This window comes from Xanthomonas sp. NCPPB 1128 (assembly GCF_001043115.1).
Classification (GTDB): Bacteria; Pseudomonadota; Gammaproteobacteria; order Xanthomonadales; family Xanthomonadaceae; genus Xanthomonas_A.
Genome location: NZ_LFME01000001.1, coordinates 400983 through 458653, shown reverse-complemented (window position 1 = coordinate 458653; position 57671 = coordinate 400983). Strand labels below are relative to the sequence as shown.

33 protein-coding genes (2 of these 33 cut by a window edge) are annotated in these 57671 nt (G+C 67.8%); 24 read left to right on the top strand and 9 right to left on the bottom strand.

The window, feature by feature from the left end; translation table 11 throughout:
• The 21 genes from ACP93_RS01790 to ACP93_RS01690 all read left to right on the top strand — a co-directional run.
• Positions 1-2029, top strand: the 3' portion of a protein-coding gene (locus tag ACP93_RS01790; RefSeq protein ID WP_048489120.1) for a methyl-accepting chemotaxis protein. Its footprint begins 236 nt before the window's first position; the window shows 2029 of its 2265 coding nt (coding positions 237-2265); its start codon lies beyond the left edge, outside the window; it ends in the stop codon at positions 2027-2029.
• A gap of 460 nt (positions 2030-2489) precedes the next feature.
• Positions 2490-4727: a methyl-accepting chemotaxis protein gene (locus ACP93_RS01785; protein WP_048489119.1), complete on the top strand. Its 2238-nt coding sequence runs from the start codon at positions 2490-2492 to the stop codon at positions 4725-4727.
• Positions 4728-5187: 460 nt separating this feature from the next.
• Positions 5188-7440 carry a methyl-accepting chemotaxis protein gene (locus ACP93_RS01780; protein WP_048489118.1) on the top strand — a complete coding sequence of 751 codons (2253 nt, stop codon included), beginning with the start codon at positions 5188-5190 and terminating at the stop codon, positions 7438-7440.
• 352 nt (positions 7441-7792) lie between these two features.
• Positions 7793-10441, top strand: a complete 2649-nt coding sequence (locus ACP93_RS01775; protein WP_048489117.1) for a methyl-accepting chemotaxis protein — start codon at positions 7793-7795, stop codon at positions 10439-10441.
• Between the two features lie 238 nt (positions 10442-10679).
• On the top strand, positions 10680-11441 hold the full coding sequence (locus ACP93_RS01770; RefSeq protein ID WP_048489116.1) for a transporter: 762 nt from the start codon (positions 10680-10682) through the stop codon (positions 11439-11441).
• A 13-nt stretch (positions 11442-11454) separates the two neighbouring features.
• On the top strand, positions 11455-13833 hold the full coding sequence (locus tag ACP93_RS01765) for a methyl-accepting chemotaxis protein (protein WP_048489115.1): 2379 nt from the start codon (positions 11455-11457) through the stop codon (positions 13831-13833).
• Positions 13834-14082: 249 nt separating this feature from the next.
• Entirely contained in the window at positions 14083-16332 is a 2250-nt protein-coding gene (locus ACP93_RS01760) for a methyl-accepting chemotaxis protein (RefSeq protein ID WP_048489114.1), read from the top strand.
• Positions 16333-16663: 331 nt separating this feature from the next.
• Entirely contained in the window at positions 16664-18922 is a 2259-nt protein-coding gene (locus ACP93_RS01755) for a methyl-accepting chemotaxis protein (RefSeq protein WP_048489113.1), read from the top strand.
• Between the two features lie 667 nt (positions 18923-19589).
• A complete protein-coding gene (locus ACP93_RS01750; protein WP_048489112.1) occupies positions 19590-22082 on the top strand; it encodes a methyl-accepting chemotaxis protein in 2493 nt (830 codons plus the stop codon).
• Between the two features lie 320 nt (positions 22083-22402).
• Positions 22403-22858 (top strand): hypothetical protein, encoded by a 456-nt coding sequence (locus ACP93_RS01745; protein WP_228135928.1) that lies wholly within the window; start codon positions 22403-22405, stop codon positions 22856-22858.
• A complete protein-coding gene (locus ACP93_RS01740) occupies positions 22855-25062 on the top strand; it encodes a methyl-accepting chemotaxis protein (protein ID WP_048489111.1) in 2208 nt (735 codons plus the stop codon). Before ACP93_RS01745 ends, ACP93_RS01740 begins: the two co-directional genes overlap by 4 nt.
• Before the next feature lie 61 nt (positions 25063-25123).
• A complete protein-coding gene (locus ACP93_RS01735) occupies positions 25124-25906 on the top strand; it encodes a flagellar brake protein (protein ID WP_048489110.1) in 783 nt (260 codons plus the stop codon).
• A gap of 124 nt (positions 25907-26030) precedes the next feature.
• Positions 26031-26525, top strand: a complete 495-nt coding sequence (locus ACP93_RS01730; RefSeq protein ID WP_048489109.1) for a chemotaxis protein CheW — start codon at positions 26031-26033, stop codon at positions 26523-26525.
• A gap of 200 nt (positions 26526-26725) precedes the next feature.
• On the top strand, positions 26726-27088 hold the full coding sequence (locus tag ACP93_RS01725; RefSeq protein WP_017910574.1) for a hypothetical protein: 363 nt from the start codon (positions 26726-26728) through the stop codon (positions 27086-27088).
• 100 nt (positions 27089-27188) lie between these two features.
• Complete coding sequence (locus ACP93_RS01720; protein WP_048489108.1) at positions 27189-29573, top strand: methyl-accepting chemotaxis protein; 2385 nt, start codon at positions 27189-27191, stop codon at positions 29571-29573.
• Positions 29574-29739: 166 nt separating this feature from the next.
• The gene (locus ACP93_RS01715) at positions 29740-31962 is read left to right on the top strand and encodes a methyl-accepting chemotaxis protein (protein WP_048489107.1); all 2223 of its coding nucleotides are present in this window, start codon (positions 29740-29742) and stop codon (positions 31960-31962) included.
• Positions 31963-32398: 436 nt separating this feature from the next.
• On the top strand, positions 32399-34642 hold the full coding sequence (locus ACP93_RS01710; protein ID WP_048489106.1) for a methyl-accepting chemotaxis protein: 2244 nt from the start codon (positions 32399-32401) through the stop codon (positions 34640-34642).
• 97 nt (positions 34643-34739) lie between these two features.
• Positions 34740-35606, top strand: coding sequence for a CheR family methyltransferase (locus tag ACP93_RS01705; protein ID WP_017917563.1), 867 nt, complete (start codon positions 34740-34742; stop codon positions 35604-35606).
• Entirely contained in the window at positions 35603-36205 is a 603-nt protein-coding gene (cheD, locus tag ACP93_RS01700; protein WP_048489105.1) for a chemoreceptor glutamine deamidase CheD, read from the top strand. Before ACP93_RS01705 ends, cheD begins: the two co-directional genes overlap by 4 nt.
• On the top strand, positions 36202-37275 hold the full coding sequence (locus tag ACP93_RS01695; RefSeq protein ID WP_048489104.1) for a protein-glutamate methylesterase/protein-glutamine glutaminase: 1074 nt from the start codon (positions 36202-36204) through the stop codon (positions 37273-37275). Before cheD ends, ACP93_RS01695 begins: the two co-directional genes overlap by 4 nt.
• A 4-nt stretch (positions 37276-37279) precedes the next feature.
• Positions 37280-39877, top strand: coding sequence for a sensor domain-containing protein (locus tag ACP93_RS01690; RefSeq protein ID WP_082143340.1), 2598 nt, complete (start codon positions 37280-37282; stop codon positions 39875-39877).
• A gap of 132 nt (positions 39878-40009) precedes the next feature.
• Here ACP93_RS01690 and acnB read toward each other — a convergent pair whose 3' ends face one another.
• Genes acnB through ACP93_RS01675 form a run of 3 tightly spaced genes read right to left on the bottom strand, consistent with a single transcriptional unit; the run spans position 40010 to position 43321 of the window.
• Positions 40010-42601: a bifunctional aconitate hydratase 2/2-methylisocitrate dehydratase gene (acnB, locus tag ACP93_RS01685; protein WP_048489103.1), complete on the bottom strand. Its 2592-nt coding sequence runs from the start codon at positions 42599-42601 to the stop codon at positions 40010-40012.
• A gap of 52 nt (positions 42602-42653) precedes the next feature.
• On the bottom strand, positions 42654-43061 hold the full coding sequence (locus ACP93_RS01680; RefSeq protein ID WP_017908728.1) for a type II toxin-antitoxin system VapC family toxin: 408 nt from the start codon (positions 43059-43061) through the stop codon (positions 42654-42656).
• Entirely contained in the window at positions 43058-43321 is a 264-nt protein-coding gene (locus tag ACP93_RS01675) for an AbrB/MazE/SpoVT family DNA-binding domain-containing protein (protein ID WP_048489102.1), read from the bottom strand. The genes ACP93_RS01680 and ACP93_RS01675 overlap by 4 nt, the downstream gene beginning before the upstream one ends.
• A 149-nt stretch (positions 43322-43470) precedes the next feature.
• Between ACP93_RS01675 and acnA the strand changes: the two genes are divergently transcribed.
• The 3 genes from acnA (at position 43471) to ACP93_RS01660 (ending at position 49921) form a co-directional block, all read left to right on the top strand.
• Positions 43471-46230: an aconitate hydratase AcnA gene (acnA, locus tag ACP93_RS01670; RefSeq protein WP_048489101.1), complete on the top strand. Its 2760-nt coding sequence runs from the start codon at positions 43471-43473 to the stop codon at positions 46228-46230.
• Between the two features lie 983 nt (positions 46231-47213).
• On the top strand, positions 47214-48899 hold the full coding sequence (locus ACP93_RS01665) for a fatty acyl-CoA ligase RpfB (protein ID WP_048489100.1): 1686 nt from the start codon (positions 47214-47216) through the stop codon (positions 48897-48899).
• Between the two features lie 149 nt (positions 48900-49048).
• Positions 49049-49921 (top strand): crotonase/enoyl-CoA hydratase family protein, encoded by an 873-nt coding sequence (locus ACP93_RS01660; protein WP_048489099.1) that lies wholly within the window; start codon positions 49049-49051, stop codon positions 49919-49921.
• A gap of 53 nt (positions 49922-49974) precedes the next feature.
• Here ACP93_RS01660 and ACP93_RS01655 read toward each other — a convergent pair whose 3' ends face one another.
• The 6 genes from ACP93_RS01655 to ACP93_RS01630 all read right to left on the bottom strand — a co-directional run.
• The gene (locus ACP93_RS01655; protein WP_048489098.1) at positions 49975-52161 is read right to left on the bottom strand and encodes an ATP-binding protein; all 2187 of its coding nucleotides are present in this window, start codon (positions 52159-52161) and stop codon (positions 49975-49977) included.
• 1 nt (position 52162) lies between these two features.
• Positions 52163-53299 (bottom strand): cyclic di-GMP phosphodiesterase response regulator RpfG, encoded by a 1137-nt coding sequence (locus ACP93_RS01650; RefSeq protein ID WP_043086876.1) that lies wholly within the window; start codon positions 53297-53299, stop codon positions 52163-52165.
• A gap of 147 nt (positions 53300-53446) precedes the next feature.
• Entirely contained in the window at positions 53447-54964 is a 1518-nt protein-coding gene (lysS, locus tag ACP93_RS01645) for a lysine--tRNA ligase (RefSeq protein ID WP_048489097.1), read from the bottom strand.
• Positions 54965-55058: 94 nt separating this feature from the next.
• A protein-coding gene (gene prfB / locus ACP93_RS01640; RefSeq protein WP_106407040.1) for a peptide chain release factor 2 occupies positions 55059-56184 on the bottom strand; the annotation gives its coding sequence in 2 pieces (ribosomal slippage) (positions 55059-56108 and positions 56110-56184; 1125 coding nt in all).
• Positions 56185-56253: 69 nt separating this feature from the next.
• Positions 56254-57153, bottom strand: coding sequence for a LytTR family DNA-binding domain-containing protein (locus tag ACP93_RS01635; protein WP_048489157.1), 900 nt, complete (start codon positions 57151-57153; stop codon positions 56254-56256).
• Between the two features lie 50 nt (positions 57154-57203).
• Positions 57204-57671, bottom strand: the final stretch of a protein-coding gene (locus tag ACP93_RS01630) for a VIT domain-containing protein (RefSeq protein WP_048489095.1). It continues 2475 nt past the right edge of the window; 468 of the gene's 2943 nt are visible here — the last part of the coding sequence; its start codon lies off the right edge, out of view — the gene reads right to left on this strand; the stop codon is at positions 57204-57206.

Here is a 57671-nt window from a genome sequence, read left to right as displayed (position 1 = left end):
CGCCGCGATGCGGCGAGAGGCGCTGGACACCTTCAATCGCCAACGCGAGCGCTACGCCGAGGCCCGCGCCAAGATGGACAAGCTGTCCAGCACCGCCGCCGGACGCGCGATCCGCGCCGAGATGGACGCCAAGCGCGCCGCCGCCAAGACCATCAACGACGCCATCGTGGCGCTCGGCGAGAAAGGCGAGACCGCCCAGGCGGTGGAAATGCTGAATCAGCAAGCGCTGCCGGCGACGCTGGCGTGGCAGGGCAAGATCCGCGAGTTCGCCGACCGCCAGAAAGCGCAGGCCGCTGCCGGCTACCAAGCGGCGTTGGAGGCGATGCATCGCGGGCGCATGCTGCTGATCGGCGGCACCGTGCTGGCCCTGGCGCTCAGCGCCTTGCTGGCACTGACCATCACCCGCAGTCTGACCGCGCCGCTGCGCCTGGCCACGCGCACTGCCGAAGCGATCGCCAATGGCGACATGCACAACGCCGTGCGCACCGAGGCCCGCGACGAAACCGGTCGCCTGTTGAATGCCATGGGCCGCATGCAGCAGCAGTTGCAGGCGGTGCTCGCCGCACAGGCAGAGATGGCGCAGCGCCACGACGCCGGCCAGATCAGCTACCGCATGGACGAAAGCACCTTCCCCGGCGACTACGGGCGCATGGTCCGCGACAGCAACGCCCTGGCCGCTGCGCACATCGCCGTGACCGAGCGCCTGGCGCAGATCATGGGCCGCTACGCGATCGGCGACCTGTCCGAGGACATGGACCGCCTGCCCGGCGAGAAAGCCCGCCTCACCGAGACGATGGACACGGTCAAGCACAACCTGACCGCGATGAACACCGAAATCAAACACTTGGCCGGCGCCGCCGCGGCCGGCGACTTCAGCGTGCGTGGTGATGCCGAACGCTTCCAGTACGACTTCCGGCTGATGGTCGACAGCCTCAACCAGCTGATGGCCACCGCCGACGGCAACCTGCAGGCGCTGTCGTCGCTGCTGCAGTCGATCGCCGCCGGCGACCTGACCGCGCGCATGCACGGCGACTTCCAGGGCGTGTTCGCCACCATGCGCGACGATGCCAACGCCACCACCGAACAGCTCGCGGCGATCGTGGCGCGCATCCAGACTGCCGCGGTCAGCATCAATGCCGCCGCCAGCGAGATCGCCACCGGCAACGACGACCTGTCGCGCCGCACCGAGCAGCAGGCCGCCAGCCTCGAAGAAACCGCAGCCTCGATGGAAGAACTGACCTCCACGGTCAAGCAGAACGCCGAACACGCCCGCCAGGCCAACCAGCTCGCGACCGGTGCCGCGTCCGTCGCCTCGCAGGGTGGAACGGTGGTCGGCCAGGTGGTCGAGACCATGAGCGGGATCGAGGCCTCCTCGCGCAAGATCGCCGACATCATTTCGGTGATCGACGGCATTGCCTTCCAGACCAACATCCTGGCGTTGAACGCCGCGGTGGAAGCGGCGCGGGCCGGCGAACAGGGCCGCGGTTTCGCCGTGGTCGCCAGCGAAGTGCGCACGCTCGCCCAGCGCTCGTCGAATGCGGCCAAGGAGATCAAGGACCTGATCGACGACTCGGTCGGCCGCGTCGCCACCGGCTCGGCCCTGGTCGACCAGGCCGGCAAGACCATGCACGAGATCGTCGCCTCGGTGCAGCGCGTCACCGACATCATGGGCGAGATCTCCGCCGCCTCGCAGGAGCAGTCGGCCGGCATCGAGCAGGTCAACCAGACGGTGATGCAGATGGACGAAGCCACCCAGCAGAACGCCGCGCTGGTGGAAGAAGCCACCGCCGCGGCGCGGTCGATGGAGGATCAGGCCGGCCAGCTGAGCGAGGCCGTGGCGCTGTTCAAGATCGACCAGCAGGCATCGGAAGTGACACGCCGCACTTCCGCGCCGAAGCCGACGGTCGCCGCCGTCGCCGGCGCACGTCGGCCGGTCAAGACGCCGGCCCCGCGCGCGGCTGTCCACCGGCCGGTGGCAATGGGCAGTTCCGCCGTTGCGGCTGGCAGCGCCGATTGGCAGGAGTTCTGATCGCGCTCTGCCGCCGCGTCCAAACCGCTGCGTGACATCGAACCCGGGAGCGTCAGTTCCCGGGTTTTTTCACTTGGCCGGCAAATAAAGAACGCATCAGCGACGTCGTTGGCCCTCGGAGCGTGAGCTACATCCACACCCTCATGAAGCAAACGTAAAAACAATCTAAATACGCGCCGTGGAGGCTTAAAGAACCCAGGCGCCATGCCGATACGGGAGTTGCGTAGACAAATTGTCTACAAATTTGAACAAAACTCGTCATGTACAGCTAAAGCAGGCGGCAGCAATTCGAACACGCGTTTCAATGTGTAGAGCCTATTTAATTCGCCAAAACCATCAGCTGGATGATTTCGATTCACGGCAAAAATAGATAAGGCAGCGCCCAACGCCTCCGCGGACATCGACTCAGGCACGGGGTACGCCATCCCCAACGCTCCACTTTTCCATCAGGACTACGACGATGTCGCTCAAGAATCTCAGTCTTTCCGCAAGGCTCGCGCTCAGTTTTGCCGTGATCGTGCTGATCACGGTGGTCATCGGCTCGATCAGCCTGAGCAGCCTGTCCTCGCTCAACACTGCCGCCGACATGAACGACCACACCTACAAGGTGCTGGCCACCGGCGACATGATGGGGATCGATGCCTTGAACGTCGAAACCGGCGCACGCGGCTACATGCTGTCGGGCGAACAGCAACACTTGCAGCCCTTCATCAATGGTCAGGCCAACTTCGACAAGAACTTCGCTGAAGCAAAACAGCTGACCGCAGACAATCCGCGGCAGCAGGCTCGGCTGGAGAAGCTGCACACCGCATTCGACGATCTGGTCGGCGTGGAGAAGCAGGTGACCGCGCTGCGCGAGCAGTCCACCGATCCTGCGGAGATCGCCTCGGTGTTCCGAGAAGCGCGCGACCGCAAGGCCATGCAATCGATCCGCAGCCTGCTCGCCGAGTTCCACAACGAGGAAAGCGGGCTGCTGACCAAGCGAAGCGAAACCCTGACGACCGTGCGCGCGCAGAACAAATGGGCCGTGCTGCTGGGCAACCTGCTGGTGATCGTGGCCGCGATCGGCCTGGCGATCGTGATCCGCCGCCAGTTGCTCAAGCGCCTGGGTACCGCGATCGGCGTGGCCGACGCCATCGCCCGCGGCAAGCTGGACAATGCGATCGACCTGCGCAGCAAGGACGAGGCCGGCGTGCTGCTGCTGAGCATGGACAAGATGCAGAGCCAGTTGCAGTCGGTGCTCGCCGCGCAGGCCGACATGGCCCAGCGCCACGACGCCGGCCAGATCAGCTATCGCATGGACGAAACCGCCTTCCCCGGCGACTACGGGCGCATGGTCCGCGACAGCAACGCCCTGGCCGCCGCGCACATCGCGGTGACCGAGCGCCTGGCACAGATCATGGGCCGTTACGCCATCGGCGATCTGTCCCAGGACATGGACCGCCTGCCCGGCGAGAAAGCGCGGCTCACCGAGACGATGGACACGGTCAAGCACAACCTGACCGCGATGAACAGCGAGATCAAGCACCTGGCCGGCGCCGCCGCGGCCGGCGACTTCAGCGTCCGCGGCGACAGCGAACGCTTCCAGTACGACTTCCGGCTGATGGTCGAGAGCCTCAACCAGCTGATGGCCACCGCCGACGGCAACCTGCAGGCGCTGTCGAAGCTGCTGCAGGCCATCGCCGCAGGCGACCTGACGGCGCGTATGCACGGCGATTTCCAGGGCGTGTTCGCGACCATGCGCGACGACGCCAATGCCACCGCCGAACAACTGGCCTCCATCGTGGCGCGCATCCAGACCGCGGCGGTCAGCATCAATGCCGCGGCCAGCGAGATCGCCACCGGCAACGACGACCTGTCGCGCCGCACCGAGCAGCAGGCCGCCAGCCTCGAAGAAACCGCCGCGTCGATGGAGGAACTGACCTCCACGGTCAAGCAGAACGCCGAGCATGCCCGCCAGGCCAATCAGCTCTCCGCGGGCGCGGCCGCGGTGGCCTCGCAAGGCGGCGCGGTGGTCGGCCAGGTGGTCGACACCATGAGCGGCATCGAGGCCTCCTCGCGCAAGATCGCCGACATCATCTCGGTGATCGACGGCATCGCCTTCCAGACCAATATCCTGGCGCTCAACGCGGCGGTGGAAGCGGCGCGTGCCGGCGATCAGGGCCGCGGTTTCGCCGTGGTCGCCACCGAAGTGCGCACCCTCGCCCAGCGCTCGGCCAACGCCGCCAAGGAAATCAAGACCTTGATCGACGACTCGGTCAGCCGCGTCACCCAGGGTTCGGCGCTGGTCGATCAGGCCGGCAAGACCATGACCGAGATCGTGACCTCGGTGCAGCGCGTCACCGACATCATGGGCGAGATCTCGGCGGCCTCGCAGGAGCAATCGGCCGGCATCGAGCAGGTCAATCAGACCGTCACCCAGATGGACGAAGCCACCCAGCAGAACGCCGCGCTGGTGGAAGAAGCAACCGCGGCGGCGCGCTCGATGGAGGAACAGGCCGGTCAGCTGAGCGAGGCCGTGGCCGTGTTCAAGATCGACCAGCGGGCGCCGGCGCCCCAACGCGCACCCGCGCCGCGGCTGGTCGCCGCCGCAGGCGGCGGACAGCGGCCCGCCAAGCCGCGCGCTGTGCAAGCGCCCGCGCGCAAACCTGCCGCCGCGCCCGCCATCGCTGGCGGTAGCGATTGGCAGGAGTTCTGATCCAGCGTACGCCGTGTCTACAACGCTACAGAACATCGAAGCCCGGGAGCGTCAGCTCCCGGGCTTTTTCGTTGTGCGGTGCATGGGTTCCGCTGCCGGCATGGCCGATCCAGGATGAGTCAGACCCGCGGTTTCCGGAAACACTGCTGGGAAGCCGATCCAGAGATCCGATATCGCCATTCAAGGATCCAGGGCGAGTGCCGATACGAGACTCGCACACATAATTTGTCTACGAATTCGAACAAATTTTGACTTCTTTCATTGAAACAGAGCTGCAGAAGATCGCTGAAGAAATTTCGATAGAAAAACTCTATCAATAATACAAAAACTATCGATTGAATGTTTTCGATTCACAGCCGCCATAGATAAGGCAGCGCCTAGCGCCTCCGCGAACATCGACGCTGGCACGGGCGGGGTACGCCATCCCCAACGCTTCACGCTTTCCACAAGGACCACGACGATGACGTTCAAGAATCTCAGTCTCTCCGCCAGGCTCGCGCTCAGCTTTGCCGTCATCGTGCTGATCACGGTGATCATCGGCACGATCAGCCTGAGCAGTCTTTCCGCGCTCAACACCGCTGCCGACATGAACGACCACACCTACAAGGTGCTGGCGACCGGCGAGCTGATGCAAACCAACGCCGTCAACGCGCAGACGGGCGCGCGCGGCTATCTTCTGTCCGGCAACAAGGAGTACCTGCAACCCTTCACCAAGGGCGTGGCCGACTTCGACACGTCCTTCGCCGACGCCAAGCACCTGACCGCGGACAATCCGCGCCAGCAGGCGCGGCTGGGGCAGTTGCGTGCCGCGTTCGATGAACTGGTCGATGTGGAGAAGCAGTTCATCGCGCTGCGCGAAAAGTCCAACGATCCCGCGCAGGCCGCCGCCGCGTTCAGTGACGCAAACGATCGCGCGACGATGCAAACCATCCGCCGCCTGCTGGGCGAGTTCACCAACGAGGAGCGCGGCCTGCTGACCAAGCGCAGCGCAACCCTGGCCACCGTCCGCGCGCAGAACAAGTGGGCCGTGCTGCTCGGCAACCTGCTGGTGATCGTCGCCGCGATCGGCATGGCGATCCTGATCCGCCGGCAATTGCTCAAGCGCCTGGATACCGCGATCGGCGTCGCCGACGCCATTTCCCGCGGCAAGCTCGACAATGCGATCGACCTGCACAGCAAGGACGAGGCCGGGGCGCTGTTGTTGAGCATGGACAAGATGCAGAGCCAGTTGCAGGCGGTACTCGCCGCGCAGGCCGAGATGGCCAAGCGCCACGACGCCGGCCAGATCAGCTTCCGCATGGACGAAGGCGCCTTCCCCGGCGACTACGGGCGCATGGTCCACGACAGCAACGCGCTGGTCGCGGCGCACATCGGGGTCAAGATGCGCCTGATGCAGATCATGGGCCGCTACGCGATCGGCGACCTGTCCGAGGACATGGACCGCCTGCCCGGCGAGAAGGCCGTGCTCACCGAGACGATGGACACGGTCAAGCAAAACCTGACCGCCATGAACACCGAGATCAAGCACCTGGCCGGGGCCGCCGCGGCCGGCGACTTCAGTCTGCGTGGCGATGCCGACCGCTTCCAGTACGACTTCCGCTTGATGGTCGAGAGCCTCAACCAGTTGATGGCCACCGCCGACGGCAACCTGCAGGCGCTGTCCGCCCTGTTGCAGTCGATCGCCGCCGGCGACCTGACCGCGCGCATGCACGGCCAGTTCCAGGGCGTGTTCGCGACCATGCGCGACGATGCCAACGCCACCGCCGAACAACTGGCGACGATCGTCGCGCGTATCCAGACCGCCGCGGTCAGCATCAACGGCGCCGCCAGCGAAATCGCCGCCGGCAACGATGATCTCTCGCGCCGTACCGAACAGCAGGCCGCCAGCCTGGAAGAAACCGCGGCCTCGATGGAGGAGCTGACCTCTACCGTAAAGCAGAACGCCGAGCACGCGCGCCAGGCCAACCAGCTGGCCAGCGGCGCGGCGGCGGTGGCCTCGCAGGGCGGCGTGGTGGTCGGCCAGGTGGTGGAGACCATGAGCGGCATCGAAGCGTCGTCGAAGAAGATCGCCGACATCATCTCGGTCATCGACGGCATTGCGTTCCAGACCAACATCCTGGCGCTCAACGCCGCGGTCGAGGCGGCGCGTGCCGGCGACCAGGGCCGCGGCTTCGCCGTGGTCGCCAGCGAAGTGCGGACCCTGGCGCAGCGCTCGGCCGGCGCCGCCAAGGAGATCAAGACCCTGATCGACGACTCGGTCGGCCGCGTCGCGCAGGGCTCGGCGCTGGTCGACCAGGCCGGCAAGACCATGCAGGAGATCGTCGCCTCGGTGCAGCGCGTGACCGACATCATGGGCGAGATCTCCGCCGCCTCGCAGGAGCAATCGGCCGGTATCGAGCAGGTCAACCAGACCGTCACCCAGATGGACGAGACCACCCAGCAGAACGCCGCGCTGGTGGAAGAAGCCACCGCCGCGGCGCGTTCGATGGAGGACCAGGCCGGCCAGCTGAGCCAGGCCGTGGCCGTGTTCAAGATCGAGGCGAGCAGCCGCCCCGCCGCCCAGCCGGCGGTCGCCAACACGGCGAGCGTGCCGGTCCGTGCGGTCGCCCGCTCGGCCACCAAGCCGATGGCCAAGCCCGCCGCGCGCCCGACGCGGCCATCGGCCCGGCCGGTCGCGGTCGCCGCCGGCGATGACACCTGGCAGGAGTTCTGAGCGGGCAACCCTCCCGCGCGTCTGACGCCAACGGCCCCGGGAGCGATCCGCTCCCGGGGCTTTTTCATTGCCGCCATGCGCCGCCGCGCCGCCCCACACGGCCTCGTTCAGCAGCGCCCTCGCCGCTGCGCGGCATGCGCCGCGGTCGACGCCGCGTCCGGAGCCGGCAATGCCATCCACACCGATGCCGGCCCGCCGGGCGTGACTCACCACACGCACCGGCTACATTTCTGGGACGCTGTGCCGATAACCGCCCTATCGCGCATGCTCCCTGCCTGGCTTGTCTGAACGCAAGACGCTTTCCGAGGCGATGACGCGCGATCTCTCCATTCCTCCCATCGAGACGACCGCGATGTCCACCACGCCCTCCATACGCACAAGCAGTGTCGCCACCCGCCTGATGCTGGGTGTGGCCGCGATCGCCCTGCTGTGTTTTGGCATCACCGCCGCCATCATCTACGCCCGCAGCAGTTCCGCCCTGCTCGCCTCCGCCAAGGTCGGCATGACCGACACCGCGCGCCTGGAATCGGAGCGTATCGGCAACACCATCGGTGCATCCGCCGTCTCCAACCAGGTGCTGGCCAATGCCCTGCTCGCCCAGCGCGGCCAGGACAAGGCGCGCGAGCTGTTCAGCGAGAGCCTGCGCCGCGAGCTGCAGCAGCATCCGGACTGGACCGGCATGGGCACGCTGTGGGAACCGCAGGCACTGGACGGCAAGGACGCGGACTACGCCAACAGCGCCGGCCACGACGCCAGCGGCCGCTACATGGTGTACTGGTCCTGGCAGAACGGAAAGCTCGTGCGCGATCCGCTGCGCGACTACGACGTGGCCGGCGCCGGCGACTGGTATCTGAATCCACGCAAGCTGCTGCGGCCCACTGTCGCCGAACCCTACGATTACGAGATCGCCGGGCAGAAGGTGCTGATGACCACGGTCAGCACGCCGATCCTGGAAGACGGCAAGTTCCTGGGCGTGGTCACCACCGACTTCGGCCTGGCCGCGCTGCAGCAGCGCGTCGCCAAGCTGCGTCCGCTCGGCGCAGGCCGCGTGCGCCTGCTGTCGCCCGGCGGCGCCATCGTCGCCGACCGCGATCCCGCGCTGGTCGGCAAGAAGCTGCAGGATCCGGCCACCCGCGCCTTGCTGGCCGACATCGCCCAGGGCAAGACCGTCGGCCGCGACAGCGTCGATCCGCAGACCGGCGCCACCGATGTGGAAGTGTACGTACCGCTGCAGATCGGCCAGGCCCAGGAGCGCTTCGCGCTGGGCGTGGCGGTGCCGAAGGCGGTGCTGATGGCGCAGGCACGCAACCTGCTGTGGACCATCGTGGCGGTCGGCCTGTGCGCCGCGCTGCTGCTCAGCGGCGGCCTCTACCTGCTGCTGCGGCGGCTGGTGGTCAAGCCCTTGGCCAGTGCGGTGGAGGTGTCCGGCGCGGTCGCCGCCGGCCGCCTGGACAGCCGCATCCAGTACGCGCGCAACGACGAACTGGGGCAGTTGCTGGGATCGCTGCAGCGCATGCAGCAGCAACTGCGCGCGGTGCTCGACGCGCAGAAGGAGATGGCCGAGCGACACGATGCCGGCCAGATCAGCTACCGCATGGACGCAAGCGCCTTCCCCGGCGACTACGGGCGCATGGTCCACGACAGCAACGCACTGGCCGCCTCGCACATCGCGGTCAAGCTGCGCCTGGCGCAGATCATGGGCCGCTACGCGATCGGCGACCTGTCCGAGGACATGGACCGCCTGCCCGGCGAAAAGGCCGTGCTGACCGAGACGATGGATACGGTCAAGCGCAACCTGACCGCGATGAACAGCGAGATCAAGCACCTGGCCGGCGCCGCCGCGGCCGGCGACTTCAGCGTGCGCGGCGACGCCGCGCGCTTCCAGTACGACTTCCGCCTGATGGTCGAGAGCCTCAACCAGTTGATGGCCACCGCCGACGGCAATCTGCAGGCGCTGTCCACGCTGTTGAAGGCCATCGCCGCTGGCGACCTCACCGCGCGCATGCACGGCGACTTCCAGGGCGTCTTCGCCACCATGCGTGACGACGCCAATGCCACCGCCGAGCAGTTGGCCGCGATCGTCACGCGCATCCAGACCGCCGCGATCAGCATCAATGGCGCCGCGGCCGAGATCGCCGCCGGCAACGACGACCTGTCGCGCCGCACCGAGCAGCAAGCCGCCAGCCTGGAGGAAACCGCCGCCTCGATGGAGGAGCTGACCTCCACGGTGAAGCAGAACGCCGAGCACGCGCGCCAGGCCAATCAGCTGGCCGCGGGCGCCGCCTCGGTCGCCTCGCAGGGCGGCGCGCTGGCCAGCCAGGTCTCGGAAAAGATGCAGGGCATCGAGGCCTCGTCGCGGAAGATCGCCGACATCATCAGTGTCATCGACGGCATCGCGTTCCAGACCAACATCCTGGCACTCAACGCGGCGGTGGAAGCGGCACGGGCCGGCGAACAGGGCCGCGGTTTCGCGGTGGTCGCCAGCGAAGTGCGCACCCTCGCCCAGCGTTCGTCGAATGCGGCCAAGGAGATCAAGACCCTGATCGACGACTCGGTCGAGCGCGTCGCCGAGGGTTCGACCCTGGTCGAACAGGCCGGCAGCACCATGCAGGAGATCGTCGCCTCGGTGCAGCGCGTCACCAACATCATGGGCGAGATTTCGGCCGCCTCGCAGGAGCAGTCCGCCGGCATCGAGCAGGTCAACCAGACCATCACCCAGATGGACGAGGCCACCCAGCAGAACGCCGCGCTGGTCGAGGAAGCCACCGCCGCGGCGCGTTCGATGGAAGACCAGGCCGGCCACCTCAACCAGGCGGTGGCACTGTTCAAGCTCGAGACCAGCGCCGGGGTGGCGATCGCTCCGCCGGCGCCTGCGCGCCGCGCTGCGTCGCCCAGGCCGGCCGCCACGGCGGCCACGCCACGACGGCCCGCGGCGGCGCCGTTGCGGGCGGTCCCGCGCGCGACCGCGCCGGCGGACGACGGGCAGTGGCAGGAGTTCTGATGCCCGCCGCGACCGGTCAGCACCGCGAGCGCCGTGCGCGCTTCGCGGTCCGGCGGCCTGGCCCCATCCACAGGGGCGGCAGAGCGCTTAGCGCGTCACGTTCGTAAAGAAACGGCATTCAGGGTCGATATAGAAAGCGGAACTGCCATGCCACGGGCACCGCAACGCGCGTACCCCGGCGCCGGCCGCACTGCGTCCGGTCCCACGGTTCCGACCGAACCGCCAATGGGAGCCGCACATGAAGCTACGCGTCATCGCCAGTTGTCTGACCTTGTGCGGCCTCGCCGGCCTGGCGCACGCCGAGGTCGAACCGATCGCCACCGATCGCCCGGATTTCGTCGAGTCCAGCCTCACTGTCGGCGACCGGCGTCTGCAGGTGGAAACCAGCGTGGCCTGGGAACGCGATGGCGATGTCGATGGCTACGCCACGCCCACCCTGTTTCGCTACGGCATCGGCCCGACCTGGGAGCTGCGCGTGGAGACCGACGGCTGGCAGACCGTCGACGTTCCGGTCGGCGACGACGTCTCCGGCTTCTCCGACCTTTCGCTCGGGCTGAAGCATCACCTGGCCAGCGAAATCGGCGGCGCGTCGCTGGCCTGGCTGCTGCACGTCGACCTGCCCAGCGGCGCGCGCGACGTGCGCGGCAGCGGCGCACGCCCCTCGTTCCGCCTGGTGGCCGAATGGGAGCTCAGCGACAGCCTCTCGCTGGGGATGATGCCCGGCGTGATCCGCGACGAAGGCGACGGCGGGCATCGCTACACCGCCGGCATCTTCGGCGTGGTGCTGGGCAAGGCCTGGACCGACCGCAGCCGCTCGTTCGTGGAGCTGGCGCTGCCGCAGATCGCGCATGCCGACGACGGCGGCACCGTCGCCCTGCTCGACGTCGGCTCGGCCTGGCTGCTCAGCCAGGACGTGCAGCTGGACGTGGTGTACAGCCGCGGCCTCAACGACCGTTCGCCGGACCACGCGCTCGGCGCGGGCCTGTCCTTCCGTTTCTGATCGGGCCACACCGATGAAAATCATGCATATGCTCGGCGTCCTGGTGCTGGTGGCGGTGCTCGCCCTGCTCGCACTCGGCGGGGTCGGCTACAGCGCGCAGCAAGGGCTGTTGCGCTCGGTCGCCGCACAGGTCACGTCCTCGGACGCGCTGCGCAACCACATGCAGGCGGACATGATGCACGACGCCCTGCGCGGCGACGTCACCGCCGCACTCCTGGCGGCGGCGCGGCAGGATGCGGACGGGGTCAAGGCGGCGCGCGCCGCCCTGGGCGAACACGCCGGCGAGTTCCGCAAGGCGCTGGACGACAACCAGAAGCTGCCGCTGGACAGCAACCTGCGCGCGCAACTGGATGCGGCGGGACCGGCGCTGCAGCGCTACATCGCCGCCGCCGACAAGGTGGTGACGCTGGCCGAGACCCAGGGCGACAGCAGCGCCGCCTATGCCGATTTCACTGCGCAGTTCGCGCAGCTGGAAACCGAGATGGACGCGATCAGCGACAGCATCCTGGCTCTGAACGAGCAGAGCCGCAAAGCGGCGGAACAGCAAAGCCAGCGGGCCACCTGGCAACAGGCCGGCGCGGTGCTGGTCGCCGTGCTGTGCCTGGCCGCTGCCGCGGCCTGGATCCTGCGCTCGGTGGCGCAATTGCTCGGCGGCGAGCCGCGGGTGGCGATGGACGCCGCCCAGCACATCGCCGAAGGCCGCCTGGACCAGCCGATCCCGGTCGCGGCCAGGCACGGGCGCAGCCTGATGGCGGCGCTGGCGCGGATGCAGCGCGAGTTGCGCGAGCGTATCGAACGCGAGCGCAGCGTCGCCGCCGAGAACCTGCGCATCCGCACCGCGTTGGACAACGCGTCCACCGGCATGTACATCGCCGATCCCGACCTGACCATCATCTACGCCAATACCGCGCTGCAGACCCTGCTGCAGACCCACGCCGAGGACATCCGCGCCTGCGCGCCGGCGTTCGACCGTAGCGCGCCGCTGCTGGGCCAGTCCGTGGCGCTGCTGGAAGTGGGCAACTCGCAGGACGCGGAGATCTACCAGCGCCTGGACCGCCAGGGCGCGGCGCAGCGCGAGGTGCGCTACCGCGAGGTCTGCATCGCCCAGGAGATTTCCGCCATCCGCAACGCCGAGGGCGCACACCTGGGCTTCGTGTGCGAATGGCGCGATCGCACCGCCGAGACCCGGGTGGAAGCGGAAGTGGCCGCCGTGGTGCGCAGCGCCGCCGCCGGCGACCTGTCGCAACGCATCGACCGCACCGGCAAGCAGGGCTTCTTCCTGATGCTGGCGCAACAACTCAACGGCCTGCTCGATGCCAACGCGACCAGCATCGCCGAAGTCTCGCGCTTGCTCAGCGCGCTGGCCGACGGCGACCTCGGCGCACGCATGCACGGCGAGTTCCACGGCATCTTCGCCACCATGCGCGACGACGCCAACGGCACCGCCGAGCGTCTGGCCGACATCGTCGGCCGCATCCAGCGTGCCGCCGGCGACATCCACAGCGCCGCCACCGAGATCGCCCAGGGCAACAGCGACCTGTCGCAGCGCACCGAGCAGCAGGCTGCCAGCCTGGAGGAAACCGCGGCCTCGATGGAGGAGCTGACCGCCACGGTCAAGCAGAACGCCGAGCATGCGCGCCAGGCCAACCAGCTCGCCGCTGGCGCCGCCACGGTCGCCTCGCAAGGCGGCGCGGTGGTCGGTCAGGTGGTCGACACCATGAGCGGGATCGAGACCGCATCGAAGAAGATCGGCGACATCATCAGCGTCATCGATGGCATCGCTTTCCAGACCAACATCCTGGCCTTGAACGCCGCCGTCGAAGCCGCGCGTGCCGGCGAACAGGGCCGCGGTTTCGCCGTTGTGGCCAGCGAGGTGCGCGTGCTGGCGCAACGCTCGGCCAACGCCGCCAAGGAGATCAAGGGCCTGATCGACGACTCGGTCGGCCGTGTCGCCACCGGCGCGGAGCTGGTGCAGCGCGCCGGCCAGACCATGCAGGAGATCGTGGCCTCGGTGGGCCGCGTCACCGACATCATGGGCGAAATCTCCGCGGCTTCGCAGGAGCAGTCCGCCGGCATCGAGCAGGTCAATCGCACGGTGACGCAGATGGACGAGAGCACCCAGCAGAACGCCGCGCTGGTCGAGGAAGCCACCGCCGCCGCACGGTCGATGGAGGACCAGGCGGCGCAACTGAGCGACGCAGTGGCGATATTCCGATTGGAACAGCACACCGCGCGTGCCGCAGCTCCGGCATCGGTGTCCGTCGCATCGGCCGCGCCGGGGCAGACGGCGGCGACCGCGACGGCAGCGCCGCGCGCCACGCACGCGTCCCAGCCGAATGCGCAAGCCATCGCCGACGCGATCGGCACGCAGTGGCAACCGCTGACCGCTTGAGGAACAACGTAAGGAACTGAATAAGACAGCGTCGGGAATCCCCTTACGACCAACGCGCTATCGAGTAAGTCATCGTCACGCCGATATCACATTCGAGCGACGGCGGACATGTTGTACAGCGGGACATTGGTTTTCCTTTCTTCCCTTTTTTGACCGCCACGCCCACCACTCCGGTCGCGCAAACGCCACCGGAGCCTGCAGGGACAAGGACCTGGACGTCCCAGGGACACCGTCAACGAAGAGGTCGACATGAATTCCTTTCTGCAACGCTACAACGTCGGACGCCGGCTCGGCGGCGCCTTCGGTCTGCTGATCCTGCTGTCCTGCGGCCTGGTCGTCATCGGCCTGCTGTCCATGGCACGCACGCGCACCGAGTTGGACAACATCGTCAAGGTGAACGTCGAAAAGAGCCGCATCAGCAACGGCATGCTGGATGCCAACGCCAGCATCCTGATCGCGCTGGGCACACTGGCGATGGAGACACGCGAAGAACTCAACGATCAGGCACAGGCGGAAATCAAGGCCAAGCGCCAGCGCTACACCGAACTGCGCGACGAACTGGAGGCGTTCCCGCCGGCCAACGCCTATGCGGTGAAGCTGCGCGCCGACATCGATGCCGCGCGCACCACTGCGCGGGCCATGAACGATGAAGTGATCGCGCTGGCTGCCGCGCACCGCAATGCCGAGGCGCAGACGCTGCTGAGCGAACGCTCGCGCCCGGCCACGCTGGCCTGGCAGGCCAAGATCCGCGAGAACGTCGCCCTGCAGGAAGCGCAGATGAAGCTCGCCCATGTCAAGGCGACGCAGGCGATGGTCACTGGCCGCAACCTGCTGATCGCGGGCGGCGTGGCCGTCCTGCTGCTCAGCGCGCTGCTGTCGTGGACGATCACCCGCAGCCTGACTGGACCGCTGGGCCGCGCCACCCGCGCCGCCGAAGCGATCGCCGGCGGCCGTCTGGACAACGACGTCGCCACCGACGCGCACGACGAACCCGGCCGCTTGCTGCTGGCGATGGACGCGATGCAACGCCAGCTGCAGCGCTTCTCCGGCGAAACCGCGTTGATGATCGAGCTGCATGCCGACAAGGACATCAGCCACCGCATGCCGCAGGACTTCCCCGGCGTGTATGGCGAGCTGAGCAAGGGCATCAACACCATGATGTTCGAGCACCTGGACGCTATCGTCGATGCCATCGGCGTGCTCAACGAATACGCCAATGGCGACCTGCGCCGCGACGCGCGCCGCCTGCCCGGCAGCCGCGCCGTGCTACACGAATCGATGGACGCGGCCAAGGCCAGCCTGCTGGCGATCAACACCGAGATCAAGCGCTTGGCCGCCGCCGCCGCGGCCGGCGACTTCAGCGCCCGCGGCGATGCGGCGCACTTCCAGCACGATTTCCGGCTGATGGTGCAGGACCTCAACGCGATGATGGAGGTCAGCGACCACAACCTGGGCAAGCTGTCCGCGCTGCTGCAATCCATTGCCGCGGGCGACCTGACCGCGCGCATGGACGGCGAGTTCCATGGCGTGTTCGCGACCATGCGCGACGACGCCAATGCCACTGCCGACCAGCTGACCGGCATCGTCGGCCGCATCCAGACCGCGGCGGTCAGCATCAATGCCGCCGCCACCGAGATCGCCGCCGGCAACGACGACCTGTCGCGCCGTACCGAACAGCAGGCCGCCAGCCTGGAAGAAACGGCTGCGTCGATGGAAGAGCTGACTTCCACGGTCAAACAGAACGCCGAACATGCGCGCCAGGCCAATCAGCTCGCCAGCGGCGCGGCGGCAGTCGCCTCACAGGGCGGCAGTGTGGTCGGCCAGGTGGTGCAGACCATGAGCGGCATCGAAGCGGCATCGAAGAAGATCGCCGACATCATCGGCGTCATCGACGGCATCGCCTTCCAGACCAACATTCTCGCCTTGAATGCCGCGGTGGAAGCGGCACGTGCCGGCGACCAGGGCCGTGGCTTCGCCGTGGTCGCCAGCGAAGTGCGCACCCTCGCCCAGCGCTCGGCCGGTGCCGCCAAGGAGATCAAGGGCCTGATCGACGATTCGGTCACGCGCGTGGCCGAAGGCTCGGTCCTGGTCGACCAGGCCGGCAAGACCATGAGCGAGATCGTGAGCTCGGTGCAGCGGGTCACCGACATCATGGGCGAGATCTCCGCCGCCTCGCAGGAGCAGTCCGCCGGCATCGAGCAGGTCAATCAGACCGTGACGCAGATGGACGAGACCACCCAGCAGAATGCCGCGCTGGTGGAAGAAGCCACTGCCGCCGCACGTTCGATGGAAGAGCAGGCTGGCCAACTCACCAGCACGGTGGCGTTGTTCAAGATCGACAGCGCTGGCGTCGCTGCCGCCGGCGTGCGTGCGGCATCGTCACCGGCGCCCGCGGTTGCGACCAAGGCAACGCGTGCCGCCAAGACGTCGCCGCGTCCACTGCAACAGCCGGCCAAGCGCGTCGCCGTGGCAGGCGGCGGGGACTGGCAGGAGTTCTGAGCGTTCGGTCGGTCGTCGGGTTGCCAGTCTGACGACCGGCCTGGCGCCATGCGGGATGTTTCGACCTGCGCGCGCCGCCGATAAGAAAGGCGCAGGCTGAGCAACTTCACAGCAGTGGATGTCGGAACAACGTCGGATTTCCTCCATTCCGTCAGTCGCGATGTAGCCGGCAGACAGCTTCCTAACCGACCGCCAACAATTCGGTGAGAAACGCTCAACTTCTCACCGACACGCCGATACCGAGGGTGCGGCAAGGCACCGCCACGACGCGTCGCAACTGCTGACTTCCAGCGCTGACGACCCGACTTCCCCTCTGTCCCAAAGGTCGGTTATGAACGCACTTCTGCAACGCTATAACGTCGGTCGGCGCCTGGGTGTGGCGTTCGGCATCCTCATCCTGCTGTCGGGCCTGCTGGTCGCCATGGGGCTGATGACCATGGCCAGGGCGCATCGCGAGCTGGACAATATCGTCAACGGCAACATGGAAAAGGTGCGGCTCTCCAACGAGATGCTGGACGCCAATACCAATGTGCAGGTCGGCCTGCTCTCCATCAGCATCGTCGATGGCGACGCGGCCAACCAGAAGATGTTGGACATCGTGCACAGCAATCGGGTCCGCTTCAAGGCCGCGCACGACGCCCTGTCGGCCATGTCGGCAAGCCCGGCCGAACGCGACGCCATGGCCTTGATCGACGCGCAACGGGCACAGTCGGTCCATCTCAACGATGAGATTCTGGCACTCGGCGAAAAGGATCAGAATGCGCAGGCACAAGCCTTGTTGTTGGGCGACGGCGCGGTGGCCATGGCCAGGCAGCAGGCGGCGATCCGCGCCAATGCCGATCTGCAGCGACGCCTGAGCAGGGAGGCCTATGCCGCCTCCTCGGCGGCGATGGCGCGCGGTCGCATCGTCCTGATCTCCGGTGGCCTCGCCGTCCTGCTGGTCAGCAGCTTGCTGGCATTGACCATCACCCGCAGCCTGACCGGCCCGCTGGGCCGCGCCACCCGCGCCGCCGAGGCCATCGCCGACGGACGCCTGGACAACGACGTGACCACCGACGCGCGCGACGAACCCGGTCGCCTGCTGGTGGCGATGGATCGGATGCAGACACAGTTGCGGCGCTTCTCCAGCGAAACCGCATTGATGATCGAGCTGCATGCGGACAAGGACATCAGCCACCGCATGCCGCAGGACTTCCCTGGCGTGTACGGCGAACTGAGCCAGGGCATCAACACCATGATGTTCGAGCACCTGGACGCCATCGTCGACGCCATCGGCGTGCTCAACGAATACGCCAATGGCGACCTGCGCCGCGACGCGCGGCGCCTGCCCGGCAGCCGCGCGGTGCTGCACGAATCGATGGACGCGGCCAAGGCCAGCCTGCTGGCGATCAACACCGAGATCAAGCGCCTGGCCGCCGCGGCCGCGGCCGGCGACTTCAGCGCCCGCGGCGATGCGGCGCACTTCCAGCACGACTTCCGGCTGATGGTGCAGGACCTCAATGCCATGATGGACGTCAGCGACCGCAACCTGGGCAAGCTGTCCGCCCTGCTGCAGTCCATCGCCGCGGGCGACCTGACCGCGCGCATGGATGGCGAGTTCCACGGGGTATTCGCGCGGATGCGCGACGACGCCAATGCCACGGCCGACCAGTTGACCGGCATCGTCGGCCGCATCCAGACCGCGGCGGTCAGCATCAATGCCGCCGCCACCGAGATCGCCGCCGGCAACGACGATCTATCGCGCCGTACCGAACAGCAGGCCGCCAGCCTCGAAGAAACCGCAGCCTCGATGGAGGAACTGACCTCCACGGTCAAGCAGAACGCCGAACACGCTCGCCAGGCCAACCAGCTGGCGGTGGGCGCAGCCTCCGTGGCATCGCAAGGGGGCGCGGTGGTCGGCCAAGTGGTGGAGACCATGAGCGGCATCGAGGCCTCGTCGAAGAAGATCGCCGACATCATCGGCGTCATCGACGGCATCGCCTTCCAGACCAACATCCTGGCGCTCAATGCGGCGGTGGAAGCGGCGCGGGCCGGCGAACAGGGCCGCGGCTTCGCCGTGGTCGCCAGCGAAGTGCGCACGCTGGCCCAGCGCTCGGCCAATGCAGCAAAGGAGATCAAGACGCTGATCGACGACTCGGTCGGTCGCGTCGCCACCGGCTCGGCCCTGGTCGATCAGGCAGGCCGCACCATGCAGGAGATCGTCGCATCGGTGCAGCGGGTCACCGACATCATGGGCGAGATCTCGGCGGCCTCGCAGGAACAGTCCGCCGGCATCGAACAGGTCAACCAGACCGTCACCCAGATGGACGAGACCACCCAGCAGAACGCTGCCCTGGTGGAGGAAGCCACCGCGGCGGCGCGCGCGATGGAGGAACAGGCGGTGCAACTGAGCGATGCAGTCGCGTTGTTCAAGATCGACCGGCTGTCCGCTATCGCGCGCCCTGCGCCTGCCCGCACGGCCTCTGCCACGCGGACGGCCACGCCGGCGATCAAGACCGCGGCGAAGGCCAACACCGGCCCGCAAGCGCCGACCGTACGTCGTGCGACCGTGGTCGCGGCAAGCAATGGCGACACGTGGCAGGAGTTCTGACGTGACGGTCGCCGGCCGCCTGGTCGGCTCCGCCGCGACAGTGCACAGGCAGCCGATCGACGAGGCGATCGGCCGCCGCCTCGCACGACCTCGTGGCTTACGCAGAGGTCGTCCTGGTTCTGCCCAGTGTGTCGTCGCAACGGCATGTGGCCTAGCGCTTCATTCCCCCACGGTCCTCAGCCCCCGCCCGCGCCAGAACGCGTGCAGCACCCACGATCCCGTCATCGTGGTCCTCGGTAACACGACGCCCCGCTCAGATGCGCCCGATCACCCAGCCAGCCAACGCCGCAAGCCGATGTGGGCCCGCAGACCCATGTGCCCGACGCCCTACCCAGCGGACATGACGCCCGCAGGACATGGCACGCGAAAAAGTTCACGCAGGCTGCATCCGGGCCGCACCTGCCGGCGTATCTCCCGCCTGATGCGTTCCTCTGCCGCGGGCCGCACAGCGTAGGTGGCGGCTTAACGTGGTCATGCTTACAGATTCAACCTTTGTCTACGACGGCCGCTAAAGATATGCCCGATCCGGTCGAGCGCCGCCGATTCCATCGCTGCGCGCATCCGGACGGACGAAGCTCGACGACCGCCCGTTTGCATCTTGCAGTCCCATGGCGTGGATCCCTGTGGATCGTGTGCCTCCTTTCGCTCTTGCTCAGAGACCCGCGCAATGACGTCGCATCCCGCGAACCACGCCGCTCCGCCCGCCTCCGAACGCCGCTCCCGTTTGCGGATCTGGCATGACCTTCCCATTGCGCGCAAGCTCAGCCTGATCGGCGTGCTGGCCCTCGTCGGGCTGGCCATTCCCCTGCTGCTGTACACCCGCACGCTCAACGACGGGGTGGAAGTCAGCCGTGCCGAACTGCGCAGCTACGCGCCGCTGCGCGAGATGCTCACGTTGCTGGCGGCCTTGCAGGAAGAGCAGGTCGGCAGAGGCGCCGACGTGGCGCAGGCACGCGAAACGGCCGACCGGGCGCTGCGCGAGCTGCAGCGCATCGTGCCGGCCCTGCCAGGCTTCGAGCGCAGCACGGCGGCGCTGGCGCAGTTGCAGCAAACCCTGCAGAACAAGCGCAACGACGCCGCAGCGGTCGCCGAACAGGCCAACGACGCGCTGGACGCCCTGCGCGACGACAGCCAACTGGTCTATACGCCCTACGTGGAAAGCTACCACCTGGTGATCAGCAGCCTGATTTACGCCCCGGTCACCAGCGAGACACTGACGCGCCTGGATGCGATGCACGATCCGTCCCATGCTGGTGCCGAAACGCCGGTGATACGCGCGCAGATCGCCGAATTGGCGCGCGATCACGCGCGCCTGCGGCATGAGCTGAAGAAGGCATTGGGCCTGCTCGAGCAGCCGGATCCGGCCCTGGCGCGCGCCGCTGCCACCGAAATGGCCGTGGCCGATCGCGCCCTGCCGCAGTTGGCACAGGTCCTGGACAGCGGCAGTGCCGATGCCGATCAGCGCTGGAACGCCGCGCTGCACGGCTGGGACGAGGCCTTGCACGGCCTCAGCGCCACCGCGCTGCAGGCGTTGCAACGTCAGTCGCAACGGCATCTGGACGCGTCGCTGCAGGCGATGTGGACCGCGGTTGCCGGACTCAGCGTGCTGACGCTGCTGATTGCGACGATATGCGCGCACACCCTGGTCACCCTGACCCGCAACGTGCGCCGTGCCGCCGGCGTTGCCGCCGACATCGCCGAGGGCCGCCTGGACGCCCGCATCGTGGTGCCCAGCCGCGACGAGAGCGGACGGCTGCTGGCCGACATGCAACGCATGCAGCAACAGCTGCGCGAGGTGCTGGCCGCACAGACCGAGATGGCGCGGCGCCACGATGTGGGCCAGACCAGCTACCGCATGGACGAAAGCACCTTCCCCGGCGACTACGGGCGCATGGTCCGCGACAGCAATGCCCTGGCCGCCGCACACATCGCCGTGACCGAGCGCCTGGCGCAGATCATGGGCCGCTACGCCATCGGCGACCTGTCCGAGGACATGGACCGCCTGCCCGGCGAAAAAGCCCGCCTCACCGAGACGATGGACACGGTCAAGCACAACCTGACCGCGATGAACACCGAGATCAAGCACCTGGCCGGCGCCGCCGCCGCGGGCGACTTCAGCGTGCGCGGCGATGCCGAACGCTTCCAGCACGACTTCCGCCTGATGGTCGACAGCCTCAACCAGCTGATGGCCACCGCCGACGGCAACCTGCAGGCGCTGTCGTCGCTGCTGCAGTCGATCGCCGCCGGCGACCTGACCGCGCGCATGCACGGCGACTTCCAGGGCGTGTTCGCGACCATGCGCGACGACGCCAACGCCACCACCGAACAACTGGCCGCCATCGTCGCGCGCATCCAGACCGCGGCGGTCAGCATCAATGGCGCCGCGGCCGAGATCGCCACCGGCAACGACGACCTGTCGCGCCGCACCGAGCAGCAGGCCGCCAGCCTGGAAGAAACCGCCGCCTCGATGGAAGAGTTGACGTCGACCGTCAGGCAGAACGCCGAACGCGCGCGCCAGGCCAATCAGTTGGCCGCAGGCGCGGCCTCGGTGGCCTCGCAAGGCGGCGCGGTGGTCGGCCAGGTGGTGCAGACCATGAGCGGCATCGAGGCGTCCTCGAAGAAGATCGGCGACATCATCTCGGTGATCGACGGCATTGCCTTCCAGACCAACATCCTGGCGTTGAACGCCGCGGTGGAAGCGGCGCGGGCCGGCGAACAGGGCCGCGGTTTCGCCGTGGTCGCCAGCGAAGTGCGCACGCTGGCCCAGCGCTCGGCCAACGCCGCCAAGGAGATCAAGAGCCTGATCGACGACTCGGTCGGCCGTGTCGCCGAAGGCTCGGCCCTGGTCGACCAGGCCGGCAAGACCATGCAGGAGATCGTGGCCTCGGTACAGCACGTCACCGACATCATGGGCGAGATCGCCGTCGCCTCGCAGGAACAATCCTCCGGCATCGAGCAGGTCAATCGCACCGTGACCCAGATGGACGAGAGCACCCAGCAGAACGCCGCGCTGGTCGAGGAAGCCACCGCGGCGGCACGTTCGATGGAGGAACAGGCCGGGCAGTTGCGCCAGGCGGTGGCGGTGTTCAAGGTAGAGGCGGCCGCGGCGCGCGTGCCGACGGCGCCGTCCTCGCGCAGACCGGCACACGCAGTCGCCTGAGCCTGCGCGCGCAGGTCGCGCGACTGCCCGGTCCGACCAAGGCACCAGACCCGCCGTCCCGATGCCGCGACGACACCCCGAGACAGCGATCGGCCGCGTCAGTCACGCGGCCGATCGCGCTTCTGGGCCTGCGCGTCGGTTTCTGCCCAAGCACACCGAAACGGTATCGTTACCAAATTGTGAAACGTGATGAACGCGACCTTAAGGAACAATAGACGCTGTCGATAACGTGAACAGCCGGTAAGTGCCGGTGCAGCCCTCGTCGGTGCTCCATGCAGGCACGTCCCACCGAACTCGATCGATCGCGACACGTCCGGCGCTTGCCGCTGGGCCTGTTGCTGCTGGCGATATGGAGCATCTGGGCGGGCGCCCAACTGGTGGCGCTCGCTGCCCCGCCCCCGGCCGACAGCGCCGACGCCATCCGTGCGCGCCTGCTGGCGTTCGCGCCCACCGCCGCCAGCGCCGGCCAGGCCGTCGTGTTTCGCCTGCGCGTGGCCGGCTGCGGGTGCGCCGCACCGGCAGCGGCGCCGCTGCCGGGCATTCGCAGCGTCGACCTGCGCGACCGTCCGGCGCCGCCGGCCCTGCCCTACGCGCTGATCGTCTTCGATGCGCAGGCCCGCCTCATCTATGCCGGCCCGGCGCAGCTGAGCGGATGCGGCACCTCCATCGCCGCCGCCGCGCTGATCCCGCGACTGCTCGCCAGCGACGACGCGGCGCCGTTGATCTCTCCCGCCCAGTGCGGATGTCCCACCGACTCCAAGGAATCCCTCGCATGAGCGCGTCGCCTCACCAAGGCAGTTTTCTCATCGGCAACGAGCGCTACGTCTACCTGCAGAAACTGGCGGCACAGGCCGACCGCCTGTTCGTGACGGTGGCCGTCCTGGCCACCGTCGCCAGCCTGGCCGCCGCCTGGCATCAGGGCACGTGGACGTTGTGGCTGACGGTCAGCCTGCCGACCTTGGCGGTCATCGCCCTGCAGGTGAAGCTGTATCCGGGCAGCCTGCTCAGCCGCTGCACCGTGGCGCTAGGCCTGATGGTGCTGGCGGCCGCCCTTATCCAGCAGGCCGGCGGCATGATCGAGGTGCACTTCGGGGTGATCCTGCTGATCGCGTTGCTGCTGTACTACCGCGACTGGCGCCCGATCATGGTCGCCGCCGCGGCGATCGCCGTGCATCACGTGCTGTTCTTCTGGCTGCAGCATCGCGGCCTGCCGGTGCGCGTTTTCACCGCCGACGCCGGGCTCGGCATCCTCGCGATCCATGCCCTGTACGTGGCGGTGGAAGCGGCGATCCTGGTGCCGATGGCGGTGCAGATGCGCCGGCAACTACTGGACGTGGGCCACGATCCGCACGACCTGGCGCAGGCCGCACGCGCCATCGCCCAGCAGCAGCCGCTGCCGGCTGCGATCCGTGCGCTCGAGCTGCCACAAGGTTCCATCGCCCACACCCTGGTCGCAGCCAACGCGCAACTGCTGAGCAGCCGCGAGCAGGACAGCGAGGCCCAGCGCGAGAACCTGCGTATCCGCAGTGCGCTGGACGACGTCACCACCAACGTGATGATCGCCGACGCCGAGCGCCGCATCGTCTACGTCAACCGTCCGCTGCTGCAGATGCTCAGCGACGTGCAGGAGGACCTGCGCCGCGACCTGCCGCAGTTCGATGCCAGCGACCTGCTGGGCAAGACCATCGACGTGTTCCATCGCCATCCCGAGCACCAGGCGCGCATGCTCGCCGAGCTCAAGGGCACCCATCGCGCGCAGATCCGCGTCGGCGGCCACACCATGCGCCTGATCGTCAACCCGGTCACCGACGCCGCCGGCAACCGCCTGGGCTTCGTGGTGGAATGGGCCGACCGCACCGACGAGGTGGCGGTGGAAGAGGAGATCGCCGGCATCGTGCGCGGCGCGGTCGCCGGCGACCTCGGCGGGCGCATCCGCCTGGACGGCAAGCACGGCTTCCTGCTGCAACTGGGCGAACAGATCAATGCCATGCTCGCCGCCGGCGCGTCCGGCCTGGCCCATATCCAGCAGATGCTGCGCGCGCTGGCCGAAGGCGACCTGTCGCGGCGCATCGACGCCGACCTGCAGGGCGTGTACGCGAACATGAAGGACGATGCCAACGCCACCGCCGAGCAGTTGTCGGCGATCGTGCGGCAGATCCAGGGCGCCTCCGATGCGATCAATACCGCGGCCGGCGAGATCGCCGCCGGCAACGACGACCTGTCGCGCCGCACCGAACAACAGGCCGCCAGCCTGGAAGAGACCGCGGCCTCGATGGAGGAGCTGACCTCCACCGTGAAGCAGAATGCCGAGCATGCGCACCAGGCCAACCAGCTGGCGGTCGGCGCGGCGGCGGTCGCCTCGCAGGGCGGCAGCGTGGTCGGCCAGGTGGTCACCACCATGAGCGGCATCGCGGCGTCCTCGAAGAAGATCGCCGACATCATCAGTGTCATCGACGGCATCGCCTTCCAGACCAACATCCTGGCCTTGAATGCGGCGGTGGAAGCGGCGCGGGCCGGCGAACAGGGCCGCGGCTTCGCCGTCGTGGCCAGCGAGGTACGCACCCTCGCCCAGCGCTCCTCGACCGCCGCCAAGGAGATCAAGGACCTGATCGACGACTCGGTCGGCCGCGTCGCCCAGGGCTCGGCCCTGGTCGAACAGGCCGGCACCACCATGCAGGAGATCGTGGCCTCGGTGCAGCGGGTGACCGACATCATGCGCGAGATCTCCTCGGCCTCGCAGGAGCAGTCGGCCGGCATCGAGCAGGTCAACCAGACCGTCACCCAGATGGACGAGGCCACCCAGCAGAATGCCGCCCTGGTCGAGGAAGCCAGCGCCAACGCACGTTCGATGGAACACGAGGCGGGCGAACTGGCACGGGCCGTGGCATCCTTCACCCTGGAGCGTCGCCCGCCGTCGGGCGCCTCCGCCAGCGGCGGCAACGTCCATCCGGTCTACAAAAAAGCCCAGCTCAGCCGATAGCATGCGTGGGGCGGCCCGATGCGGTGCCGCCCCACCCACTTTCCCGTACGCACTGTCCACCATGGCCGAAGGCACTCCCAGCGACTCCCCCGTCCCGTCTTCGCCGGAAGAAGAGGTGGAGGACGACCGTTTCCTGCTGACCAAGCCACGACAGATCCGCCAGTTGCTGCAGTCGCTGATCCAGCAGCGTTCGCAGGTCAGCGCGCATGTGGGCGGCCGCGACCAGGCCTTCTCCACCGCGCTGCTGGAGCTGGCCGAGGACAGCGTGCTGCTGGACCTGAGTGTCAACGAGGCTTCCAACCGCGCCGCCGAACAGGCCGAGTACCTGCTGTGCTTCGCGCAACTGGACAAGGTCCGGGTGCGTTTCCGCATCGAACGCCCCGAACGCAGCGAACACGACGGCCAGGCAGGCTTCCGCGCACCGTTACCGGAATCGCTGTACTACCTGCAGCGGCGCGAGCATTTCCGCCTGGAGACCCCGATCACCGACTCGCCGCTGTGCGTGCTGCGCATCGACGACGACGCCGGCCAGGTCGAACTGAAGCTGCGCGTGCTGGACATCAGCGGCGGCGGGCTGGCGGTGGCGCTGGTGCACGGCCAGCCATTGCCGAAGCTGCAGGAGAGCTACCCCAACTGCGTGCTGCAGTTGCCCGACGCCGATGCCATCCGGTTGACCCTGCAGGTCTGCAACATGTACGTCTCCAAGCTCGCCAACGGCCAGGACACGCTGCGGGTCGGCATGCGCTTCCTGGACATGCCGCGCGGCGCCGATGCGGCGATCCAGCGCTACGTGTTCCGCATCGAACGCCAGCGCAGCGCCCGCAAGAGCGGCGTGCTGTCCTGAACGCCGCAAGCGGCCAGACCAATCGGCGCACTAAAGTTCGGCGGCCCCGCGCCGATCTAGCATCAGAGTCGCGCTTTCCCACTTCCGCCACCACCCGCAATCCCGTGCGCACCAGGAGCACACGATGAACGACAAGACCACCTCCACCTCCGGCGCCACCGGCGGCGAATTCCTCAGCTTCACCCTCGGCGAAGAGCACTACGGCGTGGATATCCTCAAGGTGCAGGAAATCCGCGGCTACGACTCGGTCACCCGGGTTCCCGACGCTCCCGAGTACATCAAGGGCGTGATCAACCTGCGCGGCACCATCGTGCCGGTGATCGACCTGCGCCTGAAGCTGCGCCTGAAGGAAGCGCGCTACGACGCCTTCACCGTGATGATCGTGCTCAACGTCGAAGACCGCGTGGTCGGCATCGTCGTGGACAGCGTCTCCGACGTGATCCCGTTGAACGAAGAGCAGATCCGCCCGACCCCCGAGTTCGGCGCCGCGGTGGATACCCGCTTCATCTCCGGCATCGGCACCCAGGACGACAAGATGCTGATCCTGCTGGACATCGAGACCCTGCTGGACAGCGCCGAGTTCGGCCAGCAGCACGCCCAAGTCGACGAAGCCGCCTGACCTCGCGGCCGCGGCGGCGGCCGCCCGGCGTAGACGAACCCGCCTCACGGCGGGTTTTTTATTTGAAATGCGAACTGTTTATCACTTGCACGAATCAAGTTCGCCGATTTCTTGCCGATAGCTGAAGAGTGGCTGGCATCACACAGCCCTCACTTCATCCCCCGTCCTCAAGGAGTCGTTCCATGAAACCGAGCTTTCCCATGCTGCTGGTCCTGCTGCTCGCCGCCAGCCCCAGCACCTTCGCCCAGTCCCAGCAGATGATCCCGCCGGAGATGGCCACCCGTTTCGTCGGCAAGGACGGCATGGTCTGCGGCAAGGTCGAGAAAGCCAAGTACGCGCAGAATTCCGAAGGCGAGCCGACCTTCCTGTACATGGGCGGCATGTTCCCGCGCCACACCTTCTCCGCCCGCATCGCCGGTGCCGACCGCAGCAAGTTCGGCTTCGCGCCGGAAACGCTGGAAGGTAAGGACGTGTGCGTGATCGGCAAGATCGAGCGCGACAGCTCGCGCGCCGAAATCCAGGTCAGCGCGCCGTCCAGCCTGAAGCTGGCCACCATCAAGTAAGCCATTGCGCCGCCGTGCTGGACCCGTGCACACGGTCCGGCGCGGCGGCGTTTGCTTTTTTGTCCCTTGTCGCCCCCTCCGAATTACGGGAAACGCGCTCATGCAGTGGATTAAAGATCTGAAGGTGATGCCCAAACTGATGCTGGCGTTCGGCGTCGTGCTGGCGTTGATGCTGATCCAGGGCATTGCCGCCTATCGCGGCCTTCACTCGCTCAACGGCGTCACCAGCAATGTCTCCGCGCAGGTCGTGCCCAGTGTGCGCACCGGCGGCGAGATGCGCGGCATCCTGGGCGAGTACCGCAATGCGGCCTACCAGAGCCTGATCCGCAGCAGCGATGCGCTGAAGAAGGAATCGGCCGCGCGCAAGGTCGCGCTGAAGAAGCAGATGGACCAGATCCTGGTCAAGTATCCGCCCAAGATCGGTAGCCCGCAGGAAAAGACCATCTACGACCGCCTGGTGGCCGACTGGAAGAAGGCCAGCGCCTCCTATCAGTCCGTCGACGAAATGCTGCAGCTGGACCTGCACGACGACGCCATCGACACCTTCACCGGCGAGACCCGCACCCTGCACAACAAGGTGGTGGACGACGTCGTCGCCCTGATCGCGGAGAACGACCGCCAGGCCAAGGTCGCGGCCGACGCCGCCAGCGGCACCTACAGCAAGGCGTCCGCGACCCTGCTGGTCTGCCTGCTGATCGGTCTTGGCGCGGCGATCGGCATGGCCGTCCTGTTCGGGCGGATGCTGGCCAATAACATCCGCGATGCGGTCAAGGTCGCCAGCGACGTCGCCGGCGGCAAGCTCGACGGGCATATCGACGCCAACGGCAAGGACGAAATCGGCGAGTTGATGCAGGCGCTCAAGCGCATGCAGCAGGACCTGCGCGGGCGCATCGAGCGCGATGCCGCGGTCGCCTCCGAGAACCTGCGCATCCGCACCGCGCTGGACAATTCCTCGATCGGCATGTTCATCGTCGACCTGGACTACAACATCGTCTACGCCAACCCGTCGATGCAGGGCCTCACCGACAAGTACGCCGAGCAGATCCACTCGGTCGCGCCGGCCTTCGATTCGAGCCTGCCGCTGGTCGGCTCCCCGGTGACGGTGATGGAGTACGGCAACCAGCACGATCCCAAGACCCTCTCGGAGCTTGAGAAGAAGGGCGTGATGGAACGCGAGATGGCCTACGCCGACGCGCGCATCGCCCAGACCATCACCGCCATCCGCGACCAGCACGGCACCCATATCGGCTTCGTGTGCGAATCGCGCGACCGCACCCTGGAAGCGCAGGTCGAGCAGGAAGTGGCCAAGATCGTGCGCGAGGCCGCCGCCGGCGACCTCAGCGGGCGCGTCGGCCTGGACGGCAAGCACGGCTTCTTCCTGCAGCTGGCGCAGCAGCTCAACGGCCTGCTGCAGGCCAACGGCGACAGCATCGGCGAAGTGTCCAAGCTGCTGACCGCGCTGTCGCAGGGCGACCTGACTGCGCGCATGCACGGCGATTTCCAGGGCGTGTTCGCGACCATGCGCGACGACGCCAACGCCACCGCCGAACAGCTGGCGGCCATCGTCGGCCGCATCCAGCAGGCGGCGAACGCGATCAATGCCGCCGCCGGCGAGATCGCCGCCGGCAACGACGACCTGTCGCGCCGCACCGAGCAGCAGGCCGCCAACCTGGAAGAGACCGCCGCCTCGATGGAGGAACTGACCTCCACCGTGCGCCAGAACGCCGAACATGCACGCCAGGCCAACCAGCTGGCCGCCGGCGCGGCGACGGTCGCCTCGCAGGGCGGCGACGTGGTCGGCAAGGTGGTCGAGACCATGAGCGGCATCGAGGCGTCCTCTAAGAAGATCGGCGACATCATCAGCGTCATCGACGGCATCGCCTTCCAGACCAACATCCTGGCGCTCAACGCCGCAGTGGAAGCGGCGCGTGCCGGCGAACAGGGCCGTGGCTTCGCCGTGGTCGCCAGCGAAGTGCGCACCCTCGCCCAGCGCTCGGCCAACGCCGCCAAGGAGATCAAGGGCCTGATCGATGCCTCGGTGGGCCAGGTGGCCAACGGCTCGACCCTGGTCCGCCAGGCCGGCCAGACCATGACCGAGATCGTCGCCTCGGTGCAGCGCGTCACCGACATCATGGGCGAGATCGCCGCCGCCTCGCAGGAGCAGTCGGCCGGCATCGAGCAGGTCAACCAGACCGTCACCCAGATGGACGAGACCACCCAGCAGAACGCGGCGCTGGTGGAAGAAGCCACCGCGGCGGCACGCTCGATGGAAGAGCAGGCCGGCCAGCTGATCGAGTCGGTGTCGATCTTCCGTGTCGAGCAGTCGGCCCAGGCCGCGGTCGTGCATGCACCGCATGCCGTGGCCGCGCCGAGGTCGGCACCGGCGGCGAAGAAGCCTGCGGCCGTCGCCTCCGCCAAGCCGGCGGCGGTACGCGCCCGCAAGGTCGAGCCGGCGCTGGCCGATTCGGACTGGCAGGAATTCTGAGACCGGCCGGACCTCTCGCTGTACCCCCATCCCCGGCCTTCGCGCCGGGGATTTTTTTGATGGCCGCGTCGGCGCGTGGATTGTCTACGAATCGGTCGCGTCGCGCGCTCAATTTCATCGTTGCCGGGGCCGTTAAATCCCTGGGAACCTTCCAAGGAACTGGTCGATGTCGTCTCGCTCGTTGCTCACCCGCCTCTCGGATCTGCCGCTGCGCCGCAAATTCCTGTGGCAGACCGTCTTGCTCGGCGCCGGTATCGTCCTGCTGGCGGTGATCGCCGCGCGGATGCAGTACCTGGATATCCGCAATACGCGCGAGCAGGCGCTGAAGAGCCAGATCGAGCTGGCGCTGGGCGTGGTGCGCGCCTATGCGGCCGAGGTGGACAAGGGCAGCATGCCGCTGGCGGAGGCGCAGCGCACCGCCCTGCGCACCCTGGAGTCGATGCGCGCCCGCGACGGCGTGGACTACTTCTACGTGCACGACCTGCATCCGACCATGCTGATGCACCCCACCCGCCACGACCTGATCGGCAAGGACATCGGCCAGGTGCTCAGCGCCGACGGCAAGCCGATCTTCCGCGAGTTCGTGAAGGTGGCCGAGGCCGGCGGGGGCTATGTCGACTACCTGTGGCCCAAGCCCGGCACCGAGAAGCCGGTGGAGAAGGTCTCCTACAATGCCGCGTTCGCGCCCTGGCATTGGGTGATCGGCACCGGCGTCTACATGGACGACGTGCAGGCGCAGGCACTGATCTTCACCGGGGTGATGGCGCTGGCCGGCGGCGTCCTGGTACTACTCACCTTCGGCATCAACTGGCTGATCGGCAGCTCGGTGCTGCGCCCGGTGTCGCGCAGCCTGGAGGCGATCCGCGCGGTGTCGCGTGGCGATCTCAGCGTGCGCATCGACAACCCCGGCCGCGACGAGACCGGGGAGATGCTGCGCGCCACCGGCGAGATGATCCGGATGCTGGAGCGCTTCTCCAGCGAGACCGCACGGATGGCCGTGCTGCACGCCGACAAGGACATGTCCCACCGCATGCCGGAGGATTTCCCCGGCGTGTACGGCGACCTCGCCGCCAGCATCAACCGCATGATGTTCGAACACCTCGATGCCATCGTCGACGCCATCGCCGTGCTCAACGAGTACGCCAACGGCGACCTGCGCCGCGATGCGCGGCGCCTGCCCGGCAGCCGCGCGGTGCTTCACGAATCGATGGACGCGGCCAAGGCCAGCCTGCTGGCGATCAACACCGAGATCAAGCGCCTGGCCGCCGCGGCTGCCGCCGGCGACTTCAGCGCGCGTGGCGATGCCGAGCGCTTCCAGCACGACTTCCGGCTGATGGTGCAGGACCTCAACGCGATGATGGAGGTCAGCGACCGCAACCTGGGCAAGCTGTCGACGCTGCTGCAGGCCATCGCCGCCGGCGACCTGAGCGCGCGCATGGAAGGCGACTTCCACGGCGTGTTCGCGCGGATGCGCGCCGATGCCAACACCACCGCCGACCAGCTCGCCGACATCGTCGGCCGCATCCAGGCCGCGGCGCGCAGCATCCACGGCGCCACCACCGAACTGGCCAGTGGCAACGAGGACCTGTCGCGCCGCACCGAGCAGCAGGCGGCCAACCTGGAAGAGACCGCCGCCTCGATGGAAGAGCTGACCTCCACGGTCAAGCAAAACGCCGAGCACGCGCGTCAGGCCAATCAACTGGCGGTCGGCGCGGCGTCGGTGGCCTCGCAGGGCGGCGATGTGGTCGGCAGGGTGGTCGAGACCATGAGCGGCATCGAAGCGTCGTCGAAGAAGATCGCCGACATCATCAGCGTCATCGATGGCATCGCCTTCCAGACCAACATCCTGGCCTTGAATGCGGCGGTGGAAGCGGCCCGCGCCGGCGAACAGGGCCGCGGCTTTGCCGTGGTCGCCACCGAAGTGCGGACCCTGGCGCAGCGCTCGGCCAACGCCGCCAAGGAGATCAAGACGCTGATCGACGACTCGGTCGGCCGCGTGAGCGAAGGCTCGGCGCTGGTCGACCAGGCCGGCCGGACCATGAGCGAGATCGTCACCTCGGTACAGCGCGTGACCGACATCATCGGCGAGATCGCCGCGGCATCGCGGGAGCAGTCGATGGGCATCGAGCAGGTCAGCACCACCGTGGCGCAGATGGACCAGGCGATCCAGCAGAACGTCGCGGTGGTCGAGGAAGCCAGCGCCTCGGCGCGTGCGCTGGAAGAGCAAGGTCGCCGGCTCGGCGAGGCGGCAGCGGTGTTCCGGCTGGATGCGGTGTCGACCGGGGCGAACGGCGCGGCGGCACGCGCGCCTGCCGCCCGGCCTCGGAGCGCGGCGCAGCCGGCCCCGCTGCGGCTGGTCCGCACGGCCCCGACCATCGGGGCCGATTGAGCGGCCATACCAGTGCGATAGAAACAATCAGGCATCGCACGGCGATTTGCGCCCCGTCACGGTTCAAGCAATCGCTGCGCAAGTCGATATCAGGATCACGCCCCGTGACCCGCGGATGACACCGCCGGGTCCCGACCGCGACCGTTCTGGGAGCACGTGATGCCTTGCTGTCCACATCCACCCTCGTCCAGCGTCGTGCCGCCGCACCGAGCCGCCGCATGTGCGCAAGTCCAGCGCGCTATCCCGCGCCCCCTCGTTGGCGTCGCCGGCACGCGCCAGCTGCCATCCCGGCGGCGCGTTCGCGCGGGCATCGCGCGTGGTGGCCTCGACCGGCAGCGCGCCTGCGCCCCACCTTCGCCTCGCTACGCTTCCGCCGGCTGACGCCGCGGCCGCCCTCGTCCCGCTCTTCCACCTTGCTACCGCACATGGAACGCCCATGAACGTGCTCTCGCATCTGAAAATCCGCGACAAGCTGATCTGTGCCTTCGTCGTGACCACCCTGCTGACGCTGGTGCTGGGCGCGTTCACCTATTCCCGCACCAACCTGTCGATCGCCGAACTCCAGCACATCGAGCGCGACTGGGTGCCGGCGACCCAGGCGCTGTCCGAGGTGCGCGCGCAGTTGGGCGAATTCCGTACCTACGAACTGGCGCAACTGGCACGCGCCGACGATCCCAAGGCCCAGGCCGACTACTTCACGCGCATGCAGAAGGTGCGCAGCGAGGTGGCGAAGAACCAGCAGGTCATCGCGGCGATGATGCGCGATCCCAAGCAGGTGCAGATGTACGCCGGCGTCCAGGAAACGCTGAAGGCCTATCTGCAGGCCAACACCGACATGGGCGCCGCCTTGCGTGCCGGCGACGTGGCGGCGGCGCAGACGATCTCCGATACGCGGTCGCGGGCGCTGCGACGGACCCTGTTCGAGCGCATCGTCGCACTGACCCAGTACAACGTCGCCGAACTGAACCGGGAGATGGATCTCGCCGACAGCCAGCTGGCCAATACCAAGACCCTGATCCTGGCGCTGCTCGGGCTGGCCGTGCTGTTCGCCGGCGTCACCGCCTGGTCGATCGCGCGCGGCATGGCCCGCCAGCTGCACGCGGCCAAGCGCCTGTCGCAGGCGGTGGCGCGCGGCGAACTGGACGGCGCCACCTACCCGCACGGCAAGGACGAGATCGGCGAACTGATGGACGACATGCTGGTCATGCGCTCGCGCATCCACGCGGTGATCCGCGCGCAGGACGAGATGGCGCAGCAGCACGCACGCGGCACCATCAGCTACCGCATCGACGAGACCGCCTTCCCCGGCGAGTACGGGCGCATGGTCAAGGGCACCAACGAGCTGGTCGCCTCGCACATCGCGGTGAAGATGCGGCTGCTGCAGATCATCCAGCGCTACGCGATCGGCGACCTGTCCGAGGACATGGACCGCCTGCCCGGCGAAAAGGCCGTGCTCACCGAGACCATGGACATGGCCAAGCAGAACCTGACCGCGATGAGCGAGCAGATCAAGCAACTGGCGGAGGCGGCCGCGGCCGGCGTGTTCGGCACCCGCGGCGACGCCGACCGCTTCCAGTATGGCTTCCGTGCCATGGTGCAGGACCTCAACGCGATGATGGGGGTCAGCGACCGCAATCTGGGCGAACTGTCGACGCTGCTGCAGGCCATCGCCGCCGGCGACCTCACCGCGCGCCTGCATGGCGAGTACCACGGCGTGTTCGCCACGCTGCGCGACGACGCCAACGCCACCGCCGCGCAACTGGCGGCCATTGTCGGCCGCATCCAGGCGGCCGCCGCCAACATCAATGTGGCCTCGACCGAGATCGCCGCCGGCAACGACGACCTGTCGCGCCGCACCGAACAGCAGGCCGCCAGCCTGGAGCGCACCGCCGCCTCGATGGAGGAGCTGACCTCTACGGTGAAGCAGAACGCCGAGCATGCGCGCCAGGCCAACCAGCTCGCCGCCGGCGCCGCCGCGGTCGCCTCGCAGGGCGGCGAGGTGGTCGGCCAGGTGGTCACCACCATGAGCGGCATCGAGGCTTCCTCGAAGAAGATCGCCGACATCATCGGCGTCATCGATGGCATCGCCTTCCAGACCAACATCCTGGCGCTCAACGCGGCAGTGGAAGCCGCGCGGGCCGGCGAGCAAGGTCGCGGCTTCGCGGTGGTCGCCAGCGAGGTGCGTACCCTCGCCCAGCGCTCGGCCGGTGCCGCCAAGGAGATCAAGGAACTGATCGACGAGTCGGTCGGCCGTGTCGCCGAAGGCTCGGCGCTGGTCGACCAGGCCGGCCGCACCATGAGCGAGATCGTGACCTCGGTGCGGCGCGTCACCGACATCATGGGCGAGATCGCCGCCGCTTCGCAGGAGCAGTCCGCCGGCATCGAACAGGTCAACCAGACCGTGGTGCAGATGGACGAGAGCACCCAGCAGAACGCCGCGCTGGTCGAGGAAGCCACCGCCGCGGCGCGCTCGATGGAGGATCAGGCCGGACAGCTCGGCGCGGCCATCGCCGCGTTCAAGCTGGACACCTACCTCGGCGTGGCCGCCAACGCGCCGACCGCGCAGGCCGCTCCCGCCCGGGCTCGCAGCGGCTCCCGACCTGCGGCACGGCCGCGCCCGGTTGCCGCGGTCGCTGCAGCGGTTTCCAGCACCAGCGAAGCCCAGTGGCAGGAGTTCTGAACAGGCACACCCTCGCCGGCGGCCGTCACTGAACGCCGGCTGTCAATTTCGGCCGGTCCCGGCCGATAACCCGATTGACCGACCATCGCTGCACACCATGGCCATCCAGACTCCCGCTTCGCCCTCCTCCGGTTCCGACAATCGCGACTTCGACTTCAGCGACCGCGATTTCAAGCGGGTCTGCGACCTCATCTATCAGAAGGCCGGCATCGCGCTGGCCCCGGCCAAGCGCGACATGGTCTACGGCCGGCTGTCGCGGCGCCTGCGCGTGCTGGGCCTGCGCTCGTTCCGCGACTACCTGGACTGGCTGGAGCGCGACGGCGGCGACGAATGGGAGGCGTTCACCAATGCGCTCACCACCAACCTGACCTCGTTCTTCCGCGAGCCGCACCATTTCGAGCGGCTGCGCGAGGAGTTGCAGAAGCATTCCGGCGCGGCGCCGCTGAAGATCTGGTCCTGCGCCTCGTCCACCGGCGAGGAGCCCTACTCGCTGGCGATCACCGCGTGCGAGGCGTTCGGCACGCTGACCCCGCCGGTGCGGATCCTGGCCACCGACGTCGACACCCAGGTGCTGGCCACCGCCTCGCGCGGCGTGTACGCGCTGGAGCGCGTGGCCAGCCTGGATCCCGCCCTCAAGCGCAAGTACTTCCAGCGCGGCAGCGGCGCCAACGAAGGCCAGTGCCGGGTGCTGCCGGCCCTGCGCGACCTGCTCGAGTTCCGCCAGCTCAACCTGCTGGAACCGCGCTACGACGTCGCCGGGCCATACCTGGCGCTGTTCTGCCGCAACGTGATGATCTATTTCGACAAGCCCACCCAGCGCGGCATCCTGTCGCGGCTGATCCCGCACCTGGACGACGATGGCATGCTCTATACCGGCCATTCGGAGAACTATCTGCATGCGGCCGACCTGATCCAGCCCTGCGGCCGCACGCTGTACCGCCGCGCGCAAAAGGATCGCGCATGAGCCCCGCCGCCATGGCCGTGGACCAGGTGATGCGCTATCACGATACGCGCTTCCAGACGACGGCGGCCAAGCTGCTGCCGACCCAATACCTGGTGGTGGACGACGACACCGCGCTGACCACCATCCTGGGCTCGTGCGTGGCTGCCTGCATCCGAGATCCGCTGCTGAAGATCGGCGGCATGAACCACTTCATGCTGCCCGACGGCCAGAGCGGCGACGGCGCGCCGGCGCGCTACGGCAGCTACGCGATGGAAGTGCTGATCAACGACCTGCTCAAGCGCGGCGCCGCCCGCAACCGCCTGGAAGCCAAGGTGTTCGGCGGCGGCAACGTGCTCAAGGGCTTCACCAACAATCCGGTCGGCACGCGCAACGCCGACTTCGTGCTGAACTACCTCAAGGCCGAGCAGATCCCGGTGGTGGCCGAGGATCTGCGCGGCATCCATCCGCGCAAGATCTGGTTCTTCCCCGGCACCGGCCGCGTGGTCGTGCAGCGCCTGCCGCACGCGCACGAGGAAGCGGAGATCGCCGCGGCCGAGTCGGCGGTGCGCGCCCGTCTGGCCAAAGCCCCTGTCACCGGTGCCGTGGAGTTGTTCGAATGAGCCTGGAAGCCCCTTGCCGTGTCCTGATCGTCGACGACTCCGCGGTCGTGCGGCAGATCCTCACCGAGATCCTGTCGGGCGCGCCCGGTGTGGAGGTGGTCGGCTCGGCCGCCGACCCGCTGCTGGCGCGCGAGAAGATCAAGCGCCTGAACCCGGACGTGATCACCCTGGACGTGGAAATGCCGCGCATGGACGGCCTGGCGTTCCTGGAAAACCTGATGCGGCTGCGGCCCACACCGGTGGTGATGATTTCCTCGCTCACCGAGCGCGGCGCCGACACCACGCTGCAGGCGCTGTCGCTGGGCGCGGTCGACTTCGTCTCCAAGCCCAAGCTCGACGTGGCCCGCGGGTTGGAGGGGTACGCCGAGGAGATCATCACCAAGGTCAAGAACGCGGCCAAGGCCAAGGTCCGTGCGCTGGACCGACCGGCCGTGCCGAAGCCGGTCGGCGCCACCGCCACGCCCGCCGCGGCGTCCTCGCTGAAGTTCCGCACCACCGACCGGCTGATCGCGATCGGCGCATCCGCCGGCGGCACCGAGGCGCTGCGCGTGGTGCTGGAAGGCATGCCGGCCGACGCACCGGCCGTGGTGATGACCCAGCATCTGCCGGCCGGCTTCAGCACCGCCTTCGCCGACCGCCTCAACCGGCACTCGGCGATGGCCGTGCGCGAGGCCACCGAAGGCGAAGCGATCCTGCCCGGCCACGCCTACCTGCCGGGCGGCGGCAAGCACCTGCAGGTGATCCGCGACGGCGCGCGCTGGCGTTGCAAGATCGACGACGGCCCGCCGGTCAACCGGCACAAGCCGGCGGTGGACGTGCTGTTCCAGTCGGTGGCGCGCAACGCCGGCGCCAACGCCATCGGCGCGATCCTCACCGGCATGGGCGACGACGGCGCGCGCGGCCTGCTGGAAATGCTGCAGGCCGGCGCCAGCACCCTGGTCCAGGACGAGGCCACCAGCGTGGTCTGGGGCATGCCCGGCACCGCCTTCCGCCTGGGCGCGGCGCAGGAAGTGCTGCCGCTGGACAAGATCGCCGAACGCCTGATCGCACTCTCCGTGCAGGCCCGCTGAGACCATGCCGGGTCGCCGCGCCACCACCTCGAGCGTCCCCAGCGACCCCAGTGTGGAAACAGCGCGTGCGGCCGCGGCCTGTTCCGAACTCGATCTGCTGCACTGCCTGCACTATGCCCCGCAAGGAGTGCTGGTGATCGATGCGAAGGCGCGCGTGGTCGCCTTCAATCACACGGCCGAAGCGCTCTGGAATCGGCCACGCGCGCAGGTGCTGGGCCATCCGCTCGGGGATCTGGTCGACGCCGAGGTCCGCGCGGACTTCCTCGCCAGTTGCCTGCACCACGACGGCAGCGGCAGCTACGAACTGACGTTGCGCGATCCCGACGGGACGGTGCGCTGGCTGACGGTGAGCGCGGCACGCGTGCCGGAGAACACCAGTCAGCTGCAGGTGCTGTTCGTCCGCGACGTCAGCGCCGAGCGCGCCCGCGATGCCAGGATGCGGCTGCTGTCGCTGGCGCTGGACTCCAGCGACAACGCGATCGTCGTCTGCGATCCGGAATTGAACATCCTCTACGTCAACGCCGGCTTCAGCCAGGCGTTCGGCTACACCGAGAGCGACGTGCTGGGACACCTGCCCAGCAACGTGCTGACCGGCCCCGGTACCGACCTGCAGACGGTGCAGCAGACCCGCGAACGCGTGCGCGCCGGCTTCGGCCACCAGGCCGACATCCTGGCCTACCGCAAGGACGGCACCCCGCTGTGGGCCACCCTGGTGGCCACCCCCATCGCCGGCGAGGACGGCAGCCAACAGCACTACATCCTCTCGTTCACCGACATCACCCAGAGCAAGATGCACGAGGTGCTGCACAAGAACGTGCTGGATGCGCTGGTCCGCGAACAGCCGCTGGTCGATGTCGCCACGCTGATCTGCAAGGAAGTCGAGCGCATCGCGCCGGAACTGATGGCCGCGATCGTCAGCGTCGACGGCAGCGGCGGCCTGCAGCCGCTGGCGGCGCCGAGCATGCCGGCGCGGTTCGGCGAGACCATGAGCAACATGCGCGCCGGACCACGTGCCGGCGCCCTCGCCACCTCGATCTGGCGCAGCAAGCAGGTGCTGGTGCTCGACCCGCGCACCGACCCGCTGTTCACCGACTACATGGGGCTGGTGCAGCAGGTGCAGTTGGGCACCTGCGTGGCCACCCCGATCAAGTCCAGCAGCGGCCGCGTCCTCGGCAGCTTCGCGCTGTGCTACCGGCAGGTGCGCGAGCCCTTGGCCTGGCACATGCGACTGATCGAGCTCTGCGTGCATCTGTGCGCATTGGCGCTGGAACGCGAGCAGACCAGGGCACGCGTGCACCAACTGGCCTTCTACGACTCGCTCACCGGCCTGCCCAACCGGGTGATGTTCAGCGCCCGCGCCGAGCAGGCGCTCGCCGCCGCCGAGCATCAGGGCGCGCCGGTCGCGATCCTGTTCGTGGACATCGACCGCTTCAAGCGCGTCAACGAGACCCAGGGCCATGCCGCCGGCGACGGCCTGTTGCGCGACATCGCCCATCGCATCGGCGACACCCTGGGCCTGACCGATCTGGTCGGTCGCCAGGCCGGCGACGAATTCGTGCTGATGCTGCCGAACTGCAGCGTCGAACAGGCCGCCGGCGTCGCCGAGCGCCTGTTGCTGGCGCTGGCCGAGCCGCTGGTGGTGGGCCAGGTGACCCTGCACCCCAGCGCCAGCATCGGCGTGGCGATGTTCCCCGTGGACGGCAGCGACATCGAGACCCTGCTGCGCCATGCCGACCTGGCCATGTTCCGGGCCAAGCGCGGGGGCGGCGACAGCGTGTGCTACTTCAGTTCCGACATGAACCGGATGGCGCAGGAACGCGTGGCGATGGAGACCGCGCTGCGCGACGCCCTGCATCGCAACAAGCTGCAACTGCACTACCAGCCGCAACTGTACAGCCAAGCGCCACATGCGCTGTACGGCGTGGAAGCCCTATTGCGCTGGGAGCATCCCAACCTCGGCGCGATCTCGCCAGCGCGGTTCGTGCCGATGGCCGAGGAATGCGGCCTGATCGACGAGCTCGGGCAGTGGGTCTTGCGCGAAGCCTGCCGGCAGATGGCCGACTGGCGCCTGCGCGGCATCCCGGTGCCGCGCGTGGCGGTGAACCTGTCGGCCAACAACTTCGCCGACCCGCAGTTGCCGGCGCGGGTGGAAGACCTGCTCGCCACCGCCGGCCTGCAACCGGCCGACCTGGCCCTGGAGATGACCGAGAGCGTCATGCTCTCCAACACCAATGCAGTGCTGGCCAACCTGCGCCAGTTGCAGGCCGGCGGCGTCCTGCTGTCGCTGGACGACTTCGGTACCGGCTATTCCAGCCTCAGCCACCTGCACCAGCTGCCAGTCAACGAGCTCAAGCTGGACATGAGCTTCGTCAGCGACCTGGAGCACTGCCAGACCTCGCGCGCCCTGACCACCTCGGTGCTGCGCATCGGCGAGACCCTGGGCCTGCATACCGTCGCCGAAGGCGTGGAGACCGAGGCGCAACGCGCGTTCCTGGCGCGGCTGGGCTGCCGCGTGCTGCAGGGCTTCCTGTTCGCACCGGCGCTCACGCCGGCGGCGCTTGAGCACTGGCTGCTGGGGCGCGCGCCCGCGCCGCCAGAGTGAGCGCGAGCAGAGGCGACCCGCCGTGCCGCGAAATGCCGGCAGCCACCATGGAAAAAGCCCGGCAGTGCCGGGCTTTTTTCGTTGCGACATGCCGCATGGGCGGCACGTCGCGTCAACGCATCGCCGGGGCGATCAGGCGGCGACCGTGGCGGCCACGTCCTGGTAGTCCTGGATCTGATCGAAGTTCATGTAGCGGTAGATCTGCTCGCCACTAGTCTTGATCACGCCGACGTCGGCCATGTACTCGTCCTTGGTCGGGATCCGGCCCAGACGCGAGCAGATCGCCGCCAGCTCCGCCGAACCCAGGTACACGTTGGTGTTGCGGCCCAGGCGGTTGGGGAAGTTGCGGGTGGAGGTCGAGAACACCGTGGCGCCCTCGCGCGCCTGCGCCTGGTTGCCCATGCACAGCGAGCAGCCCGGCATTTCCATGCGCGCACCGGCGGCGCCGAAGGTGCCGTAGTGGCCTTCCTTGGTCAGCTCCGAGGCGTCCATCTTGGTCGGCGGCGCGACCCACAGGCGGGTCGGGATGTCGCGCTTGCCTTCCAGCAGCTTGGCTGCGGCACGGAAGTGGCCGATGTTGGTCATGCACGAGCCGATGAACACTTCGTCGATGGCCGCGCCGGCCACGTCGGACAGGGTCTTCACGTCGTCAGGATCGTTCGGGCACGCCACGATCGGCTCGTGGATGTCGGCCAGGTCGATCTCGATCACCGCGGCGTACTCGGCGTCGGCATCGGGCTCGAGCAGCTGCGGATCGGCCAGCCACTCTTCCATCTTCTTGATCCGCCGCGCCAGCGAACGCGCGTCGGCATAGCCTTCGGCGATCATCCACTTCAGCAGGGTGATGTTGCTGGTCAGGTACTCGACAATCGGCGCCTTGTTCAGGCGCACCGTGCAACCGGCGGCCGACCGCTCGGCGGAGGCGTCGGACAGCTCGAACGCCTGCTCCACCTTCAGCTCCGGCAGGCCTTCGATTTCCAGGATGCGGCCCGAGAAGATGTTCTTCTTGCCCTGCTTGGCCACGGTCAGCAGGCCCTGCTTGATCGCGTACAGCGGGATCGCGTTGACCAGGTCGCGCAGGGTCACGCCCGGCTGCATCTGCCCCTTGAAGCGCACCAGCACGCTCTCGGGCATGTCCAGCGGCATGACGCCGGTGGCGGCGGCGAAGGCGACCAGGCCGGAGCCGGCCGGGAACGAGATGCCGATCGGGAAGCGGGTGTGCGAGTCGCCACCGGTACCGACGGTGTCGGGCAGCAGCATGCGGTTGAGCCAGCTGTGGATCACGCCGTCGCCCGGGCGCAGCGACACGCCGCCGCGGGTGGAGATGAACTCCGGCAGGGTGTGGTGGGTCTTGACGTCCACCGGCTTCGGGTACGCCGCGGTGTGGCAGAACGACTGCATCACCAGGTCGGCGGAGAAGCCCAGGCAGGCCAGGTCCTTCAGCTCGTCGCGGGTCATCGGGCCGGTGGTGTCCTGCGAGCCCACCGAGGTCATCTTCGGTTCGCAGTAGGTGCCCGGGCGCATGCCCTGGCCTTCCGGCAGGCCGCAGGCACGGCCGACCATCTTCTGCGCCAGCGAGAAGCCCTTGCCGGTGTCCGGCGGGTCCATCGGCAGGCGGAACAGGGTCGAGACCGGCAGGCCCAGGAACTCGCGCGCCTTGGCGGTGAGGCCGCGGCCGACGATCAGCGGGATGCGGCCGCCGGCGCGCACTTCGTCGAACAGCACGTCCGACTTCATCGCGAACTCGGCGATCACCTGCCCGTCCTTCAGCGCCTTGCCCTCGTACGGGCGCAGCTCGACCACGTCGCCGTGCTCCATCTGCGACACGTCCAGCTCGATCGGCAGCGCACCGGCGTCTTCCATGGTGTTGTAGAAGATCGGCGCGATCTTCGAGCCCAGGCACACGCCGCCGAAGCGCTTGTTGGGGATGTACGGGATGTCCTCGCCGGTCCACCACAGCACCGAGTTGGTCGCCGACTTGCGCGAGGAACCGGTGCCGACCACGTCGCCGACGTAGGCGACCAGGTGGCCCTTGGCCTTGAGGTCGGCGATGGCCTGGATCGGGCCGCGCTTGCCGTCCTCTTCCGGCTCGAACGCCGCGCCGTCGCGCTTGTTCTTGAGCATCGCCAGCGCGTGCAGCGGGATGTCCGGGCGGGTGGTGGCGTCCGGCGCCGGCGACAGGTCGTCGGTGTTGGTCTCGCCCGGCACCTTGAACACGGTGATGGTCAGGCTCTGCGGCACTTCCGGCTTGCTGGTGAACCACTCGGCCTCAGCCCAGCTCTGCAGCACCGCCTTGGCGTGCGCGTTGCCGGCCTCGGCCTTTTCCTGCACGTCGTGGAAGGCGTCGAAGATCAGCAGCGTGTGCTTGAGGCCTTCGGCGGCGACCGCGCCCAGCTCGGCGTTGTCCAGCAGCTCGATCAGCGGATGGATGTTGTAGCCGCCGAGCATGGTGCCCAGCAGTTCGGTGGCGCGGATGGGCGAGATCAGCGGGGTGGTCTCGCTGCCGAAGGCGACCGCGGCCAGGTACGAGGCCTTGACCTTGGCGGCGTCGTCGACGCCGGCCGGCACGCGCTGGCTCAGCAGTTCGACCAGGAACTGCTCCTCGCCGGCCGGCGGATTCTTCAGCAGTTCGATGACCTGCGCGGTCTGCTGCGCGCTCAGCGGCAGCGGCGGGATTCCGAGCGCGGCGCGCTCTGCAACGTGGTGGCGATAGGCTTCCAACATGCGGGTTCTCCGGAAAAATACGGTGGGGATGTGCGGTAGCGGCGGCGCGGCGTCAGCCGGCAGGCTTGGGGACGATGATCTTCAGGCCCTTGAAGTAATCGCGGAAAAAACGGTCGTCGTGGGTAATCAGGCCATCGCATTGCAACAGCGCATGCGCACCGATCAGGAAATCGGCCACCACCCGCTCGCGCTTGCCGCCACGGGCGCGGAAGCGACGCTGCATCTCGCCGGCGCGCAAGGCCGACTTGGCCTCCAGCGCGCTGAAGCGGATGCTCATGTCCTCCAGCACCGACAAGGCCTCGGCGCCGTCGCGCAGCGCGCTGCAGACTTCGGCCAGGACGATGTCGCAGACCACCACCGGGCCAGTACTCAGGCACTGGCGCAGGCAGGCTTCGGTGGCGTCGGCCTGGGGGCCGTCGGCCAGCAGGTCCACCAGCACGGACGAGTCGATGGCGATCATGCGCCGGCGTCGGGCTCGGACTCGAACGGATCGCCCGGAGCACGGCCACGGATCGCGCGCATCGCCTCGTCGGTGCTGGCGAAGCCATCGAGCTTGAAGCGGCCGCGGGCACGCGAGATGGCGTCGTCCACGCTCTTGCGCAGGATGATCCGGCCGCCGTCCAGTTCCACCTTCAGGATGGTGCCCTTGCTCAGGCCCAATGCATCGCGCACGGCCTTGGGCAAGGTGATCTGACCGCGCTCGGCGACAGTGGCTTCCATGGGACGGGCTCCACAAGGTATGCACGAATTTTACATACTTGAAGCGTCATACTCAAGCCCGCATACAGCGCCGGTCACACCTGCCATACACACTGAATCGGTCAGAATGACCGCAGTCCCTACAGCCGCGACGCCATAGGAGTTCCGTGATGAGCGATTCCTTTTCCACCCGCGCCTCGCTCGAGGTCAACGGCCAACGCTACGCCTACTACAGCCTGCCCAGGCTCGCCGAGCGCTTCGACATCGCCCGCCTGCCCTATTCGCTGAAAATCCTGCTGGAAAACCTGTTGCGCCACGAAGACGGCGGCGTGACCGTGGGCAAGGACCACATCGAGGCGGTGGCCAAGTGGGATCCGAAGGCCGAACCGGACACCGAGATCGCCTTCATGCCGGCGCGCGTGGTGCTGCAGGACTTCACCGGCGTGCCCTGCGTGGTCGACCTGGCGGCGATGCGCGATGCGGTGGTCAAGCTCGGCGGACGCCCGGAGCAGATCAACCCGTTGATTCCCTCGGAACTGGTGATCGACCATTCCGTGCAGGTGGACGTGTTCGGCAAGCCCGATGCGCTGGACCTCAACGGCAAGATCGAATTCCAGCGCAACAAGGAACGCTACGGCTTCCTGCGCTGGGGCCAGAAGGCCTTCGACAACTTCAAGGTGGTGCCGCCGAACACCGGCATCGTGCACCAGGTCAACCTGGAGCACCTGGCGCGTGTGGTGATGACCGGCGAGCGCGACGGCGAGGCGATGGCCTACCCGGACACCGTGTTCGGCACCGACAGCCACACCACCATGATCAACGGCATCGGCGTCCTCGGCTGGGGTGTGGGCGGCATCGAGGCGGAAGCGGCGATGCTCGGCCAGCCCTCGTCGATGCTGATCCCGCAGGTGGTGGGCTTCAAGCTCACCGGCAAGCTGCCCGAGGGCGCCACCGCCACCGACCTGGTGCTGACGGTGACGCAGATGCTGCGCAAGCACGGCGTGGTGGGCAAGTTCGTCGAGTTCTTCGGCGACGGCCTGCAGCACCTGCCGCTGGCCGACCGCGCCACCATCGGCAACATGGCACCCGAGTACGGTGCCACCTGCGGCATTTTCCCGATCGACGCCGAGTCGCTGACCTACCTGCGCCTGTCCGGGCGCAGCGAGGAGCAGATCTCGCTGGTCGAGGCCTACGCCAAGGCGCAAGGCCTGTGGCACGACGCCGACAGCGCGCATGCCGAATACAGCGCCGTCCTGGAACTGGACATGGGCCAGGTCAAGCCCTCGCTGGCCGGCCCCAAGCGCCCGCAGGACCGCGTGCTGCTGGAAGACATGCAGCGCAACTTCCGCGACAGCCTGGTGCCGTTCGCCGACGCGCGCAGCAAGCGCCACAGCGACGCGAAACAGGAAGACCGGCTCAAGAACGAAGGCGGCGGCGGCACCGCGGTCGGCGCCCAGGCGGCGCAGGCGCAGAGCACCGAGGACAGCGGCGCCGGCTGGCGCCTGCGCGACGGCGCGGTGGTGATCGCCGCCATCACCTCCTGCACCAACACCTCCAACCCGGCAGTGATGCTCGGCGCCGGCCTGCTCGCGCGCAACGCCGTGGCCAAGGGCCTGAAGGCACAGCCGTGGGTCAAGACCTCGCTCGGGCCGGGCTCGCTGGTGGTCACCGACTACCTGAAGAAGGCCGGGGTCATGGGCGACCTGGAACAGCTCGGCTTCTACGTGGTCGGCTACGGCTGCACCACCTGCATCGGCAATTCCGGCCCGCTGCCGGAGGACGTGTCTGCGGCCATCGCCCAGGACGACCTGGTGGTGGCCTCGGTGCTGTCGGGCAACCGCAACTTCGAAGGGCGTGTGCATCCGGAAGTGAAGATGAACTACCTGGCCTCGCCGCCGCTGGTGGTCGCCTATGCCATCGCCGGCACCACCGACATCGACCTGACCCGCGATCCCCTGGGCACCGGCAGCGACGGCCAGCCGGTGTACCTGCGCGACATCTGGCCGAGCAACAAGGAGATCGGCGACACCATCGCCGCCACAGTCGGCCCAGAGATGTTCAAGCAGAACTACGCCGACGTGTTCAAGGGCGACAGCCGCTGGAACACCATCGCCTCGCCCGATGGCGAGCTGTACGCCTGGGACGGCGCCTCCACCTACATCAAGAACCCGCCCTACTTCGACGGCATGACCATGCAGGTCGGCCGCATCGACGACGTGCACGGTGCGCGCGTGCTCGGTCTGTTCGGCGACTCGATCACCACCGACCACATTTCCCCGGCCGGCAACATCAAGAAGGACTCGCCGGCAGGCCGCTTCCTGCAGGAACGCGGCGTACAGCCGGCCGACTTCAACAGCTACGGCAGCCGCCGCGGCAACGACGACGTCATGGTCCGCGGCACCTTCGCCAACATCCGCATCAAGAACCTGATGTTCGGCGGCGAGGAAGGCGGCAACACCCTGTATCACCCGCCCGGCGGCGGCCAGCCGGAAAAGCTGGCGATCTACGACGCGGCAATGAAATACAAGGCCGACGGCGTGCCGCTGGTGGTGATCGGCGGCAAGGAATACGGCACCGGCTCCTCGCGCGACTGGGCGGCCAAGGGCACCAACCTGCTCGGGGTCAAGGCGGTGATCGCCGAGAGCTTCGAACGCATCCACCGCTCCAACCTGGTGGGCATGGGCGTGCTGCCGCTGCAGTTCCTCGACGGCCAGAATGCGCAAAGCCTGGGGCTGGACGGTTCGGAAGTGTTCGAGATCACCGGCCTGCAGGACGGCGCCAGCAAGCGCGCCAAGGTCGTCGCGACCAAGGCCGACGGCAGCGCGCAGTCCTTCGAGGTGGCAGTGATGCTGCTGACCCCGAAGGAAGTGGAGTACTTCCGCCATGGCGGCCTGCTGCAGTACGTGCTGCGGCAGTTGGCTGCACGCTGACCGCCCCGGCGGTTTCCAACAGCGGAAGCCCGGCCCCCGCGACAGCGCGGGGGCGCTACGCCGGCACGCGAACCAATGGGTCGCAAGCCTGCCGTCTCGCCCACCACGGCGGCCTGCTGCAGTACGTGCTGCGGCAGTTGGCTGCACGCTGACCGCCCCGGCTGCTTCCAACAGCGGAAGCCCGGCACGCGAACCAATGGTTCGCAAGCGTGCCATCTCGCCCACCACGGCGGTCTGCTGCAGTACGTGCTGCAGCAGTTGGCTGCGCGCTGACCGGCCCGGCGGTTTCCAACAGCGGAAGTCAGATCCTGTGCGGCGAGGCCGCCTGGTGCGGCGGCGCAACAAAACAACGATGTTTCGGCAAAGCCGTCATCGACAACAGGAGCAAAGGCTCCTGCTGTTGCTGTTGCTGTTGCTGTTGCGTTTGCTCTTGCTCTGCCGGGTTCCCTTCCGAAGCGGCGGCCATCGCCGGGGAAAAACCCGAAGGGCGGCGCACAGGGATGTGCGCCGTCCGCGGCAGGGGCAGGGCTCGCCGGAAAAGGGCGAAGCACTGCTTCGCCCCGGCGGGCGGGCTGGCGCCGTGAGGCGACTGCCCCGGACTTGGCTGCGAAGCAGACAAGCCCCTTCCGCGGATCCCCGGGATGGACGCGGACCCGGAGCGCGCAGCGCGGAGGGCGCGCAGGCAGGGTGTGCTTTCTTTTGGTTACTTTTCTTTGCACAAGCAAAGAAAAGTGACTCGCCCGCAAGGGCGAAAGCCTTTGCTTCGCAATGCTTGGCGGACCAACCCGCACCCGATGCAGCGGCATCGCCCAGGCGTTTAAAACGCTCGGCTTGTAGCGCGCAGCCTCAAGACAATTCACATCTTCCCGCGACCTCCACCCCACCCCTGTTCGCCTTTTCCCTACGGAACGGTATGCTGCCGTTGCCGGTTCTAGCGGATACTGTCCGTACAGAGCCATCAATACGTTTCCTGGAGGGGGAATATGAGTCTGGATCGTCCGTGGTTGCAGAGTTATCCGGCCGGCGTTGGCGCCGAGATCGATGTCGACGAGTACCGCTCCGTCGCCGCGGTGTTCGAAAGCTCCGTGGCCAAGTTCGGAGACCGCCCCGCCTACTGCAACTTCGGCAAGACCCTGACCTACCGCGAGGCCGGCGAACTGGCCCGGCAATTCGCCGGCTACCTGCTGGGCGAACTGCAGCTCAAGAAGGGCGACCGTGTCGCCCTGATGATGCCCAACTGCCTGCAATACCCCGTTGCCACCTTCGGCGTGCTGCTGGCCGGCATGACCGTGGTCAACGTCAATCCGCTGTACACCCCGCGCGAACTGCGCCACCAGTTGATCGACTCCGGTGCCAGCGCCCTGGTGGTGATCGACAACTTCGGCACCACCGTGCAGGAAGTGCTCGCCGACACCCCGGTCAAGCAGGTGATCACCACCGGCCTGGGCGACATGCTCGGCTTTCCCAAGGGCGCTTTGGTCAACTTCGTCCTGAAGTACGTCAAGAAGCTGGTGCCGGACTACGACATCCCCAACGCGATCCGCTTCCGCGACGCGCTGACCCTCGGTCGCCTGCACACGCTGCCGTCGATCGATATCGAGCCGGACGACATCGCCTTCCTGCAGTACACCGGCGGCACCACCGGCGTGGCCAAGGGCGCCATGCTGACCCACCGCAACCTGGTCGCCAACATGCTGCAGGCCGGCGCCTGGATCTCGGCGACCGGCAAGCTGGAGGAAGGCAAGGAAGTCATCATCACCGCGCTGCCGCTGTACCACATCTTCGCACTGACCGCGAACGGACTGGTCTTCATGAAGCTCGGCGGGCTCAACCACCTGATCAGCAATCCGCGCGACATGCCGGGCTTCGTCAAGGAACTGCAGAAGACCCGCTTCACCGCCTTCACCGGCGTCAACACCCTGTTCAACGGCCTGCTCAACACGCCCGGCTTCGACAAGGTGGATTTCTCCTCGCTGAAGTTCACCCTCGGCGGCGGCATGGCGGTGCAACGTGCGGTGGCCGAACGTTGGAAGCAGGTCACCGGCGTGACCCTGGTGGAAGCCTACGGCCTCACGGAGACCTCGCCGGCGGCCTGCATCAATCCGCTGACCCTGACCGAATACAACGGCGCGATCGGCCTGCCGATCCCCTCCACCGACGCCTGCGTCAAGGACGACCAGGGCCAGATCCTGGCCCATGGCGAAGTCGGCGAGCTGTGCATCCGCGGGCCGCAGGTGATGAAGGGCTACTGGCGCCGGCCGGAGGAAACCGCCAGCGCCATCGATGCCGACGGCTGGCTGCACACCGGCGACATGGCGCGGATGGATCCGCAGGGTTTCTTCTACATCGTCGACCGCAAGAAGGACATGATCCTGGTGTCCGGCTTCAACGTGTATCCGAACGAGGTCGAGGACGTCATCGCGATGATGCCGGGCGTGCTGGAAGTGGCCGCGGTCGGTGTGCCGGACGAAAAATCCGGCGAGGCGGTCAAGGTGGTCATCGTGAAGAAGGACCCCAACCTGACCGCAGAGGAAGTGAAGGCGCATGCCCGCGCCAATCTCACCGGCTACAAGCACCCGCGCATCGTCGAGTTCCGCAAGGAGCTGCCCAAGACCAACGTCGGCAAGATCCTGCGGCGCGAGCTGCGCGAGGCCCCGCCGCCGCAATAAGCAGATCCGACGGGCGCCCGCGTGGCGCCCCTGAAGGCGCTGGCGGGGCGAGTTCCGGCCGCGGCACCCGGGTGTAGCATCCGCGGGGTGGAAACGCACTCGCCCGCTGCGCCACGCCATCTCCGCGGGCGTCTTTCCGAGAGCCCGCCATGAGCACGATCGACCCGCTGCCCCGTACCCGCGCCTATTCCAGCATCCGTATCGATGTGGACGGCGACGACGATAGCCATTGGTTGTATATGCATGCAGGCAATGCCGCCAAGCTACGGCCCTGCTTCCATCCCACGTTGATGCGCGAGATGCACAGCTACCTCGCGTCCATCAGCCAGCCCCGCAACCTGGCGTCGGCGCGGCTGGGCAGTCTGGTGCTGGCATCCGATGGCAGTGCGTTCAACCTGGGCGGCGATCTGGAACTGTTCGGCCACTACATCCGCCGCCGCGACCGCGCCGGCCTGATGGCCTACGCGACAAGCTGCATCGATGGCGTGCACCGTTTCCACGAAGGGCTCGGCGGCAGTTTCCGCACCATCGCCCTGCTGCAGGGCGACGCGCTCGGCGGCGGCCTGGAGATGGCGCTGTCATGCCACCTGATCGTGGCCGAAGAGGACGTCGGCATGGGCCTGCCGGAAATCATGTTCGGCCTGTTCCCGGGCATGGGCGCGTATTCGTTCCTCAGCCGCCGCATCGCACCGCATGCAGCGGAGCAGCTCATCCTGGGAGGCCATGTTTTCAGCAGCCAAGAGATGCACGCCATGGGCATTGTCGATGTACTGGTGCCCAGGGGCCAAGGCAAGGACGCGGTGCGCGACCTGATCCAGCAACAGCGGCGCGCGCCGCTGGCGCATCTGGCGATGAATGCGATGCGTAACGTGGTACAGCCGGTTCGCCGCGAAGAACTGCTTGCGGTGACGGAAATCTGGGTGGACGCCGCGCTGGCCCTGGGCGAAAAGTCGCTGCGGACCATGGATCGGCTGGTGCGCGCCCAGGTCCGGCGCGCTCAGGCCGGCGTCGTTGCCGCCTGAGCGTGGCGCTGCCGGCAACGGGGGATGACCCGGCCCAGCGCCGGGCGTTTTCCTCAGCGCAGTTCGCCGTCCTGCACGGCGCTCTGCCGCGCGCGCAGATCCAAGGCTTCGCGGCCTTCGGTCAGGCTGGCGTTGAGCGCCATCAGCCGTGCCCTCCACTCGCTGCGCACCTGCCACTCCGGCATCTGCATCAACTCGCCACCGAGGCTGGCGAGTCGCACCAGGCCGAGATTGCTGGCGACGCCCTTGATCGCATGCGCGTGTTCGCGCAGGCGTTCCCAGTGTTCGGCCTCACCGGCGATCTGCATGCCACCGAGGCAGCCTTCGGCATCGTTGAGACATTGCGAGATGAATTCGCGTTCGAACCCGTCGCCCATGCCGAGTCCGGCGAGTTCGTCCAGGACCGACGAATCCAGCACCCCTTCGCTCGACACCACAATTTGCCGCACGTTGGCCTCGCTGCCCGCGCGCAGGCGCCCCTCCATCGCGATATCGGAGAGCGTGTCGAGCAGACGGTTGGCCACCACCGGCTTGGCCAGGAAGGTACGCGCGCCAGCCTGCTCGCAACGCTGGATCGACTCGGGAGTGACGTCGGCGCTGAGCACCACCACCGGCGTACGTGGCCCACCGGCCTGCATCACCCGCAACTGCCGCAGCATGTCCAGGCCGCTCATGCCGGGCATGTGCAGGTCGACGATCACTGCATCGAATTCGCTTTCGGCCAGCGCATCCAGCACCGCCTCCGCGCCGTCTACGCAGATGGCGCGATGCCCGGCCTTCTGCAGCATGCGCTGCAGCACCATGCGGTTGGCGGCATGGTCGTCGGCGACCAGGATGCGCATGCCGCGCACCCGCGCGCGGTGGCGCAGGAACGGATCGGAGAATGCGATGACGTTGCCGTTGGTATCGAACTCCTCGGCTGCCGTCGGCGCGCTGGCCACCGGCACGCCGACATCCGCCGACATCGATGCCGGCACTGCCGCGGCAACGAACGGCAGCTCGAACCAGAAGTGGCTGCCGCGCGGCGCGTTCTCCTGGTAGCCGATGCTTCCCCCCATCGCCTCGACCAGGCCCTTGGCGATCGTGGTACCGAGGCCACTGCCCTCGTAGCGACGCGCCAGGCCGACGTCGGCCTGTTCGAACGCTTCGAACAGGCGCGGCCGCATGTCCGGGGTCACTCCGATGCCAGTGTCCACGATGTCGAAACTCAAGCGCTTCGGCTGGCCATGCTCGTTCTTGTGCAGGCGCACCCGGATGTCGACCCGGCCGGTCTCGGTGAACTTGATGGCATTGCCGGCCAGGTTCAGCAGCACCTGGCGCAGGTGACCCGGATCGCCGGAGAGATAGTCCGGCACGTCCGGAGCGACATCCACCTGGTAGGCCAGGCGCTTGGCGCGTACCTGCGGCTGCAGGATCAGGCTGATCCCTTCCAGGGTTTCGCGCAGCGAGAAATCGCGCTTGTCGAGCCGGAGCTTGCCGGCCTCGATCGCGGAAATGTCCAACACTTCCTCGACCAGCGACAGCAAGCTGCGCGCGGAAGCCTGGATGGTGTTGACGCACTCGCGCTGTTCGGCGTCCAACCGCGTGGTCGCCAGCACCTCGGTCATGCCCGACAACCCGTTCAGCGGGGTGCGGAACTCATGGCTCATGTTGGCCAGGAAGCGGCTCTTGGCTTCGCTGGCGCGACGCGCCTCGGCGGTGGTCGAGGTCAATTGCCGCAACAGCCCGGACAGGTACAGCGGTATGGCGGCCAGGCCGACCAGCAGGCCGATGCCCAGGCCGCGATTGGCAATCCAGTAGTCGCTGGTCATCAGCGTGATGCTGAAACTGGCCACCGCCATGGCCACGGCCAGGTACAGATAGCGGTTGCCGTAGCGCAGGCCGTTGCCGATGGTGACCCACATGATGACGACGTAGATGCAGGCCATCGGTTCGCCGATCGCGCTCATCGCCATCGACATGAGCCCGTAGTCGGCGACCATGCCGATGATCCGGCGCACGTCCGAGCGCTGCGGCCGGGCCAGGATCCAGGTCATCAAGGCCAGGGCCACGGCCTGCGAGATCAGGGTCAGGCCGATGACGTAGGCGCGCTGCCGCGGGGCGATGTCCCAGGTGTGCGAGAACGACAGTTCGTACGCCAGGATCAGGCCGACCATGCAGATGCGGACGAACGCCTGCCCGTGCTCGGTGTCCTTGCGCTCCGCGAACCGCTGCCGCACCCACGTGATCGCCGCGATCATGTCAGACTCCTGGTCGCGCCGAGGCGGTGGAGAATTTCTCGCAGATCACCTGCAGCTGCTCGCGTCCACGGAACAGCGCGTCCACGCAACGCGGGTCGAACAGGCGGCCGCGCTGGGCGTAGAGGTAGGCCAGCGTCGCATCCATGGTCCAGGCTTCCTTGTAGGGGCGCGGCGAGATCAGCGCGTCGAATACGTCGGCGACCGCCACGATCCGCGCTTCCAGCGGAATCGCCTCGCCGACCAGGCCGTCCGGGTAGCCGCTGCCGTCGTAGCGCTCATGATGGCGCAGGGCGATCAGCGCGCCGACCTGGATGAAGCGGTTCTGGCTGCCGCTGAGCAGTTCGTAGCCGATGCGCGGATGCATGCGCATCACCGCCATCTCGTCCTCGTTGAGCTTGCCCGGCTTGAGCAGCACCGCGTCGGGAATGGCGATCTTGCCCATGTCGTGCAGGCTCGCCGCCATCTCGATGACCCGCACCTCGTCCTCGGACAGGCCCAGTTGCTCGGCGATCAGCCCGGCCACGTGGGCCATGCGCTCCAGGTAGGCACTGGTGCCGACGTCGCGGTACTCGATGGCCCGCGCCAACCGCGACAGGGTCTCGCGTTCGCGCTCCTCGACCTCGCGCATGCTGGCCAGCAGGCGCTGCTCCAGCGACATCGCGCGCTGTTTGATGTTCTCGCTCTGCAACCGCAGCTGCAGCAGGTTGTGGCAGCGCGCACGCAATTCGCGCGGGCGGATCGGCTTGACCAGGAAGTCGATCACCCCCGCCTCCAGGGCGGCCTGACGGATCGGTTCGTCGCCGACCACGGTGATCAGGATGATCGGAATGTCGCGGTGCTTGGGCAGCCGGCGCAGGCGCCGCGCGAACTCCAGCCCGTCCATGCCCGGCATGCGGTAGTCGAGCAACAGCAGATCGACCTTGCCGGCCTCGCACCAGGCCAGCGCGGCCTGCGAGTCGCCGAAATCGCGCACGGTCAGTTCCGGGGCGATGTCCTCGATGACATGCCGCAGCATCGTGCGCGCTGAGGTCTGATCGTCGACGATGACGATGTTCAAACGATTGTCGCTTCCGTCCGCCCAGTGGAGACGGTCCCCGTTCGAGGACGCGCCGGAGAGGCTCATGCTGGCATCATGCATCTGCAATCCTCCGCCCGTCGCATCTGCGCGGGCTGCTGAGACGACAACGGGAACGCGCCGGCGCTGACTCACCCCGGCCCGTCCACCTCACTTCCTTTTGCGTGCAACGCCTGGTGCAAGAACCGCGCCACCTCGTCCGCGGCTAGGTTAAGCCTCCGGACGCATGTACGGAAACAGCAGCACGTCACGGATCGAGCTGCTGCCGGTGAGCAACATTACCAGTCGGTCGATGCCGATGCCCAGGCCGCCGGTCGGCGGCAGCCCGACTTCCAGCGCCCGGATGTAGTCGGCGTCGAAGTGCATGGCCTCGTCGTCCCCGCCGTCCTTGGCCGCCACCTGGGCCTGGAACCGCGCCGCCTGGTCTTCCGGGTCGTTGAGCTCGGAGAAGCCGTTGGCGATCTCCTTGCCGTTGATGAACAGTTCGAAGCGGTCGGTGTAGCCCGGTTCGGTGTCGCTGGAACGGGCCAGCGGCGACACCTCGACCGGGTGGTCGGTGATGAAGGTGGGCTGGATCAGGGTGTGCTCGACCGTGGCCTCGAAGATCTCCAGCAGCAGCTTGCCCCAGCCGTAGGACGGCTTGGTGCGGATCTTCAGCCGCTCGCAATGGCGTAGCAGGGCCTCGCGGTCGGTGCAGTCGGCGGCGCTGATCTCCGGGTTGTGGTGGCGCACCGCCTCGTCCATGCGCCAGCGGCGGAATGCCGGCGCCAGGTCGATGTCGGCGCCGTCCCAGTGCACCTGGGTGGTGCCCAGCACCTCGCCGGCGACATCGCGAATGACGTTCTCGGTCAGGTCCATCACCTCGTGGTACGTGGCGTAGGCCTCGTACAGCTCCATCATGGTGAATTCCGGATTGTGCCGGGTGCTGACGCCTTCGTTGCGGAAATTGCGGTTGATTTCGTAGACCCGTTCCAGGCCACCGACCACCAGGCGCTTCAGGTACAGCTCCGGGGCCACGCGCAGATACAGGTCCAGGTCCAACGCGTTGTGGTGGGTGGTGAACGGCTTGGCCGTGGCGCCGCCGGGAATGTAGTGCATCATCGGCGTCTCCACTTCCAGGAAGCGGCGCGCGTCCAGCCAGGCACGCATGGCGCGGATGATCTTGGAGCGCTTGACGAACACCTCGCGCGCCTCCGGCGACACGATCAGGTCGACGTAGCGCTGGCGGTAGCGCTGCTCCACGTCCGACAGGCCGTGCCACTTGTCCGGCAGCGGCCGCAGCGCCTTGGTCAGCAACCGCAGCGCGGTGGCCTTGATCGACAGCTCGCCGGTCTTGGTGCGGGTCAGCCCGCCTTCCACGCCGATGATGTCGCCGATGTCCCAGCCCTTGAAGGCGTCGTAGGCTTCGCCCAGGGCGTTGGCCTGCAGGAACAGTTGGATGCGCCCGGACTCGTCCTGCAGCTGCACGAAGCTGGCCTTGCCCATCACCCGCTTGGCCAGCAGGCGCCCGGCCAGGCGCAGGCTGCGGCCCTGTGCCTCCAGCGCCTCCGCGGTCCAGCGCTCGGTGTCGGCGAACTCGGCCTGCAGATCGCCGGCGAAGTCGCTGCGGCGGAAATCGTTCGGATAGGCCACGCCCTGCGCGCGCAGCGCGGCGAGTTTGGCGCGCCGTTCGGCGATGAGGCTGTTCTCGTCGACGGGAAGGGACGGCGCGGGGGTCTGCTCGGTCATGGGTAGGGGGATGCGTGAGGAAGGGAAAGAATGCACCAGCCGGCGGGCCGTGTGCCGCCGCACGGCCTCCGTCGCCAAGACGGAGGCCGCCGGGTCAGGCGTCGCTGCGTTTGGAGCCGGCTTCCAGGCCGGACTTGAGGCTGGCCTCGACGAACTCGTCGAGGTCGCCGTCGAGCACCTTCTGCGTGTCCGAGCGTTCCACGCCGGTGCGCAGGTCCTTGATCCGGCTCTGATCGAGCACGTAGTTGCGGATCTGGCTGCCCCAGCCGATGTCGGACTTGGTCGCCTCCACCGCATCGCGCTCGGCGTTGCGCTTCTGGATCTCCAGCTCGTACAGCTTGGCGGCCAGCATCTTCATCGCGTTGTCGCGATTCTGGTGCTGGCTGCGCCCGGTCTGGCAGGCCACCACGATGCCGGTGGGCACGTGGGTGATGCGCACCGCCGATTCGGTCTTGTTGACGTGCTGGCCGCCGGCGCCGGAGGACCGGTACACGTCGGTCTTCAGATCGGCCGGATTGATGTCGATGTCGATGTTGTCGTCCACTTCCGGCGACACGAACACCGAGGTGAAGCTGGTATGGCGGCGGTTGTCCGAGTCGAACGGCGACTTGCGCACCAGCCGGTGCACGCCGGTCTCGGTCTTCAGCCAGCCGTAGGCGAAGTCGCCTTCCACGCGCAGCGTGGCGGACTTGATCCCAGCCACTTCGCCGCCGGAGACTTCCATCAGTTCGGTCTTCCAGCCGCGCGACTCGCACCAGCGCAGGTACATGCGCAGCAGGATCTCGGCCCAGTCCTGGGCCTCGGTGCCGCCGGCGCCGGCCTGGATGTCGACGAAGGCGTTGCTGGCGTCCATCTGCCCGGAGAACATGCGCTGGAACTCCAGCTTCTCCACCTGCGCCTGGAAGCGGTCGACGTCGGCCAGCACCGCCTGCGCGGTGGCCTCGTCGTTCTCGCTCTCGGCCAGTTCCAGGAATTCCAGGGATTCGTTCAGGCCATCGAGCACGTTGGCGATGCCGCCGACGGTCTTCTCCAGGCTGGCGCGTTCGCGGCCCAGGCCCTGGGCGCGCTCGGGGTCGTTCCAGACGTCGGGGCTTTCCAGCTCCCGGGTGACTTCCTCTAGACGCTCCTTCTTGGCGTCGTAGTCAAAGAAACCCCCGTAGCGACAGCACCCGATCGGACAGATCGGCGATGCGGTGGCGAATCGGATTGAGTTCGATCATTGCGGCTTTTTCCGGCAGACAAGAGCGCGATTCTAGCAATTCCGGCCGCCGCGCCACAGCGCCGCCCGCCTAGTCGACGGTCGCGGCCTCGCCCTCTCCGGCCGCCACGCGCAGCGCGGCGCGGTAGCGGCGGCTGCACGGCACCTGGCTGCCGTCGCGCAGGTGCACCCGCGCCTCGCCCGCCTCCAGCGGCTCGATCGAGACCACGCTGGCCAGGTTGACGATGTAGCTGCGGTGGATGCGCACGAACCGCGCCGGGTCCAGCCGCGCCTCGATCGCGGCCATGGTGCTGCGCAGCGGGTAGTCGTGGCCGCGCACGCGCAGGTTGACGTAGTTGCCTGAGGCCTGCAGCCATTCGATGTCGGCCGCGGCGACCAGGAAGTCGCGGCCCAGCTTGCGCACCAGGAAGCGCTCCGGGCGCTCCAGCGAACCCACCGGCGGGCCGGCGTCGGGCGCGCCGAGCAGCGCCGCCTCGCCCTGCCAGCGCCGCAGCAGGAACCGGTACATCTCCACGCACAACACGATCGAGGCCAGGCTGCGCACGTCCTTGAGATACTCGTAGGCCAGGCCCTGCGGCCACGAGCCGAAGTCGTAGTGCTGGCCCTGCAGGCGGTAGACCAGGCTGCGCAGGGCGACCATCCCCACCACGTGCAGCACCGACAGCGCCACGCTGCCCAACAGATAGCCGGGCAACCGGCGTCGCCAGGTGTCCCAGTGCAGCGGGTAGCGTCGGGTCAGCAGCACCACCAGCGGCACGATCAGCAGAAACATCAGGTTGCTGGACCACTCCCAGACCACCGGCTCCCACGCGGCGAAGTGCAGCCCGGTCTTGCGGATGTCGATCAGCACCGTGACGCTGTTAGCGGTGGCGTTGATCAGGGTGAGCGCAACCCAGAAGCCGATCTCGAAGCTGCGGCGCCAGGGCTGGAAACGGGAATAGGCGCTGGCGCCGGCGGACGGATCGGACATCGCGCCAGTGTAGCGCGCCGGCATTGCCACGCCGGCGCGCCACGGGCGGATCAGCGCACCTCGAACTCGCCGACCAGCACTGTCTCCTTGCGCTCGGTCAGGCGCAGCGTCACCTGCTGGTCGCGTTGCGCGGCCGTGCCCCAGCCTGTGCTCAGTTGCAGGTGCAAGGTGGTGGCGCCGGTGACCAGCGGCTGGCGCTCGCCGAAGAAGTTCGCTTCCACCTTGTACTTGCCGGGCCTGGCCTTGCGTAGCGAGAACTCCTCCGGCCCGTAGCCGCCGGTGAAATCCGGCGACAACTGGCCACCCTGGTAGGTCGCACGATTGCCGTAGTAGCAGCGCTCGCCGTTGGGGTCGGTCACCCACAGGTCCATGTCGCTGTCGTCGCTGTCCCAGTTCAGCACCACGCGCAGGTCCAGCGGCAGGTTGCGCAGCAGCCGCGGATCGATGAAGCCGGTATCCGGCCGTTGTGGTGCCCGCGCCACGATCGCGTTCAGTTCGTTGAGCGCGATCATGCTCAC

What these genes read in the sequence shown, in the direction of transcription:
- ACP93_RS01650 (WP_043086876.1), bottom strand. Translation starts at nt 53,299, where the DNA reads ATGCATGATGCCAGCATGAGCCTCTCCGGCGCGTCCTCGAACGGGGAC.
- ACP93_RS01635 (WP_048489157.1), bottom strand. Translation starts at nt 57,153, where the DNA reads ATGTCCGATCCGTCCGCCGGCGCCAGCGCCTATTCCCGTTTCCAGCCC.
- ACP93_RS01780 (WP_048489118.1), top strand. Translation starts at nt 5,188, where the DNA reads ATGACGTTCAAGAATCTCAGTCTCTCCGCCAGGCTCGCGCTCAGCTTT.
- ACP93_RS01655 (WP_048489098.1), bottom strand. Translation starts at nt 52,161, where the DNA reads ATGATCGCGGCGATCACGTGGGTGCGGCAGCGGTTCGCGGAGCGCAAG.
- ACP93_RS01695 (WP_048489104.1), top strand. Translation starts at nt 36,202, where the DNA reads ATGAGCCTGGAAGCCCCTTGCCGTGTCCTGATCGTCGACGACTCCGCG.
- ACP93_RS01785 (WP_048489119.1), top strand. Translation starts at nt 2,490, where the DNA reads ATGTCGCTCAAGAATCTCAGTCTTTCCGCAAGGCTCGCGCTCAGTTTT.
- ACP93_RS01750 (WP_048489112.1), top strand. Translation starts at nt 19,590, where the DNA reads ATGACGTCGCATCCCGCGAACCACGCCGCTCCGCCCGCCTCCGAACGC.
- ACP93_RS01715 (WP_048489107.1), top strand. Translation starts at nt 29,740, where the DNA reads ATGTCGTCTCGCTCGTTGCTCACCCGCCTCTCGGATCTGCCGCTGCGC.
- ACP93_RS01705 (WP_017917563.1), top strand. Translation starts at nt 34,740, where the DNA reads ATGGCCATCCAGACTCCCGCTTCGCCCTCCTCCGGTTCCGACAATCGC.
- ACP93_RS01665 (WP_048489100.1), top strand. Translation starts at nt 47,214, where the DNA reads ATGAGTCTGGATCGTCCGTGGTTGCAGAGTTATCCGGCCGGCGTTGGC.
- ACP93_RS01725 (WP_017910574.1), top strand. Translation starts at nt 26,726, where the DNA reads ATGCTGCTGGTCCTGCTGCTCGCCGCCAGCCCCAGCACCTTCGCCCAG.
- ACP93_RS01675 (WP_048489102.1), bottom strand. Translation starts at nt 43,321, where the DNA reads ATGGAAGCCACTGTCGCCGAGCGCGGTCAGATCACCTTGCCCAAGGCC.
- acnB (WP_048489103.1), bottom strand. Translation starts at nt 42,601, where the DNA reads ATGTTGGAAGCCTATCGCCACCACGTTGCAGAGCGCGCCGCGCTCGGA.
- ACP93_RS01735 (WP_048489110.1), top strand. Translation starts at nt 25,124, where the DNA reads ATGGCCGAAGGCACTCCCAGCGACTCCCCCGTCCCGTCTTCGCCGGAA.
- ACP93_RS01770 (WP_048489116.1), top strand. Translation starts at nt 10,680, where the DNA reads ATGAAGCTACGCGTCATCGCCAGTTGTCTGACCTTGTGCGGCCTCGCC.
- ACP93_RS01690 (WP_082143340.1), top strand. Translation starts at nt 37,280, where the DNA reads ATGCCGGGTCGCCGCGCCACCACCTCGAGCGTCCCCAGCGACCCCAGT.
- lysS (WP_048489097.1), bottom strand. Translation starts at nt 54,964, where the DNA reads ATGACCGAGCAGACCCCCGCGCCGTCCCTTCCCGTCGACGAGAACAGC.
- ACP93_RS01760 (WP_048489114.1), top strand. Translation starts at nt 14,083, where the DNA reads ATGAATTCCTTTCTGCAACGCTACAACGTCGGACGCCGGCTCGGCGGC.
- ACP93_RS01740 (WP_048489111.1), top strand. Translation starts at nt 22,855, where the DNA reads ATGAGCGCGTCGCCTCACCAAGGCAGTTTTCTCATCGGCAACGAGCGC.
- ACP93_RS01730 (WP_048489109.1), top strand. Translation starts at nt 26,031, where the DNA reads ATGAACGACAAGACCACCTCCACCTCCGGCGCCACCGGCGGCGAATTC.
- ACP93_RS01720 (WP_048489108.1), top strand. Translation starts at nt 27,189, where the DNA reads ATGCAGTGGATTAAAGATCTGAAGGTGATGCCCAAACTGATGCTGGCG.
- ACP93_RS01765 (WP_048489115.1), top strand. Translation starts at nt 11,455, where the DNA reads ATGAAAATCATGCATATGCTCGGCGTCCTGGTGCTGGTGGCGGTGCTC.
- ACP93_RS01775 (WP_048489117.1), top strand. Translation starts at nt 7,793, where the DNA reads ATGTCCACCACGCCCTCCATACGCACAAGCAGTGTCGCCACCCGCCTG.
- ACP93_RS01710 (WP_048489106.1), top strand. Translation starts at nt 32,399, where the DNA reads ATGAACGTGCTCTCGCATCTGAAAATCCGCGACAAGCTGATCTGTGCC.
- acnA (WP_048489101.1), top strand. Translation starts at nt 43,471, where the DNA reads ATGAGCGATTCCTTTTCCACCCGCGCCTCGCTCGAGGTCAACGGCCAA.
- ACP93_RS01660 (WP_048489099.1), top strand. Translation starts at nt 49,049, where the DNA reads ATGAGCACGATCGACCCGCTGCCCCGTACCCGCGCCTATTCCAGCATC.
- ACP93_RS01680 (WP_017908728.1), bottom strand. Translation starts at nt 43,061, where the DNA reads ATGATCGCCATCGACTCGTCCGTGCTGGTGGACCTGCTGGCCGACGGC.
- cheD (WP_048489105.1), top strand. Translation starts at nt 35,603, where the DNA reads ATGAGCCCCGCCGCCATGGCCGTGGACCAGGTGATGCGCTATCACGAT.
- ACP93_RS01755 (WP_048489113.1), top strand. Translation starts at nt 16,664, where the DNA reads ATGAACGCACTTCTGCAACGCTATAACGTCGGTCGGCGCCTGGGTGTG.